The 57,671-nt window shown below is 36.6% G+C and carries 58 protein-coding genes, 1 pseudogene and 1 riboswitch; of the genes and pseudogenes, 45 read left to right on the forward strand and 14 right to left on the reverse strand.

All coding sequences use genetic code 11. From position 1 onward, the window contains the following. Positions 1-59: 59 nt before the first annotated feature. The 4 genes from RV17_RS06215 to RV17_RS06230 all read right to left on the reverse strand — a co-directional run bounded on the left by RV17_RS06215 (position 60) and on the right by RV17_RS06230 (position 3,287). Positions 60-536 (reverse strand): glutathione peroxidase, encoded by a 477-nt coding sequence (locus RV17_RS06215; protein WP_067485398.1) that lies wholly within the window; start codon positions 534-536, stop codon positions 60-62. Between the two features lie 95 nt (positions 537-631). After that, positions 632-1,090: an S-ribosylhomocysteine lyase gene (locus RV17_RS06220; RefSeq protein ID WP_067485396.1), complete on the reverse strand. Its 459-nt coding sequence runs from the start codon at positions 1,088-1,090 to the stop codon at positions 632-634. A 116-nt stretch (positions 1,091-1,206) separates the two neighbouring features. Then, positions 1,207-2,358, reverse strand: coding sequence for a cystathionine gamma-synthase (locus RV17_RS06225; RefSeq protein WP_071868763.1), 1,152 nt, complete (start codon positions 2,356-2,358; stop codon positions 1,207-1,209). Positions 2,359-2,369: 11 nt separating this feature from the next. Further along, the gene (locus RV17_RS06230) at positions 2,370-3,287 is read right to left on the reverse strand and encodes a PLP-dependent cysteine synthase family protein (RefSeq protein WP_071868764.1); all 918 of its coding nucleotides are present in this window, start codon (positions 3,285-3,287) and stop codon (positions 2,370-2,372) included. 428 nt (positions 3,288-3,715) lie between these two features. Here RV17_RS06230 and efp point away from each other — a divergent pair, with 428 nt between their 5' ends. Further along, on the forward strand, positions 3,716-4,279 hold the full coding sequence (gene efp / locus RV17_RS06235; protein ID WP_067485388.1) for an elongation factor P: 564 nt from the start codon (positions 3,716-3,718) through the stop codon (positions 4,277-4,279). A gap of 84 nt (positions 4,280-4,363) precedes the next feature. Here the strand turns inward: efp and RV17_RS06240 are convergent, their stop codons facing one another. Next, complete coding sequence (locus RV17_RS06240; protein ID WP_071868765.1) at positions 4,364-4,636, reverse strand: hypothetical protein; 273 nt, start codon at positions 4,634-4,636, stop codon at positions 4,364-4,366. Between the two features lie 155 nt (positions 4,637-4,791). Here RV17_RS06240 and RV17_RS06245 point away from each other — a divergent pair, with 155 nt between their 5' ends. The 3 genes from RV17_RS06245 to RV17_RS06250 all read left to right on the forward strand — a co-directional run bounded on the left by RV17_RS06245 (position 4,792) and on the right by RV17_RS06250 (position 6,644). Continuing rightward, positions 4,792-5,460 (forward strand): NAD(P)H-dependent oxidoreductase, encoded by a 669-nt coding sequence (locus RV17_RS06245; RefSeq protein ID WP_067485382.1) that lies wholly within the window; start codon positions 4,792-4,794, stop codon positions 5,458-5,460. Continuing rightward, a complete protein-coding gene (locus RV17_RS13430) occupies positions 5,457-5,630 on the forward strand; it encodes a hypothetical protein (RefSeq protein ID WP_169819325.1) in 174 nt (57 codons plus the stop codon). The genes RV17_RS06245 and RV17_RS13430 overlap by 4 nt, the downstream gene beginning before the upstream one ends. Before the next feature lie 108 nt (positions 5,631-5,738). Further along, entirely contained in the window at positions 5,739-6,644 is a 906-nt protein-coding gene (locus RV17_RS06250; RefSeq protein WP_095803410.1) for a peptidoglycan-binding protein LysM, read from the forward strand. Between the two features lie 82 nt (positions 6,645-6,726). On the opposite strand, the gene RV17_RS06255 is transcribed toward RV17_RS06250, so the two are convergent. Then, positions 6,727-8,100, reverse strand: coding sequence for an amino acid permease (locus RV17_RS06255; RefSeq protein WP_067485379.1), 1,374 nt, complete (start codon positions 8,098-8,100; stop codon positions 6,727-6,729). A gap of 250 nt (positions 8,101-8,350) precedes the next feature. Between RV17_RS06255 and RV17_RS06260 the strand changes: the two genes are divergently transcribed. From RV17_RS06260 to RV17_RS06290, 7 genes are all read left to right on the forward strand, one after another. After that, complete coding sequence (locus RV17_RS06260) at positions 8,351-9,094, forward strand: metal ABC transporter ATP-binding protein (RefSeq protein WP_071868766.1); 744 nt, start codon at positions 8,351-8,353, stop codon at positions 9,092-9,094. Next, complete coding sequence (locus RV17_RS06265; protein WP_071868767.1) at positions 9,091-9,945, forward strand: metal ABC transporter permease; 855 nt, start codon at positions 9,091-9,093, stop codon at positions 9,943-9,945. Before RV17_RS06260 ends, RV17_RS06265 begins: the two co-directional genes overlap by 4 nt. Beyond that, positions 9,932-10,864, forward strand: coding sequence for an Mn/Fe ABC transporter substrate-binding lipoprotein EfaA (gene efaA / locus RV17_RS06270; RefSeq protein WP_067485370.1), 933 nt, complete (start codon positions 9,932-9,934; stop codon positions 10,862-10,864). Before RV17_RS06265 ends, efaA begins: the two co-directional genes overlap by 14 nt. 259 nt (positions 10,865-11,123) lie before the next feature. Beyond that, positions 11,124-11,873: a hypothetical protein gene (locus RV17_RS06275; RefSeq protein ID WP_071868768.1), complete on the forward strand. Its 750-nt coding sequence runs from the start codon at positions 11,124-11,126 to the stop codon at positions 11,871-11,873. 60 nt (positions 11,874-11,933) lie between these two features. Continuing rightward, complete coding sequence (gene queG, locus RV17_RS06280; RefSeq protein WP_071868769.1) at positions 11,934-13,097, forward strand: tRNA epoxyqueuosine(34) reductase QueG; 1,164 nt, start codon at positions 11,934-11,936, stop codon at positions 13,095-13,097. A 402-nt stretch (positions 13,098-13,499) separates the two neighbouring features. Next, positions 13,500-14,105 carry an aggregation-promoting factor gene (apf, locus tag RV17_RS06285; RefSeq protein WP_067485361.1) on the forward strand — a complete coding sequence of 202 codons (606 nt, stop codon included), beginning with the start codon at positions 13,500-13,502 and terminating at the stop codon, positions 14,103-14,105. Positions 14,106-14,325: 220 nt separating this feature from the next. After that, positions 14,326-15,975, forward strand: a complete 1,650-nt coding sequence (locus tag RV17_RS06290) for a phosphoenolpyruvate carboxykinase (ATP) (protein WP_071868770.1) — start codon at positions 14,326-14,328, stop codon at positions 15,973-15,975. Positions 15,976-16,158: 183 nt separating this feature from the next. Here the strand turns inward: RV17_RS06290 and RV17_RS06295 are convergent, their stop codons facing one another. Together RV17_RS06295 and RV17_RS06300 are read right to left on the reverse strand one after the other, a co-directional pair. After that, positions 16,159-17,271 (reverse strand): NAD(P)/FAD-dependent oxidoreductase, encoded by a 1,113-nt coding sequence (locus RV17_RS06295; RefSeq protein ID WP_071868771.1) that lies wholly within the window; start codon positions 17,269-17,271, stop codon positions 16,159-16,161. A gap of 77 nt (positions 17,272-17,348) precedes the next feature. Next, positions 17,349-18,716: an MFS transporter gene (locus RV17_RS06300; protein WP_071868772.1), complete on the reverse strand. Its 1,368-nt coding sequence runs from the start codon at positions 18,714-18,716 to the stop codon at positions 17,349-17,351. A 255-nt stretch (positions 18,717-18,971) separates the two neighbouring features. Between RV17_RS06300 and RV17_RS06305 the strand changes: the two genes are divergently transcribed. From RV17_RS06305 to RV17_RS06340, 8 genes are all read left to right on the forward strand, one after another. Next, positions 18,972-19,595 (forward strand): GyrI-like domain-containing protein, encoded by a 624-nt coding sequence (locus RV17_RS06305; protein WP_071868773.1) that lies wholly within the window; start codon positions 18,972-18,974, stop codon positions 19,593-19,595. Between the two features lie 82 nt (positions 19,596-19,677). Then, on the forward strand, positions 19,678-20,133 hold the full coding sequence (locus RV17_RS06310) for an arginine repressor (RefSeq protein ID WP_071868774.1): 456 nt from the start codon (positions 19,678-19,680) through the stop codon (positions 20,131-20,133). A gap of 216 nt (positions 20,134-20,349) precedes the next feature. Then, positions 20,350-20,556, forward strand: coding sequence for a hypothetical protein (locus RV17_RS06315; RefSeq protein ID WP_067485345.1), 207 nt, complete (start codon positions 20,350-20,352; stop codon positions 20,554-20,556). Positions 20,557-20,630: 74 nt separating this feature from the next. Then, positions 20,631-21,032 carry an organic hydroperoxide resistance protein gene (locus tag RV17_RS06320; protein WP_067485342.1) on the forward strand — a complete coding sequence of 134 codons (402 nt, stop codon included), beginning with the start codon at positions 20,631-20,633 and terminating at the stop codon, positions 21,030-21,032. 180 nt (positions 21,033-21,212) lie between these two features. Then, the gene (sapR, locus tag RV17_RS06325) at positions 21,213-21,887 is read left to right on the forward strand and encodes a two-component system response regulator SapR (protein ID WP_067485340.1); all 675 of its coding nucleotides are present in this window, start codon (positions 21,213-21,215) and stop codon (positions 21,885-21,887) included. Positions 21,888-21,906: 19 nt separating this feature from the next. Beyond that, positions 21,907-22,932, forward strand: a complete 1,026-nt coding sequence (sapS, locus tag RV17_RS06330) for a two-component system sensor histidine kinase SapS (protein ID WP_067485337.1) — start codon at positions 21,907-21,909, stop codon at positions 22,930-22,932. Positions 22,933-23,020: 88 nt separating this feature from the next. Further along, entirely contained in the window at positions 23,021-23,887 is an 867-nt protein-coding gene (locus RV17_RS06335) for a GRP family sugar transporter (protein ID WP_067485334.1), read from the forward strand. A 36-nt stretch (positions 23,888-23,923) separates the two neighbouring features. Continuing rightward, complete coding sequence (locus RV17_RS06340; RefSeq protein ID WP_067485331.1) at positions 23,924-25,309, forward strand: amino acid permease; 1,386 nt, start codon at positions 23,924-23,926, stop codon at positions 25,307-25,309. A gap of 498 nt (positions 25,310-25,807) precedes the next feature. Here RV17_RS06340 and RV17_RS06345 read toward each other — a convergent pair whose 3' ends face one another. Further along, positions 25,808-27,007 (reverse strand): toxic anion resistance protein, encoded by a 1,200-nt coding sequence (locus RV17_RS06345; protein WP_067485325.1) that lies wholly within the window; start codon positions 27,005-27,007, stop codon positions 25,808-25,810. Positions 27,008-27,156: 149 nt separating this feature from the next. Beyond that, entirely contained in the window at positions 27,157-27,816 is a 660-nt protein-coding gene (locus tag RV17_RS06350; protein WP_067485323.1) for a 5-bromo-4-chloroindolyl phosphate hydrolysis family protein, read from the reverse strand. Positions 27,817-28,052: 236 nt separating this feature from the next. Between RV17_RS06350 and RV17_RS06355 the strand changes: the two genes are divergently transcribed. Genes RV17_RS06355 through RV17_RS06370 form a run of 4 tightly spaced genes read left to right on the forward strand, consistent with a single transcriptional unit; the run spans position 28,053 to position 30,182 of the window. After that, positions 28,053-28,616 (forward strand): NUDIX hydrolase, encoded by a 564-nt coding sequence (locus RV17_RS06355; RefSeq protein WP_071868775.1) that lies wholly within the window; start codon positions 28,053-28,055, stop codon positions 28,614-28,616. Positions 28,617-28,628: 12 nt separating this feature from the next. Beyond that, positions 28,629-28,916, forward strand: coding sequence for a cell wall synthase accessory phosphoprotein MacP (gene macP, locus RV17_RS06360; protein ID WP_067485317.1), 288 nt, complete (start codon positions 28,629-28,631; stop codon positions 28,914-28,916). A 16-nt stretch (positions 28,917-28,932) separates the two neighbouring features. After that, the gene (locus RV17_RS06365) at positions 28,933-29,625 is read left to right on the forward strand and encodes a 5'-methylthioadenosine/adenosylhomocysteine nucleosidase (protein WP_071868776.1); all 693 of its coding nucleotides are present in this window, start codon (positions 28,933-28,935) and stop codon (positions 29,623-29,625) included. An 11-nt stretch (positions 29,626-29,636) separates the two neighbouring features. Beyond that, entirely contained in the window at positions 29,637-30,182 is a 546-nt protein-coding gene (locus RV17_RS06370) for a cysteine hydrolase family protein (RefSeq protein ID WP_067485311.1), read from the forward strand. Positions 30,183-30,827: 645 nt separating this feature from the next. Here RV17_RS06370 and RV17_RS06375 read toward each other — a convergent pair. Continuing rightward, positions 30,828-32,735 carry a M13 family metallopeptidase gene (locus tag RV17_RS06375; protein ID WP_071868777.1) on the reverse strand — a complete coding sequence of 636 codons (1,908 nt, stop codon included), beginning with the start codon at positions 32,733-32,735 and terminating at the stop codon, positions 30,828-30,830. A gap of 224 nt (positions 32,736-32,959) precedes the next feature. On the opposite strand from RV17_RS06375, the pseudogene RV17_RS06380 reads away from it, so the two are divergent. From RV17_RS06380 to RV17_RS06440, 13 genes and pseudogenes are all read left to right on the forward strand, one after another. Then, positions 32,960-33,484: pseudogene (locus RV17_RS06380) on the forward strand (dihydrolipoamide dehydrogenase); the annotation flags it as partial. A gap of 77 nt (positions 33,485-33,561) precedes the next feature. After that, the gene (locus RV17_RS06385; protein WP_067485302.1) at positions 33,562-34,536 is read left to right on the forward strand and encodes a ribose-phosphate diphosphokinase; all 975 of its coding nucleotides are present in this window, start codon (positions 33,562-33,564) and stop codon (positions 34,534-34,536) included. Positions 34,537-34,724: 188 nt separating this feature from the next. After that, positions 34,725-35,861, forward strand: coding sequence for a cysteine desulfurase family protein (locus RV17_RS06390; protein WP_071868778.1), 1,137 nt, complete (start codon positions 34,725-34,727; stop codon positions 35,859-35,861). A gap of 140 nt (positions 35,862-36,001) precedes the next feature. Next, positions 36,002-36,349 carry a DUF1831 domain-containing protein gene (locus RV17_RS06395; RefSeq protein ID WP_067485296.1) on the forward strand — a complete coding sequence of 116 codons (348 nt, stop codon included), beginning with the start codon at positions 36,002-36,004 and terminating at the stop codon, positions 36,347-36,349. A gap of 648 nt (positions 36,350-36,997) precedes the next feature. After that, positions 36,998-37,165: a CAT RNA binding domain-containing protein gene (locus tag RV17_RS06400; protein ID WP_231885469.1), complete on the forward strand. Its 168-nt coding sequence runs from the start codon at positions 36,998-37,000 to the stop codon at positions 37,163-37,165. A gap of 83 nt (positions 37,166-37,248) precedes the next feature. Then, positions 37,249-37,710, forward strand: a complete 462-nt coding sequence (locus RV17_RS06405; protein ID WP_231885468.1) for a PTS sugar transporter subunit IIA — start codon at positions 37,249-37,251, stop codon at positions 37,708-37,710. A 19-nt stretch (positions 37,711-37,729) separates the two neighbouring features. Beyond that, positions 37,730-38,608 carry a ketose-bisphosphate aldolase gene (locus tag RV17_RS06410; protein ID WP_067485293.1) on the forward strand — a complete coding sequence of 293 codons (879 nt, stop codon included), beginning with the start codon at positions 37,730-37,732 and terminating at the stop codon, positions 38,606-38,608. 14 nt (positions 38,609-38,622) lie between these two features. Beyond that, positions 38,623-38,931, forward strand: coding sequence for a PTS fructose transporter subunit IIB (locus RV17_RS06415; RefSeq protein ID WP_067485290.1), 309 nt, complete (start codon positions 38,623-38,625; stop codon positions 38,929-38,931). A 16-nt stretch (positions 38,932-38,947) separates the two neighbouring features. Further along, positions 38,948-40,045 (forward strand): PTS fructose transporter subunit IIC, encoded by a 1,098-nt coding sequence (locus tag RV17_RS06420; RefSeq protein WP_067485287.1) that lies wholly within the window; start codon positions 38,948-38,950, stop codon positions 40,043-40,045. An 11-nt stretch (positions 40,046-40,056) separates the two neighbouring features. Beyond that, on the forward strand, positions 40,057-40,563 hold the full coding sequence (locus RV17_RS06425) for a D-lyxose/D-mannose family sugar isomerase (protein WP_067485285.1): 507 nt from the start codon (positions 40,057-40,059) through the stop codon (positions 40,561-40,563). Between the two features lie 459 nt (positions 40,564-41,022). Next, positions 41,023-41,598 (forward strand): LOG family protein, encoded by a 576-nt coding sequence (locus tag RV17_RS06430; RefSeq protein ID WP_071868780.1) that lies wholly within the window; start codon positions 41,023-41,025, stop codon positions 41,596-41,598. Further along, on the forward strand, positions 41,598-42,038 hold the full coding sequence (locus RV17_RS06435; protein WP_071868781.1) for a nucleoside 2-deoxyribosyltransferase: 441 nt from the start codon (positions 41,598-41,600) through the stop codon (positions 42,036-42,038). The genes RV17_RS06430 and RV17_RS06435 overlap by 1 nt, the downstream gene beginning before the upstream one ends. A gap of 15 nt (positions 42,039-42,053) precedes the next feature. Continuing rightward, positions 42,054-42,755, forward strand: a complete 702-nt coding sequence (locus RV17_RS06440) for a deoxynucleoside kinase (protein WP_071868782.1) — start codon at positions 42,054-42,056, stop codon at positions 42,753-42,755. A gap of 44 nt (positions 42,756-42,799) precedes the next feature. Here the strand turns inward: RV17_RS06440 and RV17_RS06445 are convergent, their stop codons facing one another. Then, positions 42,800-42,979, reverse strand: a complete 180-nt coding sequence (locus RV17_RS06445; protein ID WP_186807800.1) for a hypothetical protein — start codon at positions 42,977-42,979, stop codon at positions 42,800-42,802. Positions 42,980-43,255: 276 nt separating this feature from the next. Continuing rightward, on the reverse strand, positions 43,256-43,678 hold the full coding sequence (locus RV17_RS06450; RefSeq protein ID WP_067485270.1) for a hypothetical protein: 423 nt from the start codon (positions 43,676-43,678) through the stop codon (positions 43,256-43,258). A gap of 200 nt (positions 43,679-43,878) precedes the next feature. Between RV17_RS06450 and RV17_RS06455 the strand changes: the two genes are divergently transcribed. The 6 genes from RV17_RS06455 (at position 43,879) to RV17_RS06480 (ending at position 50,850) form a co-directional block, all read left to right on the forward strand. Further along, the gene (locus RV17_RS06455) at positions 43,879-44,859 is read left to right on the forward strand and encodes a LacI family DNA-binding transcriptional regulator (RefSeq protein WP_071868784.1); all 981 of its coding nucleotides are present in this window, start codon (positions 43,879-43,881) and stop codon (positions 44,857-44,859) included. A 16-nt stretch (positions 44,860-44,875) separates the two neighbouring features. Further along, entirely contained in the window at positions 44,876-46,273 is a 1,398-nt protein-coding gene (locus RV17_RS06460) for a glycoside hydrolase family 1 protein (protein ID WP_071868785.1), read from the forward strand. Between the two features lie 278 nt (positions 46,274-46,551). Continuing rightward, positions 46,552-47,136 (forward strand): hypothetical protein, encoded by a 585-nt coding sequence (locus RV17_RS06465; RefSeq protein WP_071868786.1) that lies wholly within the window; start codon positions 46,552-46,554, stop codon positions 47,134-47,136. A 66-nt stretch (positions 47,137-47,202) separates the two neighbouring features. Further along, positions 47,203-47,610 carry a GNAT family N-acetyltransferase gene (locus RV17_RS06470; RefSeq protein ID WP_071868787.1) on the forward strand — a complete coding sequence of 136 codons (408 nt, stop codon included), beginning with the start codon at positions 47,203-47,205 and terminating at the stop codon, positions 47,608-47,610. A gap of 87 nt (positions 47,611-47,697) precedes the next feature. Beyond that, positions 47,698-49,785, forward strand: coding sequence for an LTA synthase family protein (locus RV17_RS06475; protein ID WP_379903864.1), 2,088 nt, complete (start codon positions 47,698-47,700; stop codon positions 49,783-49,785). A gap of 195 nt (positions 49,786-49,980) precedes the next feature. Beyond that, positions 49,981-50,850 carry a helix-turn-helix domain-containing protein gene (locus tag RV17_RS06480; protein WP_067485253.1) on the forward strand — a complete coding sequence of 290 codons (870 nt, stop codon included), beginning with the start codon at positions 49,981-49,983 and terminating at the stop codon, positions 50,848-50,850. A 516-nt stretch (positions 50,851-51,366) separates the two neighbouring features. Here the strand turns inward: RV17_RS06480 and ndk are convergent. Then, positions 51,367-51,822, reverse strand: a complete 456-nt coding sequence (gene ndk / locus RV17_RS06485) for a nucleoside-diphosphate kinase (RefSeq protein WP_071868789.1) — start codon at positions 51,820-51,822, stop codon at positions 51,367-51,369. A gap of 197 nt (positions 51,823-52,019) precedes the next feature. Next, positions 52,020-52,196, forward strand: a riboswitch (M-box (ykoK) riboswitch). A gap of 374 nt (positions 52,197-52,570) precedes the next feature. Between ndk and mgtA the strand changes: the two genes are divergently transcribed. The 3 genes from mgtA (at position 52,571) to RV17_RS06500 (ending at position 57,664) form a co-directional block, all read left to right on the forward strand. Next, positions 52,571-55,219 carry a magnesium-translocating P-type ATPase gene (mgtA, locus tag RV17_RS06490; protein WP_067485248.1) on the forward strand — a complete coding sequence of 883 codons (2,649 nt, stop codon included), beginning with the start codon at positions 52,571-52,573 and terminating at the stop codon, positions 55,217-55,219. 213 nt (positions 55,220-55,432) lie between these two features. Next, on the forward strand, positions 55,433-56,749 hold the full coding sequence (locus tag RV17_RS06495) for a glycoside hydrolase family 73 protein (protein WP_067485245.1): 1,317 nt from the start codon (positions 55,433-55,435) through the stop codon (positions 56,747-56,749). Between the two features lie 237 nt (positions 56,750-56,986). After that, positions 56,987-57,664: an HAD family hydrolase gene (locus RV17_RS06500; RefSeq protein ID WP_071868790.1), complete on the forward strand. Its 678-nt coding sequence runs from the start codon at positions 56,987-56,989 to the stop codon at positions 57,662-57,664. Positions 57,665-57,671 lie beyond the last annotated feature (7 nt).

Raw genomic sequence — 57,671 nt, forward strand, 5'->3', positions numbered from 1 at the left:
ACGCAACGGTAAAAAACAGATGAGTGATTAAACTCATCTGTTTTTTTGTATTCTTTTTACTATTCAGCAAGAAGCTTTTCGATATCATCAATCATCTTTTCAGGAGAAGTCTGTGGTGCAAAGCGTTTGATGACAGTTCCATCTTTATCAATTAAAAATTTGGTGAAATTCCATTTAATTGCGTTAGTCATTGTACCAGGTGCATTTTCCTTCAAATAGGCGAATAAAGGATCAGCAGCTGCTCCATTTAATTCGACTAATTGATGCATTGGAAATGAAACACCATAAGTAGTTCGACAAGCTTGCGCCGCTTCTTCAGCAGAATCCAGTTCTTGTTTAAATTGGTTGGAAGGAAAGCCTAAAACGACTAATCCTTTTTCTTTATAGGTAGTGTAAAGTTGTTCAAGCTGCTCAAATTGTGGAGCAAGTCCACATTTGGTTGCAGTATTAACGATAATCATTGGATGATTCTGGTAGTCGTTTAGAGAGTAAGTAGTTCCATTTTCCAAAGTTGCATCAAAATCATAAACTGTCATAAAAATTCTCCTTTACTAATTGAGTAAGTACACACTTATTATAGAACAAAAAAACTGAGAAGCTTGTTTAAAAGCTCTCAGTTTTTTTAGTTAAATTATGCAAAGACGTCAGACCATTCATCTCGTTTTGCTAAGAATTCACGTGCTAGTGCTTGCGCACCCTCTAAAGTGTGACTTGCAGCCCAACCACATTGCGTTTCATTGCTTGCGGGTACTTCAGTAGCTTCAAGAACGTCCTTCATTGTTTTTTCTAAAACATCTAGTACATCGTCATAACTTTCATGATTCAGCACAGTTAGGTAAAAACCTGTTTGGCAGCCCATCGGCGACCAATCCACAATGTAGTCAGCATGATTACGAATTAGTTCAGCTGTTAAATGTTCAAGTGAATGTAAGCTTGGCATCTCCATATGCTCTTTGTTTGGTTGTTTGAAGCGGACATCATATTTGATGATCATGTCACCATTTTCACCAGTTTTGCGATCAGCAACACGGATATAAGGTGCTTTTACTTTTGTGTGGTCTAGATTGAAACTTTCAACATTCATTTTCATGTAAGTTACCTCGATTCATTTTTTGTTCAGTAGTGATAGCTAAATTCTAACATTTATTTAGAATAAGTTATAGGTACATCTTTGATTTTTAACCTTATTTCTATAAATGAAGAAATTTATTTAGTACTTTCCATTTTAACTAAGGCTTGGGTTAAGTCTGCTAATAAATCATCTATATGTTCGATACCTACAGAAAGACGAATCAACCCATCTTTGATTCCTGCTTTTTCACGTTTATCTTTTGGAATAGAAGCATGAGTCATAATCGAAGGAACCTCAACTAGACTTTCTACGCCACCTAAGCTTTCCGCTAGAATAAATAATTTTAATGATTCAACAAAAGGTACTGCTTTTGCATCTTCTTTTAAGTCAAAAGAGACCATACCACTAAAACCACTCATTTGTGTTTTTGCAATCTGATAGTTTGGATGACTTGTTAGTCCAGGATAATAAACAGTTTCAACAGCTGGATGATTCTCAAGAAAAGTTGCTACTGCTAAAGCATTTGTTTGATGTGCTTCCATTCGCACACTTAGCGTTTTGATCCCACGTTGGATTAGCCAACTATCCTGAGGTCCTAAGACTGCACCCATCGCATTTTGTAAAAAGCCAATTCTTTCCGCTAAGTCTGCTTTATTAGTGGTGACTAAACCAGCAACAACATCACTGTGTCCACCAAGATATTTCGTACCACTGTGAACAATGATATCTGCGCCAAGTGCCAATGGCTGTTGGAAATAAGGTGTCGCAAATGTATTGTCAACGATTGTTAATAGATTATGTTTTTTTGCGATGGCAAGACTAGTTTTTAGATCAGTAATTTTAAGGAGTGGATTACTTGGTGTTTCAAGATAAAGTGCCTTTGTGTTTGGTTGAATCGCTTGCTCAATTTGTTTAAGATCACTTGTATCAATAATTGTGTATTCTAAACCGATTTTAGAAAATACTTTATCAACTAATCGAAAAGTTCCGCCATAAACATCATCACCGAGTAAGATATGGTCACCAGGTTCAAACAGTGATAAAACTGTATGGATTCCTGCCAATCCTGACGAGAAAGCAAAGCCTTGGATTCCACCTTCAAGGTCTGCAATTAGTTCTTCTAATGCAAATCGGGTTGGATTACCTGAACGAGAATACTCGTATTTTTTTGGTTGACTAACACCGTTTTGCCGGTAAGTTGAGGTTTGATAAATTGGAACACTAACAGCACCCGTTGTTGGATCTTCACTAATACCACCATGAATTAATTTTGTTTGAATATGCATTTTTATTCCTCCTATAAATAAATATTTTTTGACAGATAACGATCACTTGCATCAGGGAAGATGGTTACGATTGTGCTTCCTGCAGGCAATTGTTGTACTTCTTTGAGGGATGCTGCAAAAGCGGCACCACTTGAACTACCAACTAATAATCCTTGATTTTTAGCTAAAGCACGCGTGTAATAGAATCCTTCCTCATCTGAGATAGTTTCAAAACGAGTAATAGGCAAAGACTCAATAAACGGAGGAATAAATTCTACACCAATTCCTTCAATTTCATGAGAAGCTGCTTTGCCACCATTCAAAATAGAGCCTTCGGGTTCAACACCAATTAGTCGAATATCACTTATCTGTTCTTTAAGATAACTTGCTGTGCCAGAAAAAGTTCCGCCACTACCAATTCCAGCCACGAAACTATCTATTTTTCCTGCTAGTTCGTCAATCAACTCTGGTCCAAGTGTGTGATAATAAGTTGCTGGATTGTCAGGATTTTCAAATTGTTTTGGGAGATAAACATTTTCTAATTTGGCTGCTAACTCCTGACTTTTTTTGATAGCACCGACCATTCCAAGTGAAGTAGGGGTATGAATGATTTCTGCACCAAGTGCCTTCATAAGTTGTTGTTTTTCAATACTAAACTTTTCTGGTACTACAAAAATAGTTTTTAAATGGTAGTTTAAAGCAGCTAAGGCTAAACCAATTCCGGTATTGCCAGCGGTTGGCTCAATGATCGTTGTGTCTTGGTTGATCTTGCCAGTTTTCAAACCTTGTTCAATCAAATAAAAACCAAGTCGATCTTTAACGCTACCTCCAGGATTCAAATATTCAAGTTTCGCATAGATTTTTGAATCTTTTGGTATTTCATAAGCATCATGCGTAAACTCAAATAAAGGTGTCTTGCCAATATAATCATGAATCGTTGTTAATATCATAGCTTCCTCCTAAAAATTCGATAAAAAAAGGAGCTGACTATTAAATCAGCTCCTAGATATCATAAATTATTCGTGCTTTTCCAGAGAGTACACGTAAATTATGAAGGGCAATTAATAGACACGGCAAATAGTATGCTACTTTTTTGCACCATACAACAACAAGTAATCAATTGATTGAAGTTACTTTGTGTGTTCATCATGTCTGTTCCTCCAGTAATATTTTTATCAAAAATAGCATGAAAAAATGTCAGAGTCAAAGTATTCGGTGATTTTTAGTGATAGGAATAATTGGATAGAGTGCATGATAATGTGAATCACAGAATCAAATGAAGAAGTGTTGCTAGATAAAAATGAAGATTTGCTAGTCTTATCCACTGTTGTTTGATACAATAAAAAAGATGATGATAAACAAAAAAGGAGCAATTTAAATGATTTCAGCAAGCGATTTAAAAGCCGGTATGACATTTGTACAAGATGGAAAATTAATTAAAGTTTTGGACGCAAGTCACCACAAACCTGGTAAAGGAAATACAGTTATGCGTATGAAACTAAAAGATGTTCGTTCTGGTGCAACATATGATACAACTTTCCGCCCAGAAGAAAAATTTGAAAAAGCACACATTGATACAAAAGCTGTTCAATACTTGTATACAATGGATGACACAGCGTTCTTCATGGATCTAGAAACATATGAACAATATGAGATTCCTGTTGAAACAGTTGAAGAAGAAATGAAATACATCCTAGAAAATATGGAAGTAAAAATTCAATTTTTCGGCAGCGAAGTAATCGGTGTGCAATTACCAACAACTGTTGTTTTACGTGTTGTTGAAACACAACCTTCAATCAAAGGTGCAACAGTAACTGGTTCAGGTAAACCAGCAACAATGGAAACTGGCTTAGTTGTCAACGTTCCTGACTTTGTTGAAGTAGATGAGTTATTAGAAATCAATACAACTGAAGGTTCTTATATCAAACGTGCCTCAAAATAATGAAATAAAAAAGTGCCGCAAAGATCTGTTCAGGTCTTTGCGGCACTTTTTTATAAGGAGAAAATCATTTTCAAGCTTAAATGATTAGTAAGTGACAGTGGTATCTTCATTGGTAATTAGTTGAATGACATGCGCTAAAAATTTTTCGGGATCTTCTCCTACTAATTTTTCCTCACGTTTCCCATCAAGTAAATGATACATTTTTTGGGCATCTTGTAAGAGATAGTAGTCATTTTCACCTTCAATATGAAATGCTTGAAGATCGTTTGGAAATTCAATATGGATGTCAATTACGCTAATTCCACCCAAACGATTGGTTAAATAATCTTCTATTTCTTTTGCTGTTACAGTTTTCATATTTCTCGCCTCTTTGCTTTAATAATTTTATTATATACCTATCAAAAAAGAGTGGGGTAAAAAACGTCTTGCTGAAGCTGAGGCATAATGATCAACTAAGTCTATTTGTTATGCTAAACTATGAAACAGTACGAAGAAGAAAGGACGTAATCGTGATGAAGACCTTAGTAATTGTCAGCCATCCCAATCTTCAAGAATCATTGAATCAACAATTTTTTAAAGAGGCATCTCAATCGCTTTCGATTACATGGCATCATTTAGAATCTGTCTATCCAGCCGGAGAAATCAACCAAAATGACGAATTAGCGTTGTTAGCAACGCACGAGCGAATCATTTTCCAATTTCCTCTTTATTGGTATAGCGCACCTGCACATTTAAAAATATGGCAAGACACAGTGTTGGCTAAAGCAAGTAAAGTGCTAAAAGGAAAAGATTTTGGTGTTGTAGTAACGACTGGTGTTGCAGAAAAAGAATATCAAGCAGGCGGAAAAGAAGAGTTCACGCTGTCTGAATTTTTGCGACCATATCAACGAATTGCACACAAATTTCAAATGAATTATTTGCCTCCATTCGTATTAGCACAATTTATGTATCAGACTTCAGAGATACGATTTGAACGCTTAATTGCTTATCAGCAATATCTTTCTTTAACTGGAAAACCAAGTCTTGTTCAGCGAATCAACTGGTTTCTTGAACAAATAGAAAAAAATACGCATTTTTCAGAACCGCAAAAATCCTATCTCCTAGATGGCTTAAAAGAACAACAGGAGATGATCGAAGACTTGACCTTCACACTGGGTGAATTAAAGGAGGAAAATGAATGAGTAGTGAGTGGTTACAGCAACAAATTGACGAGCTGAATGAAAAAAATGTTCATTATGAGGATGCTGCTTTGTTATTTGAATTGAAAAAATTAGTCAAAGAAAGCGACGAGCGCATCGCTCAACTGCAGGGAGAAATTGATGGAAAATCATGGAATCATCGTGAGTGGTAAAAAGGATTAGAAAATTTTAAGAAAAAAATGTGCATAACTATTGTTATTTGTTACAATGAGGATAAGGCATAACACTATTTTTAACATAAATTATTGGTGGTGAACTTATTGAAAAACAAAAATGAACGAGATGAAAATGTTCGGATGTCTAGAAGGCGTCAGCAAAAGCAACGAATGCAAAAAAGATTGTTGATTATTGGTGCCTGTTTGGTATCAGTCTTGGTGATTGGCGGCTCAGTCTTGGGATTGACGCAGTTCGGAAAATCAACTTCTAGTGCCAAAGAAACACCTGAAACAACTGTTTCTTCAACGCAAAAAAATGAAAAAAAAGCGAAGAAAAAACAAAGTAAAAAAGCGACAAAAACAACCGATAGTTCAACAAAATCATCAACAGAAACGAGTAGCACAGATAAAGAGTCAGCAGATGAACTACAAACGATTTTGACGACTTACTCAGAGAAGTTGACTGAACAAACACCAATATTGATTGATGAATATCAAACAGAAATTCAATCAAATCAAAATGGGGTTGCAGGATTATCTTCGATTGCTAATCAGAAAGCATTAGCACTACAAGCAATTTCAAATGAAGGAATCAGCAAATTAAAAGCTGCACATCAAGCAGATAGTTCCTCAACTGTCGATATTAATTCTTTGGTTGACCAGCTATCAAGTAAATACACAACTGAAGTAGCAAAAATATCAGATATTTATTTACGAACGAGTAGTGCGCTGCAAGCTGAAGAAGCAAACAAACAGGAAACAAGTAGTTCAACCTCAGAAGAAACAATGACTTCAACTACCGAACAAACGGCTGAAACAACAAGTAATCAAATGACTGATACGTCAGAAACTACAACGAATCAATCTGCAACAACTGTTGTATTAGCTGGTGAAGGCCCCAATCAAGTTGCACAACGTACAGGTGTACCAGTCGAAACAATCTTAGCATTGAATGGAATGACGATGGATGATTATTTCTTAACGCCTGGTGCTGTACTTCAATTGCAATAAGCAATAAAAAACTGCGAGATGTTACTAACTCTAGAAAGGTCCCCTTTCCAAGAGTAGAACAGACTCGCAGTTTTTTTGTTGTTTAAGCTTTCTTCAAGCGTTTTTCGCGAAGAAAGTAATGAATCGTCATTAAAAACAAGAAGGCTAACCCAATAAGCAAGGAAATTCTTGTTTCAGGGTTAATAAACATGAAACAAAGAATAATAGCTAAAAATGCTAAAGTTAAATAATTGGTGTAAGGGGATAATGGCATTTTGAATGGATGTTTTGTCATTTGTTCAGCGTGGATTTTACGGAATTTGATTTCACTGATTAAAATGACAATCCAAGGAATCATTCCTGGTAAAATACTTGAACTATAAACAAAGACAAAAATATTTTCAGAGTGAGTAACAAACATTGGTAGCAAATAATTGATGACCAAACCAATCAAGATACCTCCTGAAATGGCAACAACTGGATAAAATGGAACACCATGACGAGATAGTTTTAAGAAACGCTTCGACATTTTTCCATTAACTGCCAATGTGTAAATCATGCGACTGGCGCTGAAAATACCAGAGTTACAGCCAGATAAGGCAGCAGTGATTACCACAAAGTTAATCAATCCAGCGGCAAAAGTAATCCCAATTTTCGCGAATGTTTGAACAAATGGGGACCCGATTTCACCAAGCTGATTCCATGGATAAATACTTACGATAATAAAAATAGCACCAATATAAAAAATAAGAATGCGTCCAATGGTAGATTGAACAGCTTCAACGATTGTTTTTTGTGGATTTTTTGCTTCACCAGCAGTCATCCCGATTAACTCAATTCCTTGATAAGAAGCTATCACGATGGATAAAGCAAAAAAGAAACCTTTCACGCCACCGGTAAAGAAGCCACCATTTTTCCAAAGATTTGAAATACCAATAGGTTGACCATGATTGCCAAAGCCAAAGAAGATAACGCCTAAACCAGCCACAATCATCAAAATGATCGTTACGACTTTGATCATCGAAAACCAAAATTCTAATTCACCGAAGGCTTTTACTGAAAACAAGTTAGCTAACATCAAGAAAAGTATCACAGCGATACCAGGAATGATGGTTGGCAAATTTGGCCACCAATAATTCATATACTCGCCAACGGCAATGACTTCACTAATTCCAACTACGACATACTGAAAGATATTGCTCCAAGCAGTTAAGTAACCAGCAACTGGATGGATGTAATCACTCGCGTAATTAGCAAATGAACCTGTAGAAGGGTCAACGTAAAGCATCTCGCCTAATGCACGCATAATCAAGTATAAAAACAAGCCAGCAACAGCATAGGCAATCATTACAGAGGGACCAGTCCAGCGAATGGTTGAAGAGGCACCCATAAACAATCCAACGCCAATTGTTCCTCCCAACGCGATCATTCGAATATGACGTGCGCTAAGACTTCGATTTAATTTTCCTTCTTCCATACAAAAACTCCTTTCATAATTTAGAGAATAAGCCAACACATTTGATTAAATTTATCAGTCAAAAAAATAAATTATTGATAAATAAAAACAGTTATTAAATTAATCTCTTGATGTGATTTTACAGAAAGGATTCAAAAAACGCGAGAAGAAATTTAATTTAATTGCAAAGTTTTTTGTTGAAAATGTTTTCTTAATGAGTTAAACTATCTTTGAATAAAAAGTTAGGTAAACCTAAAAAGGAGTGCTTAGGATGGCGAAACCAACAATCAGCGTAGAGAATCTTTCCGTTGCGTACCAAGGAAAGATCGCTTTAAAAAATATATCTTTAACGATTCAATCAGAAAAAATGACAGGAATTATTGGACTGAATGGTGCGGGGAAATCAACTTTTATGAAATCTTTGTTAGAATTAATTCCCAAATCTTCTGGTACGGTGACGTTTTCAGGTCAATCTGTAAAAGAGGTTCGGAAAAAAATTGCTTACGTTGAACAACGAAGTGCAATGGATCTATCTTTTCCAATTGATGTTTTTGGTGTGGTATTACTTGGAACGTATCCTTCGCTAAGGATTGGAAAAAGACCAGGAAAACTGGAGAAAGAACGAGCAGCACAGGCGCTAGTCAAAGTCGGAATGGAAAAATTTGCTAATCGACAAATCAGTGAACTATCTGGTGGTCAATTACAACGAGTGTTTATTGCACGGGCATTGACACAGGGTGCGGAATGGATCTTTTTAGATGAACCCTTTGTGGGAATCGATGCTGTTAGTGAGAAAAAGATTTTTTCGATTTTACAAGAATTGCGTGCAGAAGGCAAAACAATTTTGATTGTTCATCATGATTTGCATAAAGTAACTGAATACTTTGATGAAGTAATTTTATTAAATCGTGAGCTGATTGCAGCTGGGACGGTTCAAGAAACTTTTACTTCAAATAATCTGCAGTTAGCTTATGGTGAAGTAATTGGCCAGTTGGTAAAGGGGGAACAAGCATGATTCAGTCATTTGTTGAGGGGGTATTCAATTATCAATTTTTACAATATGCATTGATTACATCTATTTTAGTCGGATTAGCTTCAGGAGTGATCGGTTCATTTATTATTTTACGCGGAATGTCTCTGATGGGGGATGCAATTTCTCATGCAGTTTTACCCGGAGTGGCAATTTCTTATATGTTTGGGTTTAGTTATATTTTGGGCGCAACTGCTTTTGGTGTGCTGACTGCTGCATTGATTGGTTTTGTCACACAAAAGAGTCGCTTAAAAAATGATACGGCAATCGGGATTGTTTTTAGTTCATTTTTTGCATTAGGAATCATTCTTATCTCTTTTGCTCAAAGTGCAACTGATCTTTATCATATTCTATTTGGTAATGTTCTAGCTGTTCGTGAGAGTGATTTATATCTCACGGCAATCGTTAGTGCTGTTGTCTTATTATTTATTTTCATTTTTTATAAGGAATTGAAAATTACTTCTTTTGATCCAATGATGGCAAAAGCCTATGGGTTAAACACAACATTTATTCATTACGCATTGATGTTTTTCTTAACTTTAGTTGCTGTAGTGAGTCTCCAAACAGTTGGAACAATCTTGGTGATTGCCATGTTGATTACACCAGCTGCAACAGCGTACTTGTTAACGAATCGTTTATCTATAATGATTGCTTTATCTGCGAGTTTTGGTGTGTTGAGCGCAATCGTGGGTGTATTTTTCAGTTACAGTTATAACTTACCTTCAGGGGCAACGATCGTGTTGGCATCAGCTGTGTTTTTTGCCCTAGCATTTTTATTTTCACCAACAAAAGGCATTTTGTTTCAAAGAAAGGAGCAAACAAATGAAGAAATCTAAATTACTAATCTTGTTATTCGCACTAGGAATTTTCCTAGTAGGTTGCTCAGCAAAGAGCGAGAAATCAGAACAAACGAAAGATGGAAAACTAACTGTTGTTGCGACAAATTCAATTCTGGCAGACATGGCAAAAGAAGTTGGAAAAGACAAGGTAACGATTCATAGTATCGTGCCCGTGGGAACTGATCCACATGAGTATGAAGTTTTACCAGAAGACATCAAAAAAGCTAGTGATGCAAAAGTTATCTTGTATAATGGACTGAATTTGGAAACAGGGAATGGTTGGTTCAATAATTTGATGGAAACTGCTAAAAAAGTCGAAGATGAAGATTATTTTGCCGTTAGTCGTGAAGTAGAGCCACTTTATTTAACAAGTGCTGGTCAAGAAACACAGGCAGACCCGCATGCATGGCTGGATGTGTCTAATGGAATCAAATATGTTGAAGAAATCACTCGAATTTTGAGCGAAAAAGATCCTGAGAATAAAGAAGTTTATGAAAAAAACAGTCAAGAATACCGTAAAAAACTTGAATCATTGGATCAACAAGCAAAAGAGTCATTTGCTACGATCAGTGAGGAGAAAAAGTTACTAGTCACCAGTGAAGGTGCATTTAAATATTTTTCAAAAGCGTATCAATTACCAGCCGCTTACATTTGGGAAATCAATACAGAAAGTCAAGGAACACCCGATCAAATGTCTGCAATTATTGACCAAGTCAAAGCGTCAAAAGTCCCTGGTTTGTTTGTAGAGTCGAGTGTCGATCCTCGGAGCATGGAACGTGTATCGAAAGAAACCGGTGTTCCTATCGCTGAAAAGTTATTTACAGATTCAGTAGCCAAATCAGGTGAAACAGGTGATTCTTACTATGGAATGATGAAATGGAATATTGAAGCAATTCATGATGGGTTATCAAAATAAATTCATTATCCAAAAGGTTGAACTAAAACATTCTTTTGTTTTAGTTCAACCTTTTTCTGTTTTCGTATATGGATAGCAAAAGGAAGTATCAATGATAGATAGTTATTCGAAAAAAGAAAAAACATCTTCGAAAAGTTCTTTTTTAATTCAATGAGCTAGTTACTTTGGATCATAATTTTTTTTCGCGTTTTTTTAGTGTAATAATGTTTTTTTCTTTCGATTTCCGTTATAGTTAAGGGTAAGAAGGAGAGGTGTAGCTATGAATTTCACACGTAAAGATAAGCATCAAATTAAAGAAGACGTCTTTCGTTTGCTTGACCAACAAGAAGCAACTAAAAAAGACCAAGACCTTCAATTTCTTGAAACCGAGATGGCAAAATTATTCATAGCGAATGCAACAGATGACGCAGTTGAACCAGAACGTTACATTGGAAAGTGGATTTTTGATGAGTTTCAGCCACTAGATGAAACGGCCGGAATTGGTTACTTTGTTTTCATTTCTGCAGTTGGATTTATACCAGGAGTCTTGGTCAAGCAAAATCAAGAAGTTCAAACGAAAGCTTGGCCAGCACTTTTTTCTGTCATTGGTACTGAAAATGTTATTCAGAAAATCCAAGCAGCGTATTATAAGAGTTCATTTATTGCACACAGTAAGTTAATGAATAGCTATTATAACCAGTTGATGTTAGTAGCACGACCAGGAAAAATACCACAAACATTTACTTATACGCAACAAAAAAACTTACATGAAGATGTGTTATACTCTCGAGATTTATCAGAACTTCCTCAAACAGAGCAAGTACGTTTACATCAATTGTTGAATACAAAACCAGTCTCTTGGAACTTCTTCCAAGCATTGGATGACAAAAAAAAGCTAATCTCAACGAATTATTGGGAAGTTTTTGTTACTCGTAATCGTTGGCTAAAGGAAAAGAAAGTCGCTGATCAACAAATTGAGTTCGTCCAATTAAAAAAAGAAAAATTATATTATGGATTATATAGTCGGTAATCTTGCTACCAATAATCTATTACTTAATATAGAAGAAAAATGAAATAAGCGAGGAAATTTATGACTTTAAAGGAAGAAATCATTCGCGAAAGTAAACGCTTGGGTATTGATAAAATCGGGTTCACGACTGCGGAGCCTTTTGATGACTTGAGAGAATCACTGGAAGAACAAAAAGCCGCAGGGCATACTTCTGGTTTTGAGCATCCAGTAATTGAAGAACGACTTTATCCAGAAAAAACATTTGATCAACCTCAATCTATTATTTCAATTGCATTGGCATATCCCACAAAAATTCATGAGGAAATCCCAAAAGATGAAAAAAGAGGGCAATTTGCTCGTGCTTCTTGGGGAATCGATTATCATGATATTCTGCGAGATCGTTTAAATCGTTTGATTGAATTTATTACAACACGCGGAAAACAGTGGCAAGCAGAGGAAGAGTGGCGCTTTGCTCCACAAGTAGACACAGGAGAGTTGATTGATGTAGCAGTCGCACAGCGAGCTGGCTTAGGTTTTATTGGACGCAATGGTCTGCTGATTACGGAAGAGTTTGGTTCTTTTGTTTATTTAGGTGAAATTGTTACAAATATTGTTTTTGAACCGGATGAACCAGGTGTGTTTGGTTGTGGGGATTGTACTCGTTGTATCGACGGCTGTCCGACGAAAGCGCTGCTTGGAGATGGGCGAATGAATGCCCAAAGATGCTTGTCTTATCAGACCCAGACAAAAGGGTTGATGCCAGAAGAGTATCGAAAAAAGATGCGTAATGTCATTTATGGTTGTGATATCTGTCAGCTAGTTTGCCCATATAATAAAGGAAAAGATTTTCATTTCCATGAAGAGATGGAGCCAAAAGTTGATGAAGTATACCCTAAACTAAAACCAATGCTTTCTATTTCTAATAAAGAATTTAAGCAACAATTTGGTCATCTAGCTGGTTCGTGGCGTGGGAAAAAGCCACTTCAACGAAATGCATTGATTGCCTTAGCAAACCTCGGCGATCGAGACTCATTACCGGAGATTGCTGCTTGTCTCAAAGATGTCCGTCCAGTGATTCGTGGAACGGCCGCTTGGGCAATCGGACGTTTGGGTGCGAAAGCTCCAGAAGAATGGTTAACAGTTCTGCAAGACTCATTGGCGAAAGAAACAGATGAAGAAGCGAAGCTAGAATTTGAAAAAGCAATCGAAATTTTACAAACGAAGCAGAGAAAAAAACAGAAATAGCTCAAAAGTGCAAGGATTTGCCTAATTTTTGCTAATTCATTCATTTTTAGTCAGTAATTGTTGTAACAATTACTGACTTTTTTGCTGTTTTTGTTGTTTTTTGACTGAAATTCGTTATTTAAGCAAAAAAAAATGCATTTTTCTTCTAAAATTTTCGTTGTAATGTTACAAAATGTCGAGTTTTTGTGAAAAAACACACGGGTTGATGAAAATGTTTTCTTCTTTGATACCAACGGTTTCTACGACTTTAGTCTGAGAGGGCAGACTAGTGAAATGTTACAAATATTAAAAAAAATGTCATTTTGTCATCAAATGTCATCATTCTTTTACCTATGAAATATTTTCAAATGTTAAAGTTAATGACGTTGAAAGAAACTAAGAGGACATGAGGGAGTTTAATATATGAATTCAATGAAGAAGATCGTTTTAGGAACAACTTTTGCTGCAGGTGCTGCAATGTTTGTGGGAGCTACAGAAGCTCATGCTGACGAAACTTATACAGTCAAATCAGGTGACACTTTATCTACAATTTCACAACAATTTGCAGGTGACAATTCTTTAATTAACACAATTGCAGAAAAAAATTCTATTTCTGATATTAACCGTATCTACGTTGGTGAAGAATTAACTATCCCAACATCAGGCGAAGTTTCAACTAAAGCAGAAGTAAAAACTGAAACTAAACAAGAAACAGCAGCAACTGAACAAGCAACTCAACAATATACATACGTTGCACCAGTTGAAACTGTTGAACCAGTAGTTGCAACACCAGCAGCTCCTGCAGCTTCAACAAGTGATGCAAAAGAATGGATCGCTCAAAGAGAATCAAGCGGTTCTTATACAGCTACTAACGGACGTTACATCGGACGTTACCAATTAGATTCATCATACTTAAATGGTGACTACTCAGCTGCTAACCAAGAACGTGTTGCTGATGAATATGTATCATCACGCTACGGTTCATGGGATGCTGCTAAAGCATTCTGGTTATCAAACGGCTGGTACTAAGTCGAGTAATCAACTGAAACCAAAATAGTTGAAGCCAAGGAAATTACTTTCTAGTGATTTTCTTGGTTTTTTTTGTTTTTCAAAAAAATAATTGCTATTCTTACATATCTAATTGTGTAGAGGAGCGGATGAGGGATGCCGTAAGACAAAAAAATAGTGCTGAGATATAATAGTTATAAAGCGTTTTCTATTTTTGGTTTAAAAAAGGGATGGTGAGCGGATGAGTACGATAACGGGATATCCACAAGCAGCAATCAACTCAAAGAGCAGCTTATTTTCGAGTATTCGAGTAATTATTGAAACAGCATTTTATGGAAATAATGTACAAGTGATCGAGCATTTAGCACAAGCATATCAGTTAGCAGCTAATAGTCCTGGGACGATCGTGACAGATTTAGCTGTCTCTCACACAGAAGAGTTAAAACTTCCAAAAGATAGCAAAGTTTTAGTTTTTAATGATGGTGAAGTTGTTGGTCGAACTGCGGCAGCACGTAGGGTAATCGGTGAACCAGAGATTAACCAAGTGAAGTATGAAAAAATTTTACGGGAAGCAATTTATCAAAGTAGAACACGTCAGTTTTATCATGGTGAAGTCATTGTTGGGTTGGACCAGGAATTTTCAGTTAAAGCACATGTGCTGATTCCTGAAGGTTTTGAGAATAATCTATACTCGTATTTATTGAACTTTCAAGCGTTAACAGCAGAAATTGAAAACGAGTATCAGCATTCGCAAACATATCATGAGGGCGACTTGTACATCTTTGCTGATCCAGAATGGCAAAACCCAGCGTTTCCTGATGGCTTGGTATTGATTGATGCTGTGCATAATGTAGCAGCTGTTTTGGGACTACGTTACTTTGGTGAGCTAAAAAAAGCAACGCTGACTCTTGCTTGGGCGCTAGCAAATCGAAATGGTTTCATTGCGTGTCATGGAGGACTGAAGCAATATCAATTTCCATCACATCATTACACGATGGCCGTTTTTGGCTTATCTGGTTCTGGAAAGTCAACGATTACGTTAGCAAAACGCGCAGATGATGTAGTAACTGTGCTGCATGATGATGCGTTTGTCATCTCAAAAACAAAAGGATCAACCACGGCACTTGAGCCAGCCTACTTTGATAAAACACAAGACTATGCTTCAGATGATCCAACAATTGCATCATTTTTAACCTGTCAAAATGTGGGGGTTACGCTGAATGACTCTGGGAAAAAAGTATTGGTGACTGAAGATATTCGTAATGGCAATGGTCGGGCAATCAAATCACGATTTGTTACGCCAAATCGTGTAGATCATTTAGATGATAAAATCGACGCAGTTTTTTGGATTATGAAAGATGATGTTTTTCCGCCGGTTGTTAAAATGAATGATCCTATCTTAGCCGCAATTTTCGGTGCAACATTAGCAACAAAACGGTCAAGTGCAGAAAACATTCGAAATCAAGAAGAAGTGGATCAGCTAGTCTTCGTTCCATACGCTAATCCATTTAGAGTATATCCATTAGCTGAAGACTATCAAGCTTTTAAAGAGCTGTTTGAGCAACAAAACACCGATTGCTATATTTTAAATACAGGATTTTTTGACCAAAAAAAAATTACACCTGAAATCACGTTGAAAAGTGTAGAGGGTATTGCTAAAAAACAAGTGCAATTTCTGCCACTAGGAAAGTTAACAGAATTGTCTTATTTACCGATAGCTGGATTTTCTGAGCGATTTAATGAGGTAACTTATCAAGAACGTTTGTATCAGCGGTTGAGTTCAAGAAATCAATTTTTGCAAGAACAAGCAGAGCTTTTAGAGGGATACCATGAACTTCCTGCTGAAGCAACGGAATATTTGGAACGATTATTGAAAAAGTTGAAGAAATAAAGAGAGCTTGTGGAAATCAAACAGTCATCTTTTGAGAGCAGACAACATATTGGTTTGCAGTATAGGAGAAAGAGATGATTTTAACAAATTTTTTGGGGTAAATTAATGATTGATTGACCTATCAAGTGAACAAGAAGAACAAAAAAGAGCGAGACAGATGTCCGCTCTTTTTTTAACTCACACTCAACTAACTGACTTCGAGATATAAGTTTTTATTTCTTTTTGATAATTTTTGTCCTGCCAATTTCCCGTGTTTAGGTAGTCCGCTAACAAATACCCGATATAAGGACCTGTTGTTAAACCAGAGGAACCTAGCCCGGTTGCAACTAATAAGGTGGGATCATCTGGAACCGAACCGAAAAATGGTGAAAAATCAGACGTATATGCACGAGTACCCACACGAAAATGATAGTGCCAATCGTTTAGTTGCTCCGGTTTTGCTAAAAATTGTTTCGTGTGAGTAGTAAGCATTTCATAAGCTGTTTTAGTAGGAGCTAAGTCCCAACCACCGTCGTTTTCATGCGTGGCACCAATCAAAATTTTACCAGACATGAACGGAATAAAATCAGCTTCACCATCAAGCATTGCTACAGGCCATTCGCTACTGTGTTGATATGGAGAGTCAAAAACTAATAATTGTCCTTTTTGAGGTCGAATATCAACTGTATAGCCAATTGTTTCCAGCAAAGGTTTTAATGCGGGACCCGGAGTAAGAATGATTCGATCAACTAGTTTTTCACCAAAATCGCCTTGAATCAACCATGCATCACCTTTTGGTTGAAACGAAACGCGATCATTGATAATTGCCACTTGCTGATGGGTTAATCGTTTTGCTAGTTGCGTTAAATAAGCTTTGCCGTCAAGTTTTCCTCCACCACTGATATGAAGTGAAGGTGCTGGTTTAAGCAGTTCAAGTTTAGTGGCCGTTTGAGTTGGTGTTAGTAGTTCGATATCACCGATTTCTGGTGCTTCCTTTTTGCGTTCCTCCGCTAATTCTGCAAGTGAAATTAAGTCTTCTTGAGGACGTAATAAAAGAGTTCCTGAACGATCATAAATGGTTGAATCCAGTTGGAAATCTTGAATCAATTTATCGAAGAAAGCAGCACCATCTTTTGCTAGTTGATACCACTGTTTGTTCCGTCTTTTGGAAAGCCAAGGAGAAATTATTCCTGCACTGGCTTTTGTTGCTTGACCAGTAGCGTCATCGAATAAAGTGACCTCGAATTTTGTTGTATCTAAGTAATTTGCGAGGGTCATACCGATGATTCCACCGCCAATAATGGCAATTTTTTCCATAAAAGAGCCTCCTTTTTCGTTCTCATTCTTACACAAAAAGAAGATGGATGCAAACACCCATCTTCTTTCGTTTAATTTTATTTTTTATTTAAATAGTAAGGCATGAATTGAGCAAAGCTGATAATCAGCAAGACAAGTAAAACACCGAGTGCTGCTTTTGAACCTAAAGTAGTAGCCGCTTCATAATTCAAAGTGGAATGGTCTTGTACAAGGTTGATAATGATTGCTACCAGTGATGTAGCAATCGCACCAGAGAATTGTTGAAGAGTGTTGAATAGCGCATTTCCATCTCCTTGTAACTCTTCGCTTAAGGCGTTCATCCCAGTAGTCATCATATTGCTGTAGGAAAGTCCGATACCAATCATGTAGAAAACATGACAAGCCACTAACCAAATCAAAGAAGCATGACCAATCAATAGAACGAGCGCCAACCAACCAATGAAGGATAAGATCAAACCAACTAAGATTGGTTTTTTAGGTCCATGTTGGTCGAGTAATTTTCCAGAGAATGGAGATAAAATCGCACCGATTGCGGCTCCCGGAAGCATGGACAAACCAGCGATAAAGGCAGTATCTCCCTGAACGATTTGAATGAAATTTGGTAGGACAAATGAAACACCAAGTAATAGAAATTGATAAATTAAGAAACTAAATAGAAATAATCGGAAGGTTTTGTTAGATAAAATCGATAAACGAATCAATGGTTGCTCGATTGTTTTCGAACGTTGATAGAATAAAAAGAAACCAATGATTGCGATAATCAAAGCAAGCCAACTAATTAGCTGACCAATCGTGCTCAGGAAGGTTAAAGCACCGCTGAAAAGTAAACATAACCCTAGTACGCTAAGAAAATCTAAGTGGCCACCTTTTTCTACACTTGTTTCTGGGATGGAGAATAGACCAATCACTAATGAAATCAGTAAAACTGGTACAAGGAATAGGAAAATGTGATTCCAAGTAAAAGCGGAGGTCAAAATTCCACCATAAGTTGGTCCAATAGCCGGAGCAATTGCAGTAGTCAATGTTCCGACACCAATCATCGTACCACGGCGATTCATGGGTGCATACGTCAAAATGATATGAAACATCAATGGAAGCGCGATACCAGTCGCAATCCCTTGTAATAGGCGCCCCATTAGGAGAATCATGAAAGTTGGTGAGAAAAAATCAACTAAGATACCAGCAAGAAACAGAAAATTTGAAAATAAAAATAATTTTCGAATACTAAAATTGCGGTTTAAATAGGTTGATAACGGCACGATGATTGAAATCATCAATAAGTAAATCGTTGTTACCCATTGGACTTGAGCCGTTGTCAAATCAAATTGATTAATCAGCGTTGGAAAAGTTACGTTCATCGCAGTTTCAATCAGAACACCTGCGAAGGACATAATACCAGTTGCAATTACTGCGGGAACAAGTAGTAGTTCTTTTTGTTTTGTCATACATTTCACCTCTTAAAAATTTCGCAAAAAAAGAGAGAAGATTTCTATTAAAAAATAGAAACCGCCTCTCTCTCGACACGCATTTACGTGTTATCTGTACGATTGTTTGCTGGGATTATTTTAGCATAGACTCAAATTTTATGTCAATAAGATTAGTCAAGGATCCTCAAAAAGGTTATGATTGAATGGAGTGTGAAAATGGAAACAAATCAAAAAAATCGTAAATACATAAAGCAAGGGTAGGAGAAAAACAAAATGGATAAAATTGAATGGCGTAAAGCTGAACCAGGCTATCGGGTAACAAAAAAACCACAGATTTTAGAATTGCCTGAACAAAATTTTTTCACAATTAAAGGTGTAGGAGATCCAAACCAAGAAGATTTCCAACGACGTATTGGGACATTGTATCCAGTGAGTTATGCAATTAAAATGTCACCGAAAAATAATTGGAACATTCCTGGTTATCAACCCTATACTGTCTATCCATTAGAAGGTCAATGGGGATTACAAGAAAAGTATTTGCAGGAAAAAGTGATGCTAAAAGACCATTTTGCTTATCAATTGATGATTAAACAACCTGATTTCGTGACACCAGAGATTGCCCAGCTTGCAATTGAGCGTTCGGCAAAAAAAATTCCCGAAGATTTGCTTACACAATTACAATTCGAGGTGATTGAAGAAGGGGTAGTTGGACAAATTTTACACATTGGTTCTTATGATGAAGAGCAGGAGAGTTTTGAAAAATTAACCGCTTTTCTTGAAGAAGAAGGCTATTATCGAGTATCCAAAGAGCATAAAGAAATCTATCTAAGTGATCCTAGAAGAGTGGCACCAGAAAAACGAAAAACAATTTTACGTGTGCGCATTGCAAAAAAATAGGCGAATCAGAAGTAATTTCTAAAGTAAACACGCAAATGATTGAGTAAGTTTGTTATAATTATGGATGAGAGAGGTGTCCAGGATGAAAAAAAGTCAACGACAGGCATTGATTCGCCAAATAATTACAGAATATCCAATTAGCACGCAAGAAGAGTTGCGTGCACGATTAGAGGAATCGGGTGTTAGTGCAACTCAAGCAACAATTTCTCGTGATATTCGTGAAATGAAAGTGATTAAGGTTCAAGACGAAGAGCAACGTGTTCGTTATTCTCTTTTTAGTCAACCATCCGTTTCGTTAAATGAGCAACGTTTGCGCTCTGCCGTTAAGCGAGAAGTTTTACGAATTGAGACAGTCCAATTTATGGTTGTTGTGTTAACTGAAAAAAATGGAGCAGATGTGGTAACAAACTGGTTGGATGAAGTTGCTTATCCAGAAGTTGCAGCGACAATTGCAGGCTTTGATACATTTATCGTCGTTTGTCGTTCAGAAAGTGAAGCACAAGCATTCGCCGAAAAATTAGAAAGTATGCGCGAATAACGCCAAAGCCAAATAATAAGTAGTAGTAATAGCTAGAACCGTTTTTGACACAAAGATTGTGAGCTTGAATTTTTGGTAGTTATTTGCAGGACTTATTTATGAAAGCGTTCTAAAAGTGGTCTTGAGTGGCTGGAAGATCTATCTGAGTTAGGGCAAGAAAGAAGTCAAAAGGTGGGGAAGTTTGTTCGTTTTCTGGTAATGGAGGAGGAGGAAAAAATGATGACGGGTATGATTATTTTTTTGACTGTGTTGGTGTATGGAGTAAATTTTTTAGTATATATGTATCTTAAAATCAATAAAATTAAGGATTATCTAGAAAAATTAGCTATTTATTTTGGAACAAACATGACGTTGTTATTTACAAGTGGTATTTTTATGTTTTTTGGTAAACTAGTTGAAGATGGCATTTTAGCATTTGAATGAGCAGATTCTTTGAATAAACGTCTCCAATAGGCTTACACTAGAAGTGTAGTAAGAAAGTCGAAAGGAGTAGTACAATGAAAAAATTATACGAAACAGCGATGATTAACCATGGTGGGCGAGAAGGCTCAGTCGAAGCACCAAATGGTTCAATGCACATGAAGATCACACCACCAGGAATCCATGCGGAGGGAACAAATCCTGAACAATTATTTGCAGCGGGATATGCTTCATGTTTTAATGGTGCATTACAGCACATGGTCAAAGAAGCAGGCTTAGATGCTGATTCAACAGTTAAAGCACGCGTTTCACTTTACACATTAGATGATGGTGGCTACCAAATTGGTGTTGTTCTAGAAGCTCATGTGGAAGGTGTTAGTGAAGAAGAAGCACGAAAATTAGTTGATGATGCACATGAATTTTGCCCTTATTCAAAAGCAACTAAGGGAAATATCGAAGTACAAGTAGACCTTGTTTAATAGTATTAATGAAAGAATATTTGAACGTAAGAGCTGACTTAGCTGTCAGTTTTTACGTTTTTTTGTTTTTTAATCGTTCAAACATTTATAATCAATTATAAAGAAACGGAAACCACAGTTGTCATGGGCTGTGGGGTTTGCTATTGTAGATGCAAGAAGAGAAAGTGGGAGGATTAGTCGATGGCAAAAATCATGGTAGTCGAAGACGAAGAAGTCATTCGTCAGCTAATTATGGAAGAGTTAGAAAAGTGGCAATTTGAAACGTTTGGAACAACTGATTTTAATCAAGTTTTTTCGGATTTTGAAGAAGAAGCACCGCAATTAGTTTTATTAGATATCAATCTTCCAGTTTTCGATGGTTATTACTGGTGTCAAAAAATTCGCGAAGTATCAAAAGTACCAATTATTTTTATCTCAAGCCGTAATACGAATATGGATATGATTATGGCAATGAATATGGGAGCAGATGATTTTGTAACCAAACCATTTCAAGTGGACGTGTTGATTGCTAAGATCAACGCGCTATTGCGTCGATCTTACAATTATACGGAGCTGTCTAGTGAAATGATGAGTCATAATGGCATCACGTTAAACGTTGATAATGGCAGTATGGAAATTGACGGAGAAATCATTGATCTAAGTAAAAATGAATATCGATTATTATTTATTTTAATGAAGCAACATGGGAAAATTTTAAGTCGTGAAAAGTTATTGCGCGCTTTGTGGGATGATGAACGTTTTGTTGATGACAATACGTTGACCGTGAATATCAATCGCTTGCGAAGAAAAATCGAACAAGCCGGAATCATGGGCTACATTGAAACAAAAGTTGGACAAGGATATATTGTTCCTTAGAAAGGGCGGACAATAGCCAATGAATTTTTTTAGGTATTTAAAAGATCAATGGTCTTTAATTTTAGGCTGGCTTTTTTTCATGATATTGACAGCTTTCGTTATGTGGTTAGCGCCTAATATCGTAGTTGATTGGGAAACGATTGCTTATCTGACTGTTATCCAAAGTGTTTTTTTAGCATTTTATTTATTAGGTGGTTACCTCGGAAAACGTCGCTGGTGGGCACATTTGGCAAACGTGAAAGAACATTCTCCTTTGCAAAGTTACTTAGAGGGCGGTCATACGGAAGAAGAGAAGCTAGTTGAAGAATATATCAATCAACTGATTCGAGAACATCAAGAACTGATGCAGCAAGCAATCAGTAATCAACAGGATCAAAAAGATTACATTGATTCATGGGTGCATGAAATCAAAGTGCCTTTAGCAGCTTCAGAATTGTTGGTGCGTTCGGTTGAATTTGATATTGATGATAAAAAGTATATGTTATTAGAAAATGAGCTGTCAAAAATTGATGAGTATGTTGAGCAAGTGTTATACTACGCACGCTTAGATAGTTTTTCGAGAGATTATTTAATCCAAGAGTATAGCTTGAAAGGAATTATCCAACCTGTGATTCGCAGTCAAGCCAATTATTTTATTCAAAAACAAATCCGTTATGAGATTATTGGCGAGGATGCCGTGGTATTAACCGATGCGAAATGGGTTGCATTTATTTTCAAACAATTATTAAGTAATGCAATCAAATACACACCAAATCATGGAGAAATCATGATTTTAATCGAAACAACGGCTCAGGGAGTAACTTTAGCGGTGAAAGATTCTGGAATTGGTATCCCTACTGAAGATGTAAAACGAATTTTTGACAAGGGCTTCACAGGTGTCAATGGCCGCTTGACGCAGCAGCATTCAACAGGTTTAGGTCTGTATTTAGCAAAGAATCTGGCAGAAAAATTAGGTCTGAAATTAACCGCGGATTCAATCCAAAATCATGGTACAACGATGACTATTTTATTTCCAACCTTAAATTTCTACAATGAAGAACGTTAGAAAATCGTTAGAAAAGAAAAAATTTGCTTGTGTTGTTAACGTTTTCCCTGATAAGTTTCTTTACATGTGAAATAAAAGGAGAAAAGTTATGGAAATATTAATAGCATTAATCCCTATGCTTGCTTGGGGAAGTATCGGCTTAGTCAGCGGAAAAATTGGTGGCGATGCCAATCAACAAACTTTAGGAATGACCATAGGTGCATTCTTGTTTTCTTTAGTCTTATTTTTTGTAGTAAATCCAGTAATTACCCCTTGGATTTTCTTGATCGGATTTTTATCTGGTTTAGCGTGGAGCGTTGGTCAAAACGGTCAATTCCATGGAATGAAATTTATGGGTGTATCTGTTGGCTTGCCATTATCAACTGGTTTTCAATTGATTTTGAATACGATTGCGGGCGCGGTGTTCTTCCATGAATGGACGCAAACAAAAGATTTTATTTACGGTTTTATTGCTTTAGCGTTACTTGTAAGCGGTGCTTATTTGACTGCCCGCCAAGATGAGGACGGAAAAGTAAACACGGATAATAAAATGCTTGATTTTGGAAAGGGTTTTAGAGCATTAATCTATTCAACATTAGGTTATGGCGTCTACACGATTATCATTACTTGGGCACATCTTGACGCATGGTCAATTATCTTGCCACAAAGTGTTGGGATGATTTTAGGTGCAAGTTTCTTTGCCTTTAAAAAAGTTAAAATCGATCAATTTGTTTGGAAAAACATGATTTCTGGCTTACTTTGGGGAATCGGTAATATTTGTATGTTGTTAACAGTTAAATCACTAGGCTTAGCAGTAGGGTTTTCTTTATCACAAATGGGAATCATCATCTCAACTTTAGGTGGTATTTTCATTTTAGGCGAACACAAAACCAAAAAAGAAATGGTTTACGTGATTGTTGGTTGCCTTCTAGTCATTTTAGGTGGTATCCTTTTAGGGTATATGAAAACAGTTTAATTACTGTTTTCCAACCTAAAATGGGGAGGAACTTCAATGGATTTATTTCGTAAGAAAAAGATCGAGCTCAATCAAACGAGTGGTATGAAAAAAGAATTAAAAACAACGGATTTGATTATGCTAGGTATTGGTGCAATCATCGGAACCGGAATATTTGTAGTGACAGGAGTTGCGGCCAATCAAAATGCAGGCCCAGCACTGTCACTTTCGTTCGTTCTAGCGGCAGTTGTTGTTATTCTATCAGGACTAAGTTTTGCTGAATTTGCATCACGCGTACCAATACTTGGTGGGCCATATGCGTATCTGTACGTCGTATTTGGGGAATTCATTGCATGGTTGACTGGTTGGTTGCTGATAGGCGAATTTTTACTAGCTGTATCATCAGTTGCATCTGGTTGGTCTGGATATGTTCAAGGATTTTTGGCTAGTCTGGGTGTGGAATTACCGACAGCATTAACCGGAGGATATAATCCTGGAAAGGGTACGTATCTGGATCTAATTGCGATCTTAGTTGTCGTGTTTGTAACTTATATCGTTTCATTGGAAGCAAAGAAAGCTTTGCGTTTAAATAATGTAATGGTATTTGTTAAATTTGGAATTATTGCTTTATTTATTGTTGTAGGAATCTTTTTTGTAAAACCTGCAAATTGGACACCGTTTACGCCATTTGGTTTTTCAGGTGTGTTAGATGGGGCGGCACTAGTCTTTTTTGCCTTTCTAGGTTTTGATGCGGTAGCAATGGCAGCTGAGGAAGTGAAAAATCCACAAAAAGATGTTCCAAGAGGAATTATTGGTTCGATTTTAATTGCGACAGTTTTATACATTGTAGTGACGTTGATTTTAACAGGAATTGTACCATTTACAGAATTAGGTGTGAGTGATCCAGTAGCGTTTGCGATGCGTTATGTAGGCCATGATACAGTCGGGGCAATTATTGCAGTCGGAGCGATACTGACGTTATTAACAGTGACGATTTCAATGATGTATTCTTTAGCCAGATTGTTATTTGCGATTAGTAAAGATGGTTTGTTGCCAAAATACATGACGGAGATTGACGAAAAACATCGGACACCTAAAAAAGCAACTTATACAGCCGGTGTGGTAGCAGTCTTTTTTGCTGGGGCATTTCCACTTGATATTTTAGCTGAATTAACTAATATCACTGCGTTAACTTACTTGATTCTGGTAAGTTTAGGATTGTTGAAATTAAGAAAGCAATTTGGTCAACCAAAAGCGGGAGAATTCAAAGTGCCGTTTGTACCAGTTCTACCGGTGATTTCTATTTTGACTTGTGTGGTATTGATGTTACGTTTACAGGCGATTACGTGGATCGTTTTTGCAATCGTTATGGTGATTGGCTTGCTTATCTACTTTACTTACGGGTATAAAAATAGCGTTATGAATCAACAACAAGGCGAGTAATAATTGAATAAATGACAATGAAAAAGGGGTTGTGACAATGATTTTGTCACAACCCTTTTTTTCAAAGAAATGGTGTTTCAGAAGTAATTCTGGGCTTATTTATTGATGCTAATGGAGCCACAACCTCTATTCACGGTGTTCCCCAAGCAACTCCTCGAAATAATCTGTAACTGACCAAAAATATGAAAAGCTATTTTTGCCAGTTACTTTTTATTTTTCGGAGCTGACCGCTTGGAGCCACAACCTTTATCCACGGTGTTCCCCAAGCAACTCCTCGAAATAATCTGTAGCTGACCAAAAATATGAAAAGCTATTTTGCCAGTTGCTTTTTATTTTTCGGAGCTGACCGCTTGGAGCCACAACCTTTATCCACGGTGTTCCCAAGGCAGCTTCTTCGGCAATAAGTCCTTCTTTCATAAAAACATGAGGAACTGTTTTTAGAAAGAAATTCTTATTGCTTGAAGCTAAACGCCTTGTGCCACAACCTTTTTAGTCACTTTATTGTGTTAAATCAAGTAATTTTTGTTTCAAGTCTTCTTCCATATTTGATAGTTCAAGTTCTGCATGGCGACGTTTTTCTTTACCTTCTTGTTGGATACGTAAAGTTTCTTGGATTGTTTCAACGAGATCATTTTGTGTTTTTTGTAGTGTTTCGATGTCCACAATTCCTCGTTCGTTTTCTTTCGCCGTTTCAATAGCAGAAATTTTCAACATTTCTGAGTTTTTCTTCAGCAAGTCATTGGTTGTTTCAGAAACTTGACGTTGCGCAGTGACCGCATCTTTTTGACGAAGCAACGTCAACGCAATGACAACTTGGTTTTTCCATAAAGGAATCGCTGTCGCAACCGAAGCTTGAATTTTTTCTGCTAGTGCTTGGTTGGTATTCTGAATCAGCCGAATTTGTGGTGCTTGTTGAATCGTGATTTGTCTTGCTAAACGTAAATCGTGGGTACGCTTATCTAAACGATCTAAAAATTGGGTGTAGTCGTTAGCAATTTGGACATCCATTTGATCGCCGGTTTCTTCTGCTTTCTTCATTGCTTCAGGAATAGTCGTTGTTTGTAACTCTTCCATTTTTAGTTCCCCAGCGGCAATATAAATGTTTAGCGCATCAAAATAGTCTTTATTTTTTTGATAAAGCTGTTCAAGCATTAAATTATCTTTTAGTAGGCCATCTTTTTCTTTATCTAATTTAACAGCAATTTTGTCGATTTGTGCACCAATTTTTTGGTATTTTGCAGTTACTTCATAAATAGATTGCTTTACTTTACCAAAAACACGTTGGAAAATATTTCCTTCACCAGCGCGTAGCTCATCTGGATTTGCTTCTTGTAAACGATACATCAATTCTGTTAAAGAATCCCCAACTGGTCCAATGTCTTGTACTTGTACATGATTCAGCATTGATTGTGAAAATTCACTTAGTTTGGTTTGCGCAGCAGAGCCATAACTGATGACTGATTGTGCATCGGTGGCATCAATCTTTCCAGCTAGTTGTTTTGCTTGTTCCTGGCGTTCTGGGGGTAATTTATCAATCAAGCGTGTTGCGACTTGTTGCTCTTGTAAAGCATTGATTTCTGCTTGTTGCGTTTGAGTTAATGTATCTGTCGGTGTTGAAAAAGGATTGTTTAATAGGTCATCTAACGTACTATCTACAGGTGTAACATTTTTTAGTTCATTTGGCTTGTTATTGTCCATCTGAGTTCCTCCTTAGGGCTTGTGGTAAATGGTATAAAAAATCCGAGAGACGGAAATTGACAGCTAAGTTTGAAAATAACTCGAAGCACACCGAAAAAGCGGCAACTGCTTCGAGTCATTAGCTGACTATTCGAGTGACTCAGAAAAGATTAGTCTTCTTCTCTTCTATTATCACGTTTTAAGTTTTGTTTCGCAACTGATATCTCTAAATCTAGGTCATCTAAATCATCTGATACAAATTGTTGATAGTCTTGCGCAATCAAGCTAGCAACCTGATCGATGATCTGCGCACTTTCTTCTAATTTTGCATAAGTCTGCTTATTTTTGATTTCATGATTATTAATTTCGATATATTTATCCGTCAAATCAATGAGGTTTGGCAGATGTGTATAAAGAAAGTGACTAGCATCATGTAAGCGATGTGGCTCTTTGACCAATTCTTTAAAGAGTGCTTTGGCTGCTTTGACGGTGTCGTGACGTAGGTCAATTGCTTTAAGTTTTGCTGTTTGATTTAAGTTTACTTGAAGTCGATTGATTTGCGTTTTTGTGTGATTCATTGTTTCTCGAAAAAAATTAATTTCGCTTGGCGTCATACCAACTTCTGTATAGTGAACTTTTAAATCATCTGATAGTTCAGGAATTTCTTTTGAACGTTTTTTATTTTTTCCAGAACCAAATAGCTTCCATAAGACCAATAAAATTCCGGCTAAAATGATTGAGCTACTAATTAGCGAAGAATCTCCGCTGCTTGAAACAAATAGCAGAATTAGTCCGATTCCTAAAATCCATGGCCATTTTCGTTTTTTCATAATATGCCCTCCAGATTATTCTTTCCATTGAGTATCTATCGATGTTTCGATTTATTTCCCGTTTACATCTTTTATTTTAGCATATCCAGCTTAAGAAAGAGTATCGGGCTAAGGATGGATTTTCATATTTTAGGAAAATTCTAAGGTTTTTCTATGGTAAACTAGTAAGGAGTTTCTAGGAAAATTGAAAAAATAAAAAAAAGCAGTTATTATTACAAAAGAAAGCAGGAAACAGGATGCTGAATTATGACCAATTTGAAGAAAAAACAATGACGCGTAAAGAAATTTTTCATGGAAAAATTATTGATGTCGCTTTAGATGAAGTTCGTTTACCTGATGGAAAAATAGCTCAGCGTGAATTAGTTTTTCATCCGGGTGGCGTAGGAATCATCGCCTTTGATGAACAAGAACGTTTATTGTTAGTCAAACAGTTTAGAAAACCACTAGAAAAAGTGATTTTAGAAATTCCTGCTGGGAAAATTGATCCGGGAGAAGGACGAGAACCTGAATTAACTGCACGCAGAGAATTGGAAGAGGAAACTGGCTACCGTGCACAAGATATGACCCACATCACCTCGATGTATTTATCACCAGGTTTTGCTAATGAATTGTTGCATGTGTATCACGCAACAAACATAGAAAAAGTTGTGAATCCATTAGCGCAAGATGAAGATGAAGTATTAGAACTTTATGCGCTAACAATGGCAGAGGCGAAACAAGCAATGACTGAAGGCGTCATTTGCGATGCAAAAACCATTTTTGCGATTCAGTATTGGGCGTTATTGTCTAAAGGAAAGTAGAGGGATCGGCTGATGGCCAAAGGACCGCTGATTACGCGTTCAGAATTACGAAAACGACAAGAAGAGCAACTGAGAGAACCAGTTGATGAAACTAACTATCAGGTAAACAATCAGAGTGAGCCAGAGTCGGCTAACAGCTCAAATTTTTATCGTAAAGAAAGTAAAAAGAAACAAAAGGTAACGAAGACTCGAACAAGTGAACGAGAAAAAACACATAAGTGGAATGTTTTTTTGATGAAAGCATTAGCGATTGTGATCTTGTTGCTTTGTGTTGTTATTTTGGCAATCATATTTATTTAAGAGAGAAGGAATTTTTATGAAAATCGGTATTATCGGAGCAATGGAAGAAGAAGTAAAAATTTTGCGAGAAAATTTAAGTGAACCTTTGTCTTGGGAACGTGCAGGAGCATTATTCATTTCTGGCTCACTGGGAAAACATGAAGTTATCGTTGTTCGCTCAGGTATCGGTAAAGTATTGGCATCTATTACAACTAGTTTACTGATTCAACAATACGGTGTGAATATGGTTATCAATACTGGTTCTGCCGGTGGCATTGGTGAAGGCTTAGCTGTTGGTGATATTGTTGTTTCAGATAAAGTTGCCTATTTTGATGCAGACGCAACGGGATTTGGCTATGAACCAGGTCAATTACCAGGAATGCCACTTTATTATGAAGCAAGTACTTATTTACGTTCGGAAATGGTGAAGGCAGCAAACGCAACCAACTTAAATGTAAAAGAAGGCTTGATTGTAACTGGGGATACATTCGTAGATTCTCCAAAAAAAGTACAAGAAATCTTGACGAACTTCCCAGAAGCATTGGCTTGTGAGATGGAAGGGGCAGCTGTAGGACAAACGGCACGTCAATTCAATATTCCATTCTTGATTGTACGCGCAATGAGCGATACAGCAGATCACTCAGCGACACAAACATTCGATGAGTTTATTGAAGATGCAGGTAAACGTTCAGCAGAAATGGTTATCCAATTTGTTAAACATCTCGTTTAAGGAGGAAACACATGAAAGCATTAGTGTCAATTGATTATACAAATGACTTCGTTGCAACTGATGGGAAATTGACGACGGGTGCTGCGGGACAAGCAATTGAAACAGCAATTACAGCACATACCCGTGAATTTATTGAGGAAAATGAATATGTGGTATTCGCAATTGATGCCCATGATCCAAAAGATGTATTTCATCCAGAGAATCGTTTGTTTCCACCTCATAACGTAATTGGAACTGATGGTCGAGAATTATTTGGGACGTTAGCGCCACTTTATCAAAAATACCAAGAACAAGAAAACATTTACTGGATCGATAAAAGACATTATTCTGCTTTTAGTGGAACAGACTTAGATATTCGCTTGCGAGAAAGAAAGATTACAGACTTATATTTAACAGGTGTTTGCACAGATATTTGCGTCTTGCATACGGCTGTTGATGCGTATAATTTGGGTTATAACTTATTTATTTACAAGGATGCTGTGGCAAGCTTTGATGAAATGGGGCATGAATGGGCGCTCAGACATTTTGAAAATACGTTGGGAGCAACGATTGTCTAAAAGGTTGTGGCACAAGGCGTTTAGCTTCAAGCAATAAGAATTTCTTTCTAAAAACAGTTCCTCATGTTTTTATGAAAGAAGGACTTATTGCCGAAGAAGCTGCCTTGGGAAGACCGTAGATAGAGGTTGTAGCTCCAAGCGTTTAGCTTCAAGCAATAAGGATGCTTTTCTAAAAATAGTTTCTCATATTTTTATGAAAAGAGGATTTATTGCCGAAGAAGTTGCTTGGGGAACACCGTGGATAAAGGTTGTGGCTCAAAACGTTCAGATCCGACTAGATAGTGGGCAGACACTCAAAATAGCTCCTCATATTTTGTAGGAGATGCAAGCTATCTTGAGGAGTTGTTTTGTGAACACCGTAAATAGAGGTTGTGGCTTCAAGTGTTCAGCCCCGAAAAAATAATGAGCAACTGACAAAATAGCCTTTCCTATTTTGGAACAGTTATGAGTTTATTTCGAGGAATTACTTGAGGAAGACCGTAGATAGAGGTTGTAAAAAAATATTCAGCTTTGAATGGATAATGAAAAAATTATGTTCACCAAGAGAAAAATAGGAATAAAAAATGAGGGCTGATTTATCAGTCCTCATTTTTGATAGTTCTTTTGTAATCAATAGTCAAAAGTCAGAAATTTTAGTGCACTATGTTACCAAATATGCACACGCTTTTCTGGTACACGATACATAGCATCATCTGGAGTAACATCAAACGTAGTGTAGAATTCTTCTAAATTTTGTGGTTGGATATTTGCGCGAAGCTTTGCTGGCGCATGAACATCCACTTGCAATAGTAGTTGTTGGTATTCTTTTTTTGCTTTGGTGCGCCAAATGGTTGCCCAGTTAACAAAGAAAGCTTCTAATGAAAGATCTGGTTCACCTTTAGCAGCTTCCAAGGCACAGCTTAGCCCACCTGCATCTGCGATGTTTTCTGAAACAGTTAGTTTTCCGTTTACGGTACCTTCTGCAAATTCAATTCCATCAAACTCTGCAATCATGGCTTTTGCTTTTTCTTGGAAATGAGCTAAGTCTTCATCTGTCCACCAGTTGTTTAAATTCCCATACTCATCAAAAAGTGCGCCGTTATTATCAAAAGCATGTGAGATTTCGTGTGCGATGACAGCACCAATCCCACCAAAGTTTGCAGAGCTCGATTGATCCAAACTGTAAAAAGGTGCTTGTAAAATTGCTGCTGGGAAAACAATGATATTTCTAAATGGATGATAATAAGCATTGACTGTGTCAGCGCTCATTTCCCATTCTGTTCGATCAACAGGTTTGTTCCATTTGCTGAAACGGTCAATCAGTACTTTTTTACTAAAATCGAAGGCATTTGAAAGTAAAGAGCCTCCTTCTTCAGAGGATACTGTTTGGAATTGATCAAAAATCGCTGGGATTTTCTCAGGATAACCAACTTGAATACCTAATTTGTTTAATTTAATAATGGCTTTTTCGCGTGTTTCATCACTAAGCCAATTGTTTTCTTCTAATCGTTTTTGATAAACAGCAATCATTTTTTGTACCATTTGTTCAACATCTTTTTTAGCCGCTTCACCAAAATATTTTTTGCCGTAATAATCACCTACGACTTGATCGAATTGACCAGAAGCTAAATAGAAGGCTGCTTTCTTTTGTGGCATCGCTTCATCAGCACCAGAAAGTGTACGGGAATAGATGCTGCCGATTTGTCGAAAGTCTTCGGAAAGATAACCACTTAATGAACGAACGGTTTTAACAAATAACCAGCTCTTCAATAATGAAAAATGCGCATCGGTGAGTAATTCATCCAAATGTTCAAAGTAAACGGGATCCGTTACGATTACTTTATCTGGTTGTGTCCCAATCAAACCAATCGTTAATTTTTCTAGGTCTAATTTTTTGCTGTAACCGACAAAAGTTTCAAATGATTTTGGGTTATACATTTTGCTGTAATCTGCATTTTCTTCCGCACTCTTAACATGTGGAGCAATCAGTTTGTCAAATTGAATGGCTTGTTCCACGATTGATTCAGCATGCTGTTTTTCTTTACCAGTAAGCTCTAATAACTGAACCATCATGTCAAAGAATACAGATAAAAGCTGTGCGCCGTTTGGATGTTCAGGTGTGTAATACGTTTTGTCGGGTAGAAATAAAGAAGGTGAATAAGCAAAATAAGCATTTGTTTGCGCGTTTTTCATATCTGCATCAACATCAACTGTGAATGGCAATGCAAATCCTTCCAGTGTCCAGTTAGGAAACAACGCATTTAAATCAGAATAAGAATTGATGGCTTCGATTTTTTCCAATAAAGGTAAAAGCGGTGTTGCGCCTAAGTCGTTTCGTTTGGAGTAATCATTTGCTAGCTGATAGTAGGCTAGAAAGTTTTTCATTTTTTCGGAAGAAACTTTTTCGGGATGTGCGAGTAAATTGTCTACTTCGCCCATCAAAAGCTGGTCGATTCCTTCAACTAAATCTTGAAATCCACCTGTAGCAGGTTTATCAGCAGGAATTTTTGCTGTCTTTAGCCAGTCTTCATTGACTGCTTCAAAGAAATCTTGTTTCAATCGTTCTTTATTCATTCATCAGTCACTCCTTTTTTCTCGTGAATTCATTATCTAACAAAAAGTTTTTTTAAACAAATACTATGGTGTTTGTCGATTTTTTTGTGAGAAATGAAAAATCAAAGTCATTTGTTTTTTAGTTGGCATCTATTATAATGAAAAAAAGGAGGCGAAGACAACTGAAATCAGAAATGAAAGAGTTTTCTTTAGCTGAAACAACCAATCAAATGATGAAAGAGCAGTGGGTTGGTTTGTCAGAAGAACGTTTTGAAAAGTACCAGAACTGGAAAACGCCATCTGGTTACTTATGTGGTACTTACGCGACGGCAGTTTTGTTAGCTTATTATCAAGATTACCGACAAGAGTTCACATTGCCGGAACGAATTCGTGTCAAAGATAGTCCAGATGAATCTGTACTAATTGATTTGTTACGTGCCTATATCCAACCACTAGGAATGCCGACAATCCCGTTACAAGTTAGTCAGGGACTCTCTCGATTTTTAAAAGCAATGGGAGAAGCGCAGTGCGCTAGAGGAACCTTGCTTGGGTCATGGCAACGTGCAACCAAACGAATTCGGCAAGGAAAACCAGTGTTAGTTGGTTTGTTGAAAGGATTAGGAAGTACCTACGGAAATCATTGGGTGGTGGCTTACGCATATTTTGAATCAACAACAGGAGAACGTTATTACAAGGTACATGATAATTGGGGAAATGCGAAAAAAATCATTCCAGTAAGCTGGACAAATGGAACTGTTTCACTTTCGTAACAATTTGTTGAAATTACCAGAAAATATGTTGAAAGTATGTTAAACTAACGTGGAATAGAAGTTTTAGGGAGGCCTACATGAGTAAAAAGTATCAGGATGACACGCTGAAAATTTTTAGCTTGAATGGAAATCGTCCATTAGCTGAAAAAATTGCAAAAGTGTTTGGGACAGAACTAGGAAAAAGTGTGGTAAAACAATTTAGTGATGGCGAAATCGCAATCAATATTGAAGAAAGTATTCGTGGCGATCATGTTTACATCGTTCAATCAACGAATGCGCCGGTGAATGATTATTATATGGAACTATTGATAATGATTGATGCAATGAAACGTGCAAGTGCTAAAACGATTAACGTTGTTTTGCCTTATTATGGATATGCGCGTCAAGACCGTACAGCGAAGCCTCATGAACCAATTACAGCAAAACTGATTGCTAATTTAATTGAAGAAGCTGGAGCAACACGTGTTTTAACATTGGATTTACACACGGTTCAAGTACAAGGATTCTTTGATATTCCTGTAGATAATTTATTCACGATGCCACTTTTTGCACATTACTATCGCGAACTTGGCTTAACAGGTGATGACATCGTTGTTGTGTCGCCAAAAAATAGTGGAGTCCAACGTGCGCGTAGTCTTTCTGAATACTTAGATAGTACTTTGGCAATCGTTGATCACGCAGATGATGCTGACTTAGATAGCGGCTATGTGATTGGTGATGTTGAAGGGAAAACATGCATTATGGTAGATGATATCTTAAACACAGGTGCTACATTTGCACGCGCTGCAAATGTCTTGAAAGAAAATGGTGCGAAAGATGTTTATGCTTGTGCCTCTCATGGGTTACTTTCAGTACCTGCAAAATCCATTCTAGACGGAGCACCAATCAAAGATATCTGTATCACTGATTCTGTTTGGACGAAGGACGAATTCCATCCAGAAAACTTGACGATTATTACTTGTTCTGAACTGATGGGTGAAGCTGTGAAACGAATTCACGAAAATACACCGATGAGTCCATTATTCAAGTTAGAAGAAAAAGCTTTTGACTAACCAATCGAAAGGTTGCTAATCAAAAAGTGAGAAAAGCGAGTGGTTTCCTCAAGTTGTGAGAGGAGCTATTCGTTTTTTTTACTCAGCAAGTTGCTTACTTTTTTCTGAGGAATGAAGGAGTTATTTTTGGTAAGTAAGCTATTCTGTGCTAGAATGTGCCTAGTTATAAGTGGAAAGGATGAAATAAGGTGGAAAAAATTTATTTGGATCATGCGGCGACGACACCAATGCATCCTCAAGTAATCAAAGCAATGACTGATATTATGAATGAAACATTTGGAAATCCTTCAAGCATTCATGGATTCGGAAGAGTAGCACATGAAAAACTTGAAACAGCACGTCAAATGATTGCTGATACATTACAGGTGAAATCGCATGAAATTATTTTTAATAGTGGTGGAACTGAAGGCGATAATACAGCAATACTTGAAACAGCTTTTGCAAGACAAAGTGAAGGCAAACATCTGATTACCACTGCAATCGAACATCCTGCAGTATTGAATACGATGAAATATTTGGAAACGCAAGGGTTTGAAGTCACTTATTTACCTGTTGATGAAAATGGGAATCTTTCAATCGCTGACTTTCAACAAGCATTGCGTGAAGATACGATTTTAGTTTCGATTATGTATGGAAATAATGAAATTGGAAATTTAATGCCTATCAAGGAAATCGGTGAATTATTGGCAGAGCATCCTGCGTATTTTCACACCGACGCTGTCCAAGCCTACGGAAACCAAACGATTCGTCCGGAAGCTTTGGGCCTTGATTTGTTGAGTGTTTCTGCACATAAAATCAATGGACCAAAAGGTGTTGGGTTCTTGTACAAACGTGACGGTGTGGTGATTCCAGCCCTACTTTTAGGTGGAGAACAAGAAGAAAAACGACGCGCAGGAACAGAAAATCTAGCAGGTATCTGGGGGATGGCAACAGCTGCAACGATTTTAGATGAAGAAGAACGTCAAGCTAGAAGTGAGAAATACCAAAAATTCCAACAAATGATTTTAACAGCGCTGGAAGATCACGGAATTGAGTATCAAGTGAATGGTGACTTAGCGAATAAATTACCTCATGTTTTGAATTTAAGATTACCTGGTGTGACGAATGACTTATTACTCATGAAATTGGATCTTAGAGGAATTGCTATTTCAACAGGATCAGCATGTACAGCAGGAAATATTGAACCTTCCCACGTGTTAGAAGCAATGTATGGTGAAGACACACCAATTCTAAAAGAATCAATTCGAATTAGCTTTGGGTTTGGGAACACAGAAGAAGAGATTCAACATTTTATCAAACAATTGCTTTCAATTTTAGAAAAATGAAAAAAGGACGAGCAAACGTGATTTCGTTTGCCCGTCCTTTTTTCTTTATGCTTTTATAAAACTTTTGCCAAAGAAGCTAGTAAATTAAATTGGAAACTTTTATAATTAAGATAGAAAATAATTTTATCGAGGTGAAGAACGTGGCATTTGAAAAAACAGCGACAGTTCTTGGTGCAGAAACTAGTTATCGTTTAGCGCCAAGCGCAAAACGATATACACTGAGAGATAATGGCTTTATTGAAACAAATGGGGGAAATTACCAATTGATCCGCCCTTTAGATGCAACTCCACAAAGTAAAGAAGGTTTTAAGTTAAAGGTAACCGTATCAAAGGATATCCAAACAGTAAAAATGTCGATTACCACAGCTAACGGTCTGAAAGCCGTGAATATTTTTAAAGATCCTAAGCAAAAAATGAGTCAAGATAAGTTTTACTTCTTGATGGATGGAATGATCAGCCGAGGATTATTTGAAAAAGTTGAAGACTAAGCAAAAAATAACTAACCTCTCAATCAGTTGAAGGGTTAGTTATTTCTTTTTTATAACAAAGATATCTATAATTAGATTATTCTATACTATTTACAAAGCTTGGACATTCAATGTTTATTGAAAAAAATAATTTACGCATTTTTGGTAAAAAAACACCCCAGTTTTTTGTAGTTTTTATGTTTTTCTTGACTACTGGATACGCTATCAGTATCATAAGTGGCAGATAGAAACAGCCAAATAAAAAAGGTACCTCAGCAAATGGTGGCAGCCAAATGCTGAGGCCTTGAATCAGTCAACCAAACGGACCAATCAAGTTTGCCATAGTCAACGCAATGCATCAACCTTGTTCATTGTAACGAATCTGGAAGTATAAATCTAGTTTTTTAGAGAAATTTTCTAGAGGATGTATTCGGTTTATTTGCTATGCTGAAAGGTATTGGACAGATTGTGTTCGATACCTTTTCTTTTGTCTTAAAATACGCGTAAGAGACAAAAACTACTAAAAAGTGGCATCGTTTGTGCTACATAATTGTAGGAGCGAAGATTTTTTGTGATTTTATTGCCTTTTTTCATCATTTGAAATAAAGTCCGCGTATTAATTTATGAAGGCACATTTCAATGTGGCTGTTTCTGTCATAAAAAGGAGGCATGCAGGTGCAAGTGATTTTGATATTGAATCATAATGCAGTCGTTGCAAGATCAAAGAAGGGAGAGTGGGTACTCATTCGACGAGGAATTGGATTTGGTAAGAAGGTCGGTGATCTCGTCGAACCAAAGAATGTGGAATGTATGTACCAAAAGATATCAATAGGATAACTAGGGGAGTTACTGTCTGGCAGGCTTGACCCATTCCAATGTTTGGAATGAGTCAGGTCTATTTTTTTTAGGAGGATGATTGGTTGGAAGCACTTGATATTCAGGAAATTATTCATAAAGACTTACTTGTTGTAGATTCGAAAGCAACGACCAAAGGCCAGATTCTGAAAGAACTAGCCGATTTATTAGAACGCAAAGGGTACGTAGCAAGCTCAGAAATATTTTTAACAGATGTCTATCAGCGAGAATCAGAAGGCGCGACTGGTATCGGACAGGGAATTGCGATACCGCATGGTAAGTCCACTACCGTGAATCAAACCGTAATTCTCATCGCTACTTTAGCACAACCAATTCCTTGGGAAACGCTCGATGATCAAGATGTCAAAGTTGTTCTTTTATTTGCAGTAAAAGCGGAAGATGCCAATCTTAAACATCTGCGGCTATTACAAAAAATTGCAACTTTGCTTGCAGATAATGAATTTATTCATGAATTAAAAGAAGTAGATACAGTTGAAGCTTTATATCAATTAATGATTAACCAATAAAAAAGGAGTGTCGATTAATATGTTAGTAACAGGAAAAGAAATTTTAGCAGTGGCAAAAGAAAAAGGGTTCGCAGTACCAGCATTCAATGCAGGTTCAGGTCAGTTATTGAATGCAGTGATGGAGGCGTGTGAGGAAGCAAAAGCGCCAGTTATGATTGCGATTCACCCAGAGGAATTACGTTTTTTAACAGATAGTTTTGTTTCACAAGTTAAATATTTAGCAGAAAAAGTAACGATTCCCGTTTGTATTCATTTAGACCATGGAGCAAATTTTGAGCAGGTTATTCACGCGATCCAATTAGGGTTTACGTCTGTAATGATTGATGCGTCTCATCATTCTTTTGAAGAAAATATCGCAATTTCTCAAAAAGTCGTAGAAGCAGCCCATGCAGTGGGCGTCTCGGTCGAAGCAGAGTTAGGAACGATTGGTGACACAGGGAACACAGTTGAAGGTGGCGTTAGCGAAATTATTTATACGGACCCAAAAGTTGCGCAGAAGTTTATTGAAGAAACGGGTGTCGATAGCTTAGCTGTGGCAATCGGAACAGCGCATGGGATTTATCCAAAAGATGTTGATCCAGAGTTGCGCTTAGATATTTTAGAAGAGATTGAATATCTGACTGATGTCCCATTGGTTTTGCATGGTGGCTCAAGCAATCCGGATGATGAAATTTCAAAAGCTGTAGTGATGGGTGTCAATAAAATCAATATTTCTAGCGATATCAAAATTGTTTTCGCAGAAAAACTACGTGAAGTCTTAAATGAAGGAAATCTGGAAATTCGTGAACCAAATGTGCTGTTCCCACCATGTATGGAAGCGACAAAAGAAGTTGCGTTACAAAAAATTCATTTATTTAAAGCTGACGATAAGGCAAAATACTACACTACATCGAAATAGGAGGAGATCAATCCATGAAGATTGTTGGAATTGCTGCATGTACAGCGGGAATTGCGCATACTTACATCGCCCAAGAAAAACTACTTCAAGCTGCTAAGGCACGCGGACATGAGATCCATGTGGAAACACAAGGCCTAGCTGGTACGCAAGATGCTTTATTATCCAGCGATATTCAAGCTGCTGATATGGTATTGATTGCTGCGGATATCAAAGTTAGCGGGCGTAGTCGATTTACGGGAAAACGTATCGTGGACGTGCCTACAAGCTTGGTTGTTAAATCACCAAATAAATTGATGGAAAAGCTAGAAGAAATGCTCAAATAAATTTCAGGAGGACAAAATGGATAAAATCAAGACTTTAGGCATCAAAAAACATTTGATGACTGCAATTTCATTCTTTTTACCAATCGTTGTTGCTTCAGGTTTTTTATTAGCAATTGGAAACATGTTAGATGGTGTTGCAATTGAGACTTTTTCTGAGGGATTCGCATTTGCAGATACGTTGACTTCAATGGGAAATTATGGATTAGGTTTGTTGCCAATGATTGTTTCTTGTGCGATTTCTTACTCCATTGCCGACAAGCCGGGGATTGCTCCTGGTTTAATTATTGGGATGGTTGCAAAAGGAATTGGCGCAGGGTTTCTAGGGGGAATGCTTGGTGGGTACGTTTCGGGGATCATCGTGGTTCTCTTAACAGCTGGAATCAAAGTACCTAAATGGATGGAAGGTTTGATGCCGACTCTGGTTTTACCGTTTCTTAGTTCATTGATTGCCGGGCTGGTCATGTACTATGTAATTGGGACGCCAATCAATTGGTTTACAAACTTGATTACGAACTATTTGACTGGATTGGATACTTCTTCACTCTTTTTATACGGTGCAGTAATTGGTGTGCTTTCTGCGATTGATTACGGGGGAGCAATCAATAAAGTTGTCTTTGCTTTTGTCTTTGCTTTATTCTCAGAGGGAATCTATGAACCGGTCACTGTACTGATTTTGGCATCAATGGTAACGCCTTTTGGTTTGACGATGGCATTTTTCCTAGGAAAGATCATTCAAAAAGAAATTTTTAATCGTCAAGAAATCGAAACGCTAAAAACTGCGTTTCCGATGGGAATTTGTCAAATCACCGAAGGCTGTTTTCCTATTGTATTGAATGACTTGGTCCGCAATGTTATTGCTACTGGTGTTGGCGGTGGAATTGGCGGCGGACTAAGTATGTTGTGGGGAGCAGACAGCCATATTCCTGCTTCAGGGATGTTTGCTGTTGCTACGATGACCAGACCTTGGGCGTTCATAGGTGCATTAATGATTGGTTCGTTTGCAACGGCTGTAACGATTTTAGTTTTGAAGAAACGTGTAGATCCAAATGCAGAAGTTGTTGTGGTCGAAAAAGCAGAAGAAGAAATTTCTTGGGATGATCTAACAATCAATTGAGGAGAACAGTCATGGACTATCAAACAAAAGTAAAACAGCTATTTTTGGATTCAGGAATGATTTTTACAGATGAAGAACTAGAGACCATTGAATTTGTTGATTTTGGCTTAGGTGCTATCGAGGTCGAAGGACTGAACTTATTTGTATATGAAAACAATGAACGCTATTGTGGAAAAGAACTAGCTTTGCTACCCTATCAAACATGTCCTGAACATCGACACCCACCAAGAAAAAATGATCTTGGTAAAAGAGAAACGTTTCGGTGTCGAAAAGGAATCGTCTATTTGTATGTTGAAGGAGAGGAACCTGAAGTCCTATCATGCGAATTACCTGAAAATAATCAAGCAACTTATACAGTGAGGAAAGAGATTGTTTTACGACCAGGTGATCAGTATACGATTGAACCAAATATCAAACATTGGTTTCAAGCAGGGGAGACTGGCGCCGTGGTGACAGAATTTTCTTCTAGTAGTGATGATGCGAGTGATATTTTTACTAATCCGATGATCCAACGATAGTAAAAAGCAAAATAAAAATGGATTTGAAAAAAAGAATGTGTAGTTCATTTTTCGAAGAAAAGATGAAAGAGGTCTGGAAAATTTTCCAACCTCTTTTTTGTGTTTCGCGAAACATTCTTACTTAGTGAAACATAACAAATAAAAAAATTTTTGGAAAAAATGAAGAAAATGTTTGAACCAAGTTGAAGAAGCGAATGAACAAACGGTTGAAAAAAATGTGTTATTCTTTCACATAAGATAATAAATAAGCCAATGGGAAAGAAAGTCATTTCAATTATTTAGGTATCTGTTATTTTTCTTGCTTTTTCATGAAAAAATAAGAAATAAAAGTTTTAGGGGTAAATCACTATATATAGTGTTTTTTTATTGTATACCACTAAAAATGCACAAAATCTAGTCTTTTCTTTTAAAAAAACACGAGTAGAATGAAGATAGATTTTAAAGTGAGGAAGTGTTTTTTTGAAATTAACTGTTTTTTGCGGTTCCCGTTTTGGCGAAAAAGAAAGCTACAAATTTATTGCCCAAACGTTAGGAAAATATATAGCACAAGAAGAAATAGAGCTCGTTTATGGTGGTTCAAATGCTGGAATCATGGGGATCATCAGCCAAACTGTGCTCGAAAATGAAGGAAAAGTAACTGGAATCTATCCAACTGGTTTATTTGAAGCAGAAACGCCAGCTGAAGAAGTAACGACGTTCATTGCAACAGAAACAATTGATGAGCGTAAAGAGTTATTATTTAGTGAAGGCGATGCTGTCTTAGTGTTTCCAGGAGGTTTGGGTACATTAGAAGAGTTTTCTCAGCTACTTTCATGGATTGCGATCGGATTAGTGCCAGAAAAACCAATTGGGATTCTGGATATTGGTGGGTATTATACAGGACTGGAGCAGTTGTTGAAGAATTTTGCCAAAGAAGGGTTTATGGATGAGAAATGGCTTGATCAAGTTGTTTTTTCAAATAACCCATTAAAATTAGTTGATTTATTAAAAGGGACGCATCAAGAAAATCGTCCTTTAGTGAAGGAGATTTATTGATGAGCCAAATTTATTTAGCAGGACCATTTTTTTCAGAGGAACAAGTTGAACGTATTCAACGAATCGAGCAAGCATTAGAAGACAATACTACCGTTTCGACTTTCTATTCGCCACGACATCACCAAGAGAGCGATTATGAAATGTTTAGCGCAGGCTGGGCACAAGAAGTGTATCAACGAGATATGACGGAAGTAACCGATGCGCAAGCTGTAGTAGCTATTTTGGATTTTGAAAATCAAACGATTGATCCTGGCACCGCATATGAGCTAGGTGTTGCGACAATGTTGAACAAACCAATAATTATTTTCCAAGAAGAGACAGTACCAGTGAATTTGATGGTTACAGAAAGTCTTCATGCTTATTTAAAAAATGATAGAGAAATTCAGCAATATGATTTTGAAAAAATGCCGAAACATGCATATATTGGTGAGTATTTATAGAAAAGGAAGGGTTGTATGTCAGTGATTTTAATTTCAGGAACGATTGGCGCAGGAAAGAGTAGCTTAACAGATATGCTTGCAACAGAGATCCGTTCAAAACCATTTTATGAAAGTGTAGAGGATAATGAAGTATTACCACTTTTTTATTCAAATCCAGAACAGTATGCATTTTTATTACAAATCTTCTTTTTGAACAAACGATTTTTAGCGATGAAAAACGCATTGATCAATGATGATAATGTTCTTGATCGTTCAATTTATGAAGATAGTTTATTGTTTCATCTAAATGCAGATCTTGGTCGTGTGACGGATATCGAAGTACAGCAGTATGATAATTTATTAGATACGATGTTAAACGAGTTAGATGATGTGGCGCCTAAAAAACGTCCTGATCTAATGGTTCATATCAAAGTTTCTTTAGACACGATGCTAAGCCGAATCAAAAAACGTGGTCGTGATTATGAACAATTAGAAAGCGATGAAACATTGTACAATTATTATCAACAATTGAATGAACGTTATGATCAATGGTATGAGAACTTTGATGTTTGTCCAAAAATCCAAATTGATGGAGATCAATTTGACTTTGTCGAAGAACCAGAGCATGCGAAAGAAGTAATTGAACAAATTAAGCAAAAATTAGTTGAATTAGAAAAAGCGCCTGCTGGAAGTTATTACACAGATAACAACTTAGCAAAAGGGCAAGAATTAGGATAAATAAAAAAGGCGTCGTGAGAAAATCACGGCGCCTTTTAATGCAATTAATGTGGCTTACTGCTCACTGCTTGAATGTTATCTGTAACATAAGCATCAAAGGATTTAAACGAATCTTGAATCAGTTTATGGCAGTTATCACAAATGCTTAAACTTCCTTGATCGTTAAATTCCGTATGGATGTTTTTATTGCTGGTGCATGTACAATAGTCATGACTATCAAATATATTCATTTTTTTCTCCTTAGTAACCAATCTAACTTTCCCAATATAACAGAAAAAAAGAAAATAGGGAGAAAAATTAAGAGAATTTAACGTGTTCTGAGTCTTTTTGTTTATTACATAAAAAAAGGACTGGGGCAAAAGGAGCTTAAATAGAAAAAAAGCCTAAAATTCGTTTTTGAAAACGTTGATTTTAGGCTTTTTTAAATTGAAAAACGTGTGAAGAACGACTGGATTTTTCGTTTTGTCCTAGTCTCAAATCATGTACTGGATCACAATTGTTTAAATACTATAAACGTTACCATCTTCATCTTTTATCTGATAGTTACCAATTTTAGTAAAGACAACGGAAACTTCTTTTTTGTCTGCCATTCCAGTAATTGTATAACTGTCACCTTTTGTGTCAATTTTAATGGAAGTTAAGGTAATGTTCTCACTGGTCTCAGAAGAAGTCGTACTGTCTTCGTTATAGGTACGCAACCATTCCATCTTATCATCGGTAAACGTAATTTTCCCACTAACTAAATTCATGTTCTTACGCATTTTCAAAGAATAAACACTATTTGAAATATCAGTTTTTTCTGCTTTAAGCGTAGAAGATTCGGTGGTTTCGTTTGTTGATTGGTTTGATCCACCCAGCATATTACAGCCAGTTAAGGTAAAAAGTACCAGTCCTAGAGTAAATATAGCTAATAGTTTCTTCAAAATCCTGCCTCCGTCTAATAGGATAAAGAAATTATACCATTTGAATGAACAACAGGAAACTAAGGATTGTAAAAATCTTTTTAAGGAAAACGCTTAAAAAGTAGTTGCAACTTGGAAAAGTGTTTGTTATATTATTTTTGAACCGGTTCAAAAATCGGTGAGCAACTAAAGATACTTCACTAAAAAAAGAGGTGAACAAGTTGAGTTCAATTCGTGAAGTAGCCAAATTAGCAGGCGTTTCTACAGGTAGTGTCTCACGTTACCTGAATGGTCAAACACTAAAAGTAGCCAATATGGAAAAAATCGCTACGGCAATCGATCAACTGAATTACAAAGAAAATATTATTGCTAAAGGGTTAAAGAATAATCGAAGCTTTTCAGTCGGACTGTTAATGAATAATTTGTCGAGTCGACTAAGTGCGGATATCGTAGCAAGTATTGAAGCATTGATGGAAGAAAACGGGTATAGTTTATTTTTAAGTTGTTTTAATGGTGAAGCGCAATTAGTTTCGCAAAAAATCGACTATCTACTTTCGCACTCAATTGATGGACTGATTCTTTTTGAAGCAGATGAAACTTGGCCAGGAATGGAAAAATTAGTAGAGCTAACGATTCCGATCATTTCTTTAAATACGCCTAATCAGTTGGAAAATGTCGATTCGATTTTGGTTAATGATCGCAAAAGTGTCCGCGAAACGATTGAGCAGATGATTGCGATGGGACATCAGTCAATTGGTGTTATCGCAGCGCCACAAACAGAATATGTGGCTAGAGAGCGATTAGCCGGGGCATTGGAAGCCAAGAAATACAGCGAAAAAGAAATAATTATTGACGTTTACACGGGTGATTACTCACGATTGAGTGGCTTTTATGGTGCGAAAGAATTATTAGCCAAAAACATAACAGCTTTATTTGTTTGTAACTATAACATGTCTATTGGAGCACTAGAATATTTTAACAAAAGTGATCAACAAATTGATCAAGAGATTTATTTTGCGCACTACGACTACTTAGATGAGTTACAGACGGTACTTCCTGAACGAATCATCATTCAACAACCCGCTGTGACAATTGGTGAATTGTGTGGGAAACGTTTGATTGAAAGAATGGAAAACCAGCATACAAGTGGTCAAACGATTCTTTTAGAAAATAAAATTTATGGAATGAAACAAAATAACTAAAAAAGAGGACGAGAAGATGACAAAGTATCAATTTCCTGAAAATTTCTGGTGGGGTTCAGCAGCAAGCGGCCCACAAACAGAAGGACGCGTAGCAAATGATGGCAAAGGTGATAATATTTTTGATTATTGGTATGCACAAGAGCCAGAAAAATTTTTTGATGAAGTAGGTCCAGGTAAAACATCACAAGTTTATACCAAGTACAAAGAAGATGTACAGTTAATGAAACAAACTGGACATAATTCTTTCCGTACATCGATTCAATGGAGTCGTTTGTTATCAGATGAATCTGGTGAAGTAAATCAAAAAGCGGTTGATTTTTATAATAGTTATTTTGACGAATTAATCGAAAATGGTATCGAACCGTTTGTAAATTTGTATCACTTTGACATGCCAATGTACCTTCAAGAAAAAGGTGGCTGGTTAAATCGTGAAACAGTTGAAGCTTATGAACGCTATGCAACGATTTGCTTTGAACTATTTGGACAAAAAATCAAAAAATGGTTTACTCATAACGAACCAATCGTTCCTGTTGAAGCTGGTTACTTGTATCGTTGGCACTATCCAGAAGAAGCAAATATGAAACATGCTGTTCAAGTTGGATATCACGAAGCTTTGTCGTCTGCGCTTGCAATCAAAGCATATCATTCTCTAGACTTATCTGGAAAAATTGGGATTATTTTGAATTTAACACCTAGTTATCCACGTGATGAAAATAACCCGGAAGATGTCAAGGCAGCAAAATTAGCAGATGCGTTCTTTAATCGCTCATTCCTTGATCCAGCAGTTAAGGGCGAGTTTCCGAAAGAACTGATTGAGGTATTAAAAGGCTTAGATTTGTTACCTGAAATCAAAGAGGGTGACAAGGAAATCATCAAAGAAAATACGGTTGATATTTTAGGAATCAATTATTACCAACCACGTCGAATCAAAGCAAAGGAAACACCAATTGACAAAGCTCTTTCGCCAATGCCTGAAGACTTCTTTGATAACTATGAAATGCCTGGCAGAAAGATGAATCCTTACCGTGGATGGGAAATCTATGAAAAAGGGATTTATGATATCTTGATCAACGTTCGTGACAATTACGGAAATATTGACTGTTTCATCTCTGAAAACGGAATGGGTGTTGAAGATGAAGCAAGATTTATTCAAGAAGATGGGATGATTCACGATGACTATCGAATTGAATTTGTAACAGATCACTTGAAGTATGTGCATCAAGCAATTCAAGAAGGAGCCAATTGTTTAGGGTATCATATGTGGACATGCATGGATAACTGGTCTTGGACGAACGCTTATAAAAATCGTTATGGTTTTATTTCAGTAAATTTAGCTAAAGATGGCGAGCGTACAATTAAAAAATCAGGTCATTGGTTCAAGCAAGTCTCTGATCAAAATGGGTTTGATGCGTAATTAGCGTGAGCAAAATTTTTTAAATTTTACTCAGATCATCAAAAATAAAATAAAAACTGTGTTTAAATCACGTAAAGATTTAAGCACAGTTTTTTTTCGCTAGAAAAAAGTGTTATTGATTACTATGAAATTTTATAGTCAAGTTGTCTTTTCAACGATAGTTTGTTTATTAAAAAAAGCAGCTAGTTATTTATTGTTTTTTTACAGGTTTTTTACCTTTAGATTTCATTTTTTGTATATAATAGAACAGGTAAATTCAAATAGGAGTGGAAGAAGGTATGAGAAAGAAGCGTCCTGTTCTTCTCTTTTGGTTAATTGGTTTTTTCCTTTTGCTTATTCTATCTGTAACGATTTCTGGACGAATCACAACAGAAATAGTTCATACAAAAACGGAAAAAATCGTTGCAAGCAAAGAATCAGTAGATAAATTTAGAAAAGAATTCTCAACTTATTGGTGGGAGGACTATAAATTTGAAGCCGACTATGATCAAGGCGAATTAGTGATTTATTTACCAAAAGGAAAAGAAGACAACCAGTTTACAAATATCGACGATGTTTTAAGTGCGATTTCCTTGAGACAATATCAATTTAAAGATAAACGACTGACCGTTTTACTGTTATCAAATTCGGGAGAGAAGCTAGCCCGATTAAAAAATGGAAAAGTAACAAAAGGGTACTCTGACAAAGTAGATAAAAAAGTCGTGGCCAGTCGCTTAGCGGAATGGAAAAAGACAAATACGCCAACGAAAACAAGTGATTCCAGTCATCCGAAAACAACAACTGGCTCAACGACTGTACCACCGGCAACAAATTCGTCTGAAAGTTCATCCACAAGTAGTCATCTTTCTGGGACGAGCCAGTGATCAAAAAATAGTGAAAAGAAAAGTTGTGACAACTGTCACAGCTTTTTTTTGGAAAAGAGGGAGAAAATGATTTCTTATCGTGCAACGAAAAAACTAACACAACAGCAATTATTAGGGTTATATGAAGACGCTGGCTGGACAGCCTATACGAAAGATATCGAGCAACTACAGCAAGCCGTTCAACATTCCTTATCCGTTATCACTGCGTGGAAAGAGGACGAACTAGTTGGGTTGATTCGTGTTGTGGGCGATGGGCTAACGATTATTTATATTCAAGATATCTTAGTCAAAAAAGTAGTTCAAAATCAAGGAATCGGGTTTGAACTGATGCAGCAAATTTTGTTGAAATATCAAGCAGTTCGTCAAAAAGTATTACTGACGGAAGAGGCGCCAGCTATACGTCATTTTTATGAAAAATGTGGCTTTATTTCGGCAGATAAAGGTGATACAGTCGCTTTTGTTAAACTATCTTAAAATATAAAAATTTATTAAAAAAAATAGTCTTTTAGCTTATTCTCATTTTTTAAGTTCAAAATGTACGACAAAAGCGAATAGAGAGAAGTGATAATCGTGACTCCAATCAAAACGTGGTGTCAAAATCGTTTGTTTATTGTTATTTTGGCAGGTGTATTTTTTTGGTTAAAAACTCTTTTAGCCTACTATATTGATTTTTCCTTAGGTGTCGAGGGAATCATCCAAACATTTATTTTATGGATTAATCCAGTTGCAACGACGCTGTTATTATTTGGACTATCTTTGTATGTAAAAAAAACAAAGCCAGCGCTATTTCTACTATTGTTTTTAGATATTTTGAATACAGCTCTTTTATATTGCAATATTATTTTTTATCGAGAATTTACTGATTTTATTACAGTTAAATCAGTTTTAGGTTTTTCGAAAGTGTCACAAGGACTGTCAGGAAGTTCGTTTTCTTTAATGAAACCTCACGATATTTTATATTGGTTGGATATTCTGGTCTTTCTTGGTTTGCTCATTTGGGTAATTGTCAAAAATGTACCCATTAAAAGTCAACCAGTTAAGAAACCAATGGCGATTGCAATAAGTTGTTTGGCTGTGTTTATTTTTTCTGGAAACTTAGCGTTGAGTGAAGCGAACCGTCCTCAACTGTTACAAAGAACTTTCGATCGTTCTTATATTGTGAAATATCTAGGGATTGATGCATATACGATTTACGATGGCATCAAAACGGGAATGACAAGCAGTGTTCGCGCGCATGCAAGTAGCAACGGAATCACTGAGGTCTTAGATTATACGAAAGAGCATTACGCAGAACCAGATAAAAGTATGTTTGGAATAGCAAAAGGGAAAAATGTTATTGTGCTCCATTTGGAAAGCTTTCAACAATTTTTGATCAATATGAAGGTTTATGGTCAAGAAGTGACACCTTTTCTTAATAGTATTTTTGATAATCAAGCAACAATTAGTTTTGATAATTTCTTTCATGAAGTAGGCCAAGGAAAAACGAGTGATGCTGAAAATATGCTAGAAACGGGCACATTTGGTTTACCACAAGGGTCGTTATTTACTGAACTAGGTTCTGATAATGTTTTTCAAGCTGCACCAGCTATTTTAAAGCAAAGCCAAGGCTACACAAGTGCCGTGTTCCACGGAAATGTTGCTAGTTTTTGGAATCGAGATCATGTGTACAAAAACTTGGGTTATGATAATTTCTTTGACCGTTCTTACTTTGAAGAAGCGGATGAAACTTTAGGCTATGGTATTTTAGACAAAAATTTATTCAGTGAATCAGTCGGCTATCTTGAACATTTGCAACAGCCGTTTTATACAAAATTCTTATCTGTAACCAATCACACGCCTTATTATACTGATGATAAGAATTTTGATTTTCCAGGTTTAAATACTGGTAACAGTACAGTTGATAATTATGTGCGAACAGCCCATTATCTTGACCAATCATTGGAACAATTTTTCACTTATTTGAAAGCCTCAGGTATTTATCAAAATTCAATGTTTGTTATTTATGGTGATCATTTTGGGATTTCAAATTCAGATAACAAAGATTTAGCTACAGTATTAGGCAAAGATGAGAAGACTTGGAGCGAATTCGATGATGCACAGATGCAACGAGTGCCATTGATGCTTCACATTCCTGGATACACAAACGGGAAAGTCAGTCACGCGTATGGTGGCGAGATTGATGTTTTGCCAACGCTACTTCATTTGGTCGGTGTAGATGATAAAAATTATGTTCATTTTGGAACAGATTTATTGTCTGCTAAACATGACCAAGTAGTTGCTTTTAGAAATGGTAATTTTGTTACTCCAAATTACACTGTTTTGGGGAATAAAACGTATGATAATAAATCAGGGCAAATTCTAGATACTGAAGCTCTGGGTATTCAAAAAGAAATCACGAAAGATCAAGACAAAGTGAAGAAAGCTTTAAGCTTGTCAGATAAATTGAATCAAGAAAACTTATTACGTTTTTATGTGCCAGATGGATTTACAACAGTTGATCCACAAAAAATTGATTATCAAAAAGAAGCAGAAAAAAATGAAACAATTGAACAGCAAAAAGGAAAAGCTTCAACCAGCGTTTATTCAAAAAATGGAAATAAAACGACTAAGAACCTATATCCAAAAATTACAGATTCTACTGGGAATTGAATCAGCTACTTTAAACTTCTGAAAAACAAACTTTTGTTTTTCAGAAGTTTTTTTTATGTTTTGATATTTTTTTCCTTTTTTACGTATGTAAATAGTGAACCTAGTGATTTTTTCATTATACGTACCAGAAAAATTGCTAAACCTGTTGGTCATTCATTTAACCGACAGAATAATAATTTGAGGAGGAACAAAGCGATGCATGACGGGAGATTGATTAGGAGCCTTCGAATCAGTAAAAAATTAACTCAAGCTGAGTTAGCGGAGGGGATTTGTTCAAAGACATCATTAGTAGGTCTGGAAAAAGGAACAGTGAGAAAAATCGCATTTACGACATTACAAGCAATCTTGGCTCGCCTAAACGTTTCTTTGGCAGAGTATGAAGTGTTGCGACATAGATTGGAAGAACCAACAAAAAGCAAAAGAACCAGACGCCTGCTTAGTAAGGTACAAGAAGAAAATTTTGATCCGTACAAGGAAGTAGGGAACAATCGAAAACGGTTCAAGCAAACAGGAGATTTATATTACTTAGTTTTGAATATCCACATGTTTTTAAAAACAGATAGTCAACTCCAAAAAGAACTACAGTTTGAATTTTTACGCTATGAATGTAAAAAAATTGAGGATTACTTTATGCGAATACAAGAATACAGCCAATTTGAGATGACGATTCTAGCTGAATTACCCTTTTTATTTAGCGAGTCTTTCATCGAAAGTAATTATGTGAAAATCAAGAAGAGAATGCGGAATTTTTCTCTGACAAATAATCCTGATCAGTATATGGATTTGTTTTTGTTAAACTTGACTACGCATTACATTGCGAAAAAACGATTTAAAAAAGCGCGAAATGTCAATGATGATTTAGCAAGAAGCCTTGCAGCCAAAGCTAAGAACTTAATTATTTACGAAACATTAATGATGAATTATCAAAAACAACTGATTCTTGTTGGATTGGGTGAGTTGATTGATGAGGATGAATGCAATCAACTGTTTTCTGTTTTGGAGTATAGCTTGGGGAGAGAGCAACGTAGGCAGTTGGAAGAGCAATTTCGTGTGCTTTTGCCATAAAAAAGGTTGTGGCTCCAAGCGGTCAGCTTCAAGCAATAAGGATGCTTTTCTAAAAATAGTTTCTCATATTTTTATGAAAAGAGGACTTATTGCCGAAGGAGTTGCTAGGGAACACCGTGAATAGAGGTTGTGGCTTCAAGCGATCAGCTCAAAAAAAATAATGAGCAACTGACAAAAATAGCTTTTCATGTTTTTGGACAGTTATGAATTATTTTGAGGACATCTAGAAGAAGGTTGTGATGCAAAATACTTAGCCCAGAGAAGATAGTGAACAGGCACTCAAAATTGTACTTTATATTTTACAATAGGTTCAAGTTATCAGAAGAACGAATGATCGACTAACTGTAGGAGGGCGCAATTATTTAAGAAAATGTTACTTACATAGATTATTTTGAGAAGTCATTTTAATGGATTTTTATTGGAGAAAAAGCATTGTTGAATGACGCCAATCAGCAGTTAGTTGTGGAAAAATAAAAAAAGCTAGAAGTAGAATATCCTAGCTTTTGATAGCGTGTTTTAAGATGGTAAACTGCTGCTTTCTAGCACAGCTTCCTGTTCATATTGATAATGTGCTGGTGGGAAGAATCGAGCAATCTCATTTTTTGAAGCATCACGAGAATCAGAAGCATGGATAATGTTTGCTGTTCCAGGAACTGCAAAATCTCCGCGAATCGTTCCGGGCAGTGCATCCACAGCCTTGGTTGCGCCAACCATTTTCCGGACGATATCAATGACATCATCGCCCTCTAGTACAAGATAAACAACAGGTCCAGAGATCATGTAGTCGATTAACTCTTGAAAAAAGCTACGACCAGCTAAGTGTTGATAGTGTTCTTTGGCAAGTTCTGGAGTCATTGTTGCTAGTTTCATGTCAACGATTGTTAGCCCTTTTTCTTCAAATCGTTGAATAATGCGGCCAATTAGATGTCGACGGACACCATCTGGTTTGATAATCACAAGCGTGTGTTCCATAAAGATCACTCCTTTTGTCCATTACTATAATTTTATTATAGTAATGGAAAGCTTTTATGACAAATGAAATTCGAAAAAACATTTTTTTGTTAAATAAATTAAAAAATGAATACGCTTTATTTAGGAAAAAAGGAAAAATTTGAGAAATAGATTTGACATTTCTGTAAATCGTTGTTACAGTAACCACTGGAAAACTAAATAAGATTTGTTAGGTGAGGCTCCTATACAAACACAGGCTACTGCCCAAAAATGTCGAGAGACGCCAATGGGTAGAACAGGAATTGTCGATCTAAGGCTTTTCATAAGGTAGCTAAAGGCAGAGGTATTTGCTTTTTACGTTGTATAGTGTCAAAACTCAACGATGAGATCGAAATAGCTTCTTTTTGCTGTGCTTATTTCAACCTTTCGCTGAGTTTTTGGTGGAAGGTTTTTTTGTTGCCAACCTAACAGTTTAAATTTTAGTAATCCGGCAAAGTAAGGGAGCTGATTTTTGTTGGGACATTGATGCGACAAGTACGAGTGAATTTTTGTAAGGAAAAAGAACAGATTTATGAAAGCATAAAGGAGATGAGAACAAATGGATGACAGTTTACCGAAACCGAGGGGATTAGAGAAAAGTAAAAGTTTGCTGAAACTATTATCTATCTGTTTTCAGCCCACTTATGTAAAAATGCTTCTCTCTTGACCCGAAAAATACGAAAAACAAAATTGTAAAAGTTTGTTTTTCTGATACAAGGGAGAGAATACAATGGAAAAAAAGAAAGATACGCAAAAATTATATGCAAATTTTGCACAAAAAAGCGAACGCGCATTATTTGACTTGTTCCATAGCAGTGAAAAAGGAATGAGCACAGAACAAATCGAACAATCAAAAGAAGTCTATGGAGATAACACGATTTCATATGGAAAGAAAACACCTTTTTTAATTGAAGTGTTGAAGGCTTATATTACACCATTTACCTTAGTATTGATTGCTTTAGGGATTATTTCGTTTATTACAGAGTATTTACTACCAGCTCCAGGTGAGAAGGATCTATTCGGTGTAATTATTATTTTTAGTATGGTAATTGTGAGTGGCACAATGACTTTGATTCAATCAGTTCGTTCAAACCAAGCAGCTGAAAAATTAAAATCATTAGTAAAAGTGACCGCTGCAGTAAAACGTCAAGGCAAATACGAAGAGATTCCAATGGAAGAAATCGTCTGTGGTGACTTGGTTCGATTATCTGCAGGCGATATGATTCCGGCAGATATGCGATTGCTTTCTGCAAAAGATTTATTTATTTCTCAAGCAGCTTTGACAGGTGAAAGCTATCCTGTTGAAAAGAATGCCGTAGTTGCGATAGATGGGAATAAGAATGAAACAAGCTATGAAAACCTAGCGTTTATGGGAAGTAATGTAATTAGCGGAAGTGCCACAGGAATTATCGTAGCTGTGGGAAATCAAACTTTGTTTGGTCATGTAGCACAAACGTTATCTGAAAAACCAATTAAATCCAACTTTGAATTAGGTATCCATAAAACATCTATGTTATTGATCAAGTTCATGGCTTTGATGGCACCCACAGTGATTGTCATTAATGGATTAACTAAAGGAGATTGGCTAGAAGCTTTCTTATTTGGATTGTCTGTTGCAGTCGGTCTAACGCCAGAAATGTTACCAATGATTGTTACGACGAACTTGGTTAAAGGCGCTAGTGTGATGGCAAAAAAAGGGACAGTTATCAAAAATTTGAGTGCGATTCAAAACTTTGGCGCAATTGATGTTTTATGTACTGATAAAACAGGAACGTTAACTCAAGATAAAATTATCTTAGAATACCACATGAATTGTGAAGGCGCTGAAGACGATCGGGTATTACGCCATGCGTATTTAAACAGTTATTATCAAACAGGTTTGAAAAATTTACTTGATGTCGCGATTATTGACGAAGCTGAAGAAACCCTTGATACAACCAACACGCGTTACAGAAAAATAGATGAGATTCCATTTGATTTTGAACGTCGTCGCATGAGTGTCGTCGTAGAAGATGTGACAGGCAAGACACAAATGATTACCAAAGGCGCGATTGAAGAAATGTTGAGCATTTCTAAGTTTATTGACTTAGAAGGAGAAGTTACACCTTTAACGAAGGAAAGAAAACAGGAAGTTTTAGAAAAGGTAACAGCGCTTAATGAAGATGGATTACGTGTAATTGGTGTAGCCCAAAAAACAAATCCTAGTGTAGTTGGAGAATTCTCAGTCAAAGATGAATCAGACATGGTGTTGATTGGTTACTTAGCGTTCCTTGATCCACCAAAAGAAACAACGAAACAAGCATTGCAAGCATTGAAAGATCACGGAGTGGCTGTTAAAGTGTTGACTGGAGATAACGAATTAGTAACACGTTCTGTTTGTCGTCAAGTTGGCTTAGAAATCGATGAGCTAATCACCGGAGAAAAAATTGCTTCTATGGATGATCACCAACTTTCACAGGTTGTTGATGAAAATGATGTTTTTGTAAAACTAAATCCACAACAAAAAGCACGCCTAACAACAGCACTTAGAAATAATGGACACACAGTTGGGTTCTTGGGAGATGGAATCAATGATGCTCCTGCGATGAAAGTGGCCGATATCGGTATTTCGGTTGATACAGCTGTCGATATTGCAAAAGAATCAGCAGATGTCATCTTATTAGAAAAAGATTTGATGATTTTAGAGCGTGGACTATTAGCGGGTCGGGAAACATTCGGAAATATCATGAAATATATCAAAGCGACAGCTAGTTCAAACTTTGGAAACATGTTTTCCGTTTTGATAGCCAGCACCTTTTTGCCATTCTTGCCAATGTTGCCTTTACAAATTTTATTCTTGAATTTGATTTATGATGTGTCTTGCATTTCCTTACCATGGGATAAAATGGATCCAGAATATTTAGTAAAACCTAAAAAATGGGAAGCTTCAAGTATTGGCAAGTTTATGGTGTATTTTGGTCCAACAAGTTCTGTCTTTGATATTACAACGTATTTATTGATGTACTTTGTTATTTGTCCAGCGGTTATTGGAGGAGATTTCCACACATTGAATGGCACACAACAAGTAGCATTTATTGCGTTGTTCCATGCAGGTTGGTTTGTGGAATCACTTTGGTCACAAACGTTAGTATTACATGCGTTACGCACACCAAAATTACCATTTATCCAAAGCAACGCAACCTTTGCTATGACAGCAATTACTACGTTAGGCATTGCTGTTGGTTCTGTTTTACCATTCACAAGTTTTGGTGCAGAGCTAGGTTTGATGCCATTACCAGGTAGTTATTGGATTTGGTTAATCGTAACAGTTTTAGCTTATTTAACACTGGTTACGGTAGTTAAAAAATATTATATCCACAAATTTGGTGAACTGTTGTAATTTAAAGGTTAAGAAAAGCACAAGCATGCGGAGTAATTTTCTCAAGAAAAGTCTTCTGCATTTGCTTGTGTTTTTTAGTTTCAATCAAGTTACAAAACATTACTGGAATGTGTCATTTTTAAATTTCCCTTAAGGCGGATATGTTTTTTTGTTAAAATAAAAGATAGGTGATACATACATCCAATAAAAAATATGAGGAATAAAGGAGAAAAAATGAAAAAAACGAATTTTTTACTTAGTGTGATGGTACTAGGCGGAATCGTTTCAACTGCTGCTCCTGTGAGTTTTGCAGATGAAGTTGGCACAGGCAATGAAGCAATTGCGCAATCAACAGTTAGCACATATGAGAATCAAATAGCTGGAACTGAAACACAAGAGAGTGCACTTGAGACACAAAATAGCTCGACTATTAGTACAACAGAGGCAACTGCTGTAGAATCAAGCGAAATAACAGAAGCAACTGGTTCAGCAGTGGAAGAAACAGCTCCTGAATCAGAGGAACAATCTACGGAAGCAACAGAAGCAACAAAGGCTACAGAAACAGTGGAGAATCAGTTGGATGACGGAGAGGTACTTGTTCACACAACGCAAACAGACCTTTCACAATTTGAAGTTTCTATTGCTTCACGCTTTGCACGTTCATCATCAAATACACAACAGCAATTCATTGACAGCGTGGCTCCCTCTGCAAGAACGCTAGCAAGCCAAAATGATTTGTATGCTTCCGTCATGATTGCTCAAGCGATTGTGGAAAGTGGTTGGGGAAAGAGTCAATTAGCTTCTGCACCAAATTATAATTTATTTGGAATTAAAGGTAGCTATAATGGCCAATCGGTAACTTTTCCAACAGCAGAGTTTGTTAATGGTCAATGGATTACAGTAAATGCTGCGTTTAGAAAATATCCATCCTATAAACAATCTCTAGAAGATAATGTGCACATTTTAAAAACAACTTCATTCCAATCTGGCGTTTATTATTATTCGGGCGCATGGAAAAGTAACACAAAATCTTACAAAGATGCGACAGCCTGGTTAACGGGACGTTATGCGACAGCACCAAACTATGCAACAACCTTAAACAGTGTAATCGAAACCTATAATTTAACGCAGTATGACAGTCAACCTCAAGTACCTACATCACCAATGTATCGTTTATACAACCCAAATACTGGTGAACATTTGTATTCTCTAAATGAGGGTGAAAAAAATTCTTTACCAAAAATTGGTTGGAAATATGAAGGTGTGGCTTGGTTAGCACCAAACAGCGGAACAAAAGTGTATCGGATGTATAATCCAAACAGTGGCGACCATCATTATACGGCAGCCCAGTCAGAAATCAATTTCTTGAAAAAACTAGGCTGGCGTTATGAAGGACTAAGTTTTTACTCTGGCGGTTCAAAAGCGATCTTGCGTCTGTTCAATCCAAATGAACAAACAGGAACGCATCATTACACAATGAGTACAAAAGAAAGAGATTACTTAGTGAAATTAGGTTGGCGCTACGAAGGAATCGGTTTTTACGGCAACTAAGCGTTAGGTGTTTGAGCAGAAACTTCAAGAAGAACAAAGTTGCTTTACAAACATCAAACAAGTAAAAAATGTCAGAAAATAACTACTTAGAGACAGAGTGCATAGGCGCTCTGTCTCTTTTTTGATTTGGAATGAAAAAAATAAAATAATTTTCGTGAAACTTCCATGCAGTCGATGATTTTATGACTGAATCATGCTAAACTAAGGATATTGTTTTTTGAAAGGAACCGTGGGGAAATGAAAGGCGCAATATTTGATTTAGATGGACTATTAGTTGATAGTGAAAGAGCTTATCGTGATGGTTGGGTCTGGGGCTTTGCACAATTTGGGATCGAGATTCCACAAGAAATCGTTAATACTTGGGGTGGAAAGAATTGGAAACAAAGTTTTGATATTTTAGTCCAATTAGCTGGCAGCCCAGAAAAAGTACAAGAAGTACGAGCAAAACGGGAAAAATTTTTTTATGAAAAACTAACGACCGGAGAAATCCAGCTTAAACCATATGCGAAAGAAGTACTGAGTTATTTAAAAGAACAGAATTTTAAACTTGGCTTAGCAACGACAACTGTTACTGAAAGAGCAACAGCCATTTTAAATCAGTTTGAATTAATGGACTATTTTGATACGTTTACTTTTGGGGATGAAGTATCTGAAAATAAGCCTTCACCAGTTCCTTATTTAACAGCATTAGAACGAACTGGATTAGTAGCAAACGAGGCTTTTGCAGTCGAAGATTCATTAGTGGGTGCAACTTCAGCTTCTCGCGCAGGCATGGGCGTATTTCTGATACCTGACTCAAGTTTTGAACGAAATTATTCGGAAAAAGACAAAGAAAACTTGCAAATTATCGAACAAGGAAAAGATTTGAAAATTGTTATTGATTTTGTGAATAAAAAAACAGCAAAAAATTCTTAGAAAAAAA

This window comes from Enterococcus thailandicus (genome assembly GCF_001886265.1).
GTDB classification, from domain to species: Bacteria; Bacillota; Bacilli; order Lactobacillales; family Enterococcaceae; genus Enterococcus_B; species Enterococcus_B thailandicus.

What these genes read in the sequence shown, in the direction of transcription:
- RV17_RS06215 (WP_067485398.1), bottom strand. Translation starts at nt 536, where the DNA reads ATGACAGTTTATGATTTTGATGCAACTTTGGAAAATGGAACTACTTAC.
- RV17_RS06220 (WP_067485396.1), bottom strand. Translation starts at nt 1,090, where the DNA reads ATGAAAATGAATGTTGAAAGTTTCAATCTAGACCACACAAAAGTAAAA.
- RV17_RS06225 (WP_071868763.1), bottom strand. Translation starts at nt 2,358, where the DNA reads ATGCATATTCAAACAAAATTAATTCATGGTGGTATTAGTGAAGATCCA.
- RV17_RS06230 (WP_071868764.1), bottom strand. Translation starts at nt 3,287, where the DNA reads ATGATATTAACAACGATTCATGATTATATTGGCAAGACACCTTTATTT.
- efp (WP_067485388.1), top strand. Translation starts at nt 3,716, where the DNA reads ATGATTTCAGCAAGCGATTTAAAAGCCGGTATGACATTTGTACAAGAT.
- RV17_RS06240 (WP_071868765.1), bottom strand. Translation starts at nt 4,636, where the DNA reads ATGAAAACTGTAACAGCAAAAGAAATAGAAGATTATTTAACCAATCGT.
- RV17_RS06245 (WP_067485382.1), top strand. Translation starts at nt 4,792, where the DNA reads ATGAAGACCTTAGTAATTGTCAGCCATCCCAATCTTCAAGAATCATTG.
- RV17_RS13430 (WP_169819325.1), top strand. Translation starts at nt 5,457, where the DNA reads ATGAGTAGTGAGTGGTTACAGCAACAAATTGACGAGCTGAATGAAAAA.
- RV17_RS06255 (WP_067485379.1), bottom strand. Translation starts at nt 8,100, where the DNA reads ATGGAAGAAGGAAAATTAAATCGAAGTCTTAGCGCACGTCATATTCGA.
- RV17_RS06260 (WP_071868766.1), top strand. Translation starts at nt 8,351, where the DNA reads ATGGCGAAACCAACAATCAGCGTAGAGAATCTTTCCGTTGCGTACCAA.
- RV17_RS06265 (WP_071868767.1), top strand. Translation starts at nt 9,091, where the DNA reads ATGATTCAGTCATTTGTTGAGGGGGTATTCAATTATCAATTTTTACAA.
- efaA (WP_067485370.1), top strand. Translation starts at nt 9,932, where the DNA reads ATGAAGAAATCTAAATTACTAATCTTGTTATTCGCACTAGGAATTTTC.
- RV17_RS06275 (WP_071868768.1), top strand. Translation starts at nt 11,124, where the DNA reads ATGAATTTCACACGTAAAGATAAGCATCAAATTAAAGAAGACGTCTTT.
- queG (WP_071868769.1), top strand. Translation starts at nt 11,934, where the DNA reads ATGACTTTAAAGGAAGAAATCATTCGCGAAAGTAAACGCTTGGGTATT.
- apf (WP_067485361.1), top strand. Translation starts at nt 13,500, where the DNA reads ATGAATTCAATGAAGAAGATCGTTTTAGGAACAACTTTTGCTGCAGGT.
- RV17_RS06290 (WP_071868770.1), top strand. Translation starts at nt 14,326, where the DNA reads ATGAGTACGATAACGGGATATCCACAAGCAGCAATCAACTCAAAGAGC.
- RV17_RS06295 (WP_071868771.1), bottom strand. Translation starts at nt 17,271, where the DNA reads ATGGAAAAAATTGCCATTATTGGCGGTGGAATCATCGGTATGACCCTC.
- RV17_RS06300 (WP_071868772.1), bottom strand. Translation starts at nt 18,716, where the DNA reads ATGACAAAACAAAAAGAACTACTACTTGTTCCCGCAGTAATTGCAACT.
- RV17_RS06305 (WP_071868773.1), top strand. Translation starts at nt 18,972, where the DNA reads ATGGATAAAATTGAATGGCGTAAAGCTGAACCAGGCTATCGGGTAACA.
- RV17_RS06310 (WP_071868774.1), top strand. Translation starts at nt 19,678, where the DNA reads ATGAAAAAAAGTCAACGACAGGCATTGATTCGCCAAATAATTACAGAA.
- RV17_RS06315 (WP_067485345.1), top strand. Translation starts at nt 20,350, where the DNA reads ATGATGACGGGTATGATTATTTTTTTGACTGTGTTGGTGTATGGAGTA.
- RV17_RS06320 (WP_067485342.1), top strand. Translation starts at nt 20,631, where the DNA reads ATGAAAAAATTATACGAAACAGCGATGATTAACCATGGTGGGCGAGAA.
- sapR (WP_067485340.1), top strand. Translation starts at nt 21,213, where the DNA reads ATGGCAAAAATCATGGTAGTCGAAGACGAAGAAGTCATTCGTCAGCTA.
- sapS (WP_067485337.1), top strand. Translation starts at nt 21,907, where the DNA reads ATGAATTTTTTTAGGTATTTAAAAGATCAATGGTCTTTAATTTTAGGC.
- RV17_RS06335 (WP_067485334.1), top strand. Translation starts at nt 23,021, where the DNA reads ATGGAAATATTAATAGCATTAATCCCTATGCTTGCTTGGGGAAGTATC.
- RV17_RS06340 (WP_067485331.1), top strand. Translation starts at nt 23,924, where the DNA reads ATGGATTTATTTCGTAAGAAAAAGATCGAGCTCAATCAAACGAGTGGT.
- RV17_RS06345 (WP_067485325.1), bottom strand. Translation starts at nt 27,007, where the DNA reads ATGGACAATAACAAGCCAAATGAACTAAAAAATGTTACACCTGTAGAT.
- RV17_RS06350 (WP_067485323.1), bottom strand. Translation starts at nt 27,816, where the DNA reads ATGAAAAAACGAAAATGGCCATGGATTTTAGGAATCGGACTAATTCTG.
- RV17_RS06355 (WP_071868775.1), top strand. Translation starts at nt 28,053, where the DNA reads ATGCTGAATTATGACCAATTTGAAGAAAAAACAATGACGCGTAAAGAA.
- macP (WP_067485317.1), top strand. Translation starts at nt 28,629, where the DNA reads ATGGCCAAAGGACCGCTGATTACGCGTTCAGAATTACGAAAACGACAA.
- RV17_RS06365 (WP_071868776.1), top strand. Translation starts at nt 28,933, where the DNA reads ATGAAAATCGGTATTATCGGAGCAATGGAAGAAGAAGTAAAAATTTTG.
- RV17_RS06370 (WP_067485311.1), top strand. Translation starts at nt 29,637, where the DNA reads ATGAAAGCATTAGTGTCAATTGATTATACAAATGACTTCGTTGCAACT.
- RV17_RS06375 (WP_071868777.1), bottom strand. Translation starts at nt 32,735, where the DNA reads ATGAATAAAGAACGATTGAAACAAGATTTCTTTGAAGCAGTCAATGAA.
- RV17_RS06385 (WP_067485302.1), top strand. Translation starts at nt 33,562, where the DNA reads ATGAGTAAAAAGTATCAGGATGACACGCTGAAAATTTTTAGCTTGAAT.
- RV17_RS06400 (WP_231885469.1), top strand. Translation starts at nt 36,998, where the DNA reads ATGCAGGTGCAAGTGATTTTGATATTGAATCATAATGCAGTCGTTGCA.
- RV17_RS06410 (WP_067485293.1), top strand. Translation starts at nt 37,730, where the DNA reads ATGTTAGTAACAGGAAAAGAAATTTTAGCAGTGGCAAAAGAAAAAGGG.
- RV17_RS06415 (WP_067485290.1), top strand. Translation starts at nt 38,623, where the DNA reads ATGAAGATTGTTGGAATTGCTGCATGTACAGCGGGAATTGCGCATACT.
- RV17_RS06420 (WP_067485287.1), top strand. Translation starts at nt 38,948, where the DNA reads ATGGATAAAATCAAGACTTTAGGCATCAAAAAACATTTGATGACTGCA.
- RV17_RS06425 (WP_067485285.1), top strand. Translation starts at nt 40,057, where the DNA reads ATGGACTATCAAACAAAAGTAAAACAGCTATTTTTGGATTCAGGAATG.
- RV17_RS06435 (WP_071868781.1), top strand. Translation starts at nt 41,598, where the DNA reads ATGAGCCAAATTTATTTAGCAGGACCATTTTTTTCAGAGGAACAAGTT.
- RV17_RS06440 (WP_071868782.1), top strand. Translation starts at nt 42,054, where the DNA reads ATGTCAGTGATTTTAATTTCAGGAACGATTGGCGCAGGAAAGAGTAGC.
- RV17_RS06460 (WP_071868785.1), top strand. Translation starts at nt 44,876, where the DNA reads ATGACAAAGTATCAATTTCCTGAAAATTTCTGGTGGGGTTCAGCAGCA.
- RV17_RS06465 (WP_071868786.1), top strand. Translation starts at nt 46,552, where the DNA reads ATGAGAAAGAAGCGTCCTGTTCTTCTCTTTTGGTTAATTGGTTTTTTC.
- RV17_RS06470 (WP_071868787.1), top strand. Translation starts at nt 47,203, where the DNA reads ATGATTTCTTATCGTGCAACGAAAAAACTAACACAACAGCAATTATTA.
- RV17_RS06480 (WP_067485253.1), top strand. Translation starts at nt 49,981, where the DNA reads ATGCATGACGGGAGATTGATTAGGAGCCTTCGAATCAGTAAAAAATTA.
- ndk (WP_071868789.1), bottom strand. Translation starts at nt 51,822, where the DNA reads ATGGAACACACGCTTGTGATTATCAAACCAGATGGTGTCCGTCGACAT.
- mgtA (WP_067485248.1), top strand. Translation starts at nt 52,571, where the DNA reads ATGGAAAAAAAGAAAGATACGCAAAAATTATATGCAAATTTTGCACAA.
- RV17_RS06495 (WP_067485245.1), top strand. Translation starts at nt 55,433, where the DNA reads ATGAAAAAAACGAATTTTTTACTTAGTGTGATGGTACTAGGCGGAATC.
- RV17_RS06500 (WP_071868790.1), top strand. Translation starts at nt 56,987, where the DNA reads ATGAAAGGCGCAATATTTGATTTAGATGGACTATTAGTTGATAGTGAA.